Raw genomic sequence first — 55,557 nt, 5'->3', positions numbered from 1 at the left:
CGGCTTTACCGTGCGGGCCGGCGGCGTCGATCCGACCCGCCTGACCTGCCGCCTGCTGGTCACCGCGCCGGGGCTGTCGGCGCAGGCCGTCGCCGAACGCATCGAGGGCTATCCCGCCGATCGCATCCCTCAGGCCCACTACGGCAAGGGCGTCTATTTCCGCCTGACCGGCAAGGCGCCGTTCCAGCGGCTGATCTATCCGCCGCCGATCCACGGGGCGCTGGGCACGCACTATCGCAACGACCTGGGCGGCCAGGCGGTGTTCGGCCCGGACCTGGAATACGTGCCCGCGCCCGACTATTCGGTCGACCCGGCCCGGGCCGAGGCCTTCGCGGCCTATATCCGCAAGTTCTGGCCGGGCCTGCCGGACGGCGCGCTGGCGCCCGACTACGCCGGGGTGCGGCCCAAGCTGCACGGACCGGACGAGCCCCAGCCCGACTTCCAGCTTCGCGGCGTCGAGGATCACGCCCTGCCCGGCCTGATGGCCCTGTTCGGTATCGAAAGCCCCGGCCTGACCAGTTCGCTGGCGATCGGCGAGGCGGTCGCGGCGCGTCTGCTCGATCGCCTCTAGGCGGTGAAAAAAGGGCCAGCATGAACCTTTGTTCACGGTTGGCCTCGCCAAAGCTCGTGCTAGCAATTCCGACTTCGGAGTTTCTGCGTTTGGGGCGTTCCATGGGTTTCAAGGTCAAGGCGCTGGTCGGCGCCGTGTCGGCGGTCGCGCTCGCGGCGGCCCTGTCTTCCACCGTGATGTCTTCGGCCGCGATGGCCGCGACCCAGGCGCTGCCGTCCCTGGCCGAGCCGTCCCTGTCGCCGGACGGTAGCGAGATCGCCTTCGCCTCGGGCGGGGACCTCTGGACCGCGCCCGCCGCCGGCGGCCAGGCGCGGCTGCTGGTCACCGATCCGGCCACGGAGTCGCGGCCGCTGTATTCGCCCGACGGCAAGTCGCTGGCCTTTGTCTCGACCCGCTCGGGCGTGGCCAACATCTATATTCTGACCCTGGCCACCGGCGAGGTGCGCCGCCTGACCTATGGCGACAGCGCCGAGGGGCTGGACGGCTGGTCGCGCGACGGCCAGTGGATCTATTTCACCTCGGGGATCAACGACGTCGGCCGCCAGGGCGACATCTTCCGCGTCGCCGCCTCGGGCGGCACGCCGCTGGAAGTCAGCCGCGAGCAGTTCCTGGCCGAGTTCGAATCCGCGCCCTCGCCGGACGGCAAGTCGATCGCCCTGATGGCCAAGGGCCTGTCGAACAGCCAGTGGTGGCGCAACGGCGGGGCCCATATCGACGAGACCGAGCTGTGGCTCAAGCCCATCGACGGCGGCGCCTACCGCAAGCTGCTGCCCGAGGGCGCTAAGCACGCCTGGCCGATGTGGACCCCGGACGGCAAGGCCATCTGGTACATGAGCAACGAGGGCGGGACCGAGAACCTCTGGAAGCTGCCGCTGGGCGGTCAGCCCAAGAAGGTGACGGGCTTCACCGACGGCCGCGTGCTGTGGCCGACCATCGGCTATGACGGCAAGACGATCGTGTTCGAACGCGACTTCGCCATCTGGTCGCTGGACACCGCCAGCGGCAAGGCGACCAAGGTCCCGATCGTGCTGCACGGCGCCCCGGCGGCGGCGGGCGAGGAGCACAAGAACGAAACCAGCTTCGACGACCTGGCCCTGTCGGCCGACGGCAAGAAGGTGGCGATCATCGCCCACGGCGAGGTGTTCGCCGCCTCGACAAAGGAGGGCGGGGCGGCCCAGCGCGTCACGCGCACGCCGATCGTCGAGCACGACCCGGCCTGGTCGGCCGACAGCAAGCGCGTGGTCTATGTGTCCGAGCGCGATCGCGCGGCCAACCTCTACGCCTACGACTTCGCCAGCGGCCAGGAGACGGCGCTGACCACGGGGACGGCGCGCAGCACGGTCCCGACCTTCTCGCCCGACGGCAAGAGCCTGGCCTATGTGCGCGACGGCAAGGAGCTGCGGGTCATCAGCTTCGATGCGGCCGGCAAGGCAACCGGCGATCGCCTGCTCTACACCGGCCCGCTGGGCGGCTATGACGACACCCCGATCACCTGGTCGCCGGACAACCGCTGGCTGGCCTTCACGGTCACCGACCGCAAGGCCTTCGACAACGTCCATGTCGTGCCTGTCGAGGGCGGGCCGGCGCGGCCGGTGACGTTCCTGGCCAACGGCCAGGTCGGCAAGACCGCCTGGTCGCCGGACGGCAAGTACCTGCTGGTCGACATGGCCCAGCGCAGCGAGGACGCGCGGATCCTGCGCGTCGACCTGCTGCCCAACGTGCCGAAATACAAGGAGGACGCGTTCCGCGACCTCTTCAAGCCGGTCGAGGCGCCGGACAAGTCGCCGACCGATCCCAAGGCCGAGCCCAAGACCGAGCCGGCCAAGTCCGCCGACGCGCCGGCCAAGCCGGTCGCCGCCGCCGACAAGCCGGCGGGCGCCAAGAAGAAGGTCGAGCCCGTCCGGATCGTCTTCGAGGGCCTGCGCGAGCGCGCCGCCTTCCTGCCCCTGGGCCTGGACGCCAGCGATCCGGTGATCAGCCCCGACGGCAAGACCCTGGTGTTCAAGGCCCGCAACGCCGGCCAGACCAACTACTATAGCTACAGCCTCGACGAGCTGGCCAAGGAACCGCCCACCCCGGTGCAGCTGACCGCCAGCCGCAAGTCCAAGACCGCGCTGGCCTTCACCCCCGACAGCAAGGAGGTCTACTTCCTGGAGGGGGGCTCGATCGTCTCCACGCCGATCGAACAACCCAAGCTGAAGCCCCTGGCGGTGAACGCCGAGCTGGACGTCGACTTCGACGTCGAGAAGACGGTCGTCTTCGAACAGGCCTGGGGCGTGCTGAATCGCGGCTTCTACGACGGCAAGTTCCACGGCAGGGACTGGGAAGCCCTGCGTCGCAAATGGGAGCCCTATATCGCCGGGGTCCGCACCGGCGACGAACTGCGGCGCGACATCAACCTCCTGATCGGCGAGCTGGACGCCTCGCACTCGGGGATCAGCAAACAGCCGGAACCGTCGGGGATCGCGCCGCGCGCGGCCAATCTGGGCCTGCGTTTCGAACGCGAGGCCTATGAGGCCGGCAAGGGGCTGGTGATCCGCGAGGTCGTGGCCCTGGGACCGGCGGCGCTGGAAGGCTCGATCAAGCCGGGCGAGACCCTCGTCGCGGTCAATGGCGAGACGCTGAGCCCCGGCGTCAACCTGGACCGCCTGCTGCGCGGCCAGGCCGGCAAGCGCACCGTGCTGACCATCGCCGACGCGGCGGGCAAGCGGCGCGAGGCGGTGGTGCGGCCGGTCTCGACCGCCACGGCCTCGGGCCTCGTCTATCGCCAGTGGGTCAACGCCCGCCGGGCCTATGTCGACAGGATCAGCGGCGGTCGGCTGGGCTATGTGCACATCGCCGACATGTCGGACGGTTCGCTGGACCAGCTCTATATCGACCTCGACGCCCAGAACCAGGGCAAGGAAGGCGTGGTCGTCGACGTCCGCAACAACAATGGCGGCTATGTCAACGGCCGGGTGATCGACGTCTTCGCCCGCCGCAACTACCTGATGATGACGCCGCGCGACCGCTTCCCGACCCCGAGCCGCCAGGCGCTGGGTCAGCGGGCCCTGGGTCTGCCGACGGTGCTGGTGACCAACGAGTCGTCGCTGTCGGACGCCGAGGACTTCACCGAGGGCTACCGCGCCCTGGGCCTGGGCAAGGTGGTCGGCAAGCCGACGGCCGGCTGGATCATCTTCACCGGCGGCCGTCAGCTCTTGGACGGCTCGTCGGTGCGCCTGCCGTTCATCCGCATCGACGACCTGCGCGGCCAGAACATGGAAGGCCATCCGCGTCCGGTGGACGTGACCGTCGAGCGGCCGCTGGGCGAGACCCTGGAGGGCAAGGACGCGCAACTGGACGCGGCGGTGAAAGCGCTGCTTGGGAAGTGACGACTTAGCGCCCCCTCCGTCACGAGGCTTCGCCTCGCGCCACCTCCCCCGTTTCACGGGTGAGGAGAAGGTTTCTCCTCCCCCGCGCGCGGGGGAGGTGGATCGGCGCCGAGAGGCGACGAGACGGAGGGGGCGCTTGTCGGATCACCGAGCCCCTCTCGTGTTGACACCGGGGTCGCCGCCCACGATGGTCGCGGCCCTTAGCGTCCGGAGCCCGCCTTGACCAACCTGCTGCACGCCATGCTGGGCAAGGGGCTGGGCGGTCTGGAGCAGGTGTTCCTGGACTACCAGCCGATCCTGGAGGCCTGGGCCGCCAAGCACGGCGGGCGCTGCGTCGGCGTGGCGCGCAAGGGCGGCAAGGTGGCCGAGCGGGAGGCCTCGCGCACGCCGCCCCTGGCGGTGATGCCGGCTCTGACCGACTGGGATCCCGTGACGGTCGGCGCGGCGCGGGCCTTGGTCAGGGCCGTCGCGCCCGATCTGATCCTCAGCCATGGCCAGCGCCCGGCGCGCCTGTTCGCCAGGGCCGCGCCGGCCAAGGTCGTCCAGGCGGTGTGCCTGCACAAGCCGTCGTTCGACGTCACGCCCGGAACCCACTACCTGGCTGTCGGCCAGCATCTGGCCCGGCTGGCGATTGAGCGGGGCGCGCCGGCGGACCATGTCTGGTTCATCCCCAACGCCGTGACCCCGCCCAGCGTCACAGCCCATCCGCTGGCCCGGGACGACGGTCCGGTGAAGATCGTCGCCGCCGGTCGACTGCACCCCAAGAAGGGCTTCGACGTCCTGATCCGCGCCGTCGGCAAGCTGCGCGCCTGGGACTATGACGTCCGCTGCGAGATCGCCGGCGAGGGCGACGAGCGCGGCGCGCTGGAGGCCCTGATCGGCGAGCTGGACCTGGCGTCGTGCGTGACCCTGGCGGGCTGGACCCGCGACGTCGCCGGCTTCCTGGCCCAGGGCGACCTCTTCGCCTTTCCCTCGCACCAGGAGGGGTTTCCCCTGACCCTGCTGGAAGCCATGGCCGTGGGCTTGCCGGTGGTGGCGACCGAGATCGACGGGCCAAATGAGATCCTGAAGGACGGGGTCACCGGTCGCCTCGTGCCCGACGACGACCCGGACCGTCTGGCCGAGGCGCTGGGCGAGCTGATCGGCGACCGCGAGGCCGCGCGCGGTTACGGCCGGGCCGCGCGGGATCTGGTGCTGAGCCAATACGGTCCGGATCAACTGGCGCGGCGCCTGGAAGCGGCGCTCGACGGAATTCTATCGCGGGCTTGATGCGAAGCGCGCTTGGGCGTATGACCCCCGTCCGTCCTGGCGATGGCTGGGTAGCTCAGATGGTTAGAGCGGTGGATTCATAACCCACAGGTCGGCGGTTCGATCCCGCCCCCCGCCACCAGGACGGACTGTTTTCCTCGATAATTGAGCGGCTTGGGTCAGGTCGAGACCGGGAAGACCCGCGTCTGCTTGACCACGCCATAGGCGAAACTGGTGTCGATCGAGGCGATGCCTGGGATGGCGTGCAGCTTGCGGCGCATGAAGTCCTCATAGGCCTCCAGACTGTCGACGATGACGCGCAACAGATAGTCGTCGCCGCCCGCCAGCAGGAAGCAGTCGAGGATCTGATCGATCCGCGCCACCGCCGCCTCGAAGCCGGTGATCAGGTCCTGGCCGTGGCGGTCGAGGCGCACGCGGACGAACACGGTGATCGGCAGGCCGTAGGCCTTCTGGTCGACGAGGGCCGTGTAGCCCTTGATCACGCCTTCGCTTTCCAGATTGCGAACCCGCCTCAGGCAGGGCGAGGGCGAGAGGTTCACCCGCTCGGCCAGTTCCTGGTTGGTCAGGCGTCCGTCCTTTTGCAGCTCTCGGATGATCTGGCGGTCCTTGGCGTCCATCTCGGCCTTCCGTGGCAGGATCTGCCAAAATATGCCCTCAGGATGGCAGGGTTCGCAATCCGATCGACCTCAAACGGCGTCATGGTCGCTTCAACAGGGAGCTATCGGATGCGCCAAGATCAAGCCGGCTTCGCCACGCGAGCGATCCATGCGGGATACGATCCCGCCGAAGCGCAGGGCGCGCTGACGCCGCCGCTGCACCTGACCTCGACCTTCGCCTTCGAGAGCGCCGAAGCCGGCGGCGAGATGTTCGCCGGGACCCGCGAGGGGCACTTCTATTCGCGGATCTCGAACCCGACGACCGACCTCCTGGAACGGCGGCTGGCCAGCCTGGAAGGCGCGGAGGCCGCGGTCGCCACCGCCTCGGGCATGGGCGCGATCACGGCCACGCTGTGGAGCTTTCTGAAGGCCGGCGATGAGGTGATCACCGACCAGACCCTCTATGGCTGCACCTTCGCCTTCCTGCGCGACGGCCTGACCCGCTTCGGCGTGACGGTCCGCCAGGTCGACATGACCGAGCCTGACGCGCTGGCGGCGGTCATCTCGGAGAAGACGCGGATTGTCTATTTCGAGACCCCGGCCAATCCGAACATGCGCCTCGTCGACATCGCGGCCATCGCCGACATCGCGCGGGCGGCGGGGGCCAAGGTGGTGGTTGACAATACCTACGCCACCCCTGTGATCACCCGCCCGATCGCGCTGGGCGCCGACATCGTCGTCCACTCGGCCACGAAATATCTGGGCGGCCACGGCGACCTCGTCGGCGGCGTGGCCGTCGGCGGGACCGAGGACATGGCGCGGGTGCGCCTGTGCGGGGTGAAGGACATGACCGGGGCCGTGATGTCGCCGTTCACGGCTTTTCTGGTGCTGCGAGGCCTGAAGACGCTGTCGCTGCGCATGGCCCGACACGCGGCCAGCGCCGAAACCGTGGCCCGCTGGCTGGACGCGCATCCGGCCGTCGAGCGCGTCTTCTATCCGGGTCTGGCCGGCTTCGCGCAGCGGGCCCTGGCCGAGCGGCAGATGGCGCTGGGCGGCGGCATGATCGCCTTCGAGCTGAAGGGCGGCCACCAGGCGGGCGTGTCGATGATGAACCGCCTGGCGCTGATCCGTCGGGCGGTCTCGCTCGGCGACGCGGAGACGTTGATCCAGCATCCGGCCAGCATGACCCACTCGCCCTATACGCCCGAGGAGCGGGCGGCGGCGGGCATCGGCGAGGGGCTGGTGCGGCTGTCGGTGGGGCTGGAGGAGGTCGCCGATATCCTGCGCGATCTCGAAGCGGCGCTGGAGGTTCGGAAGGTTCCGGCGATGGCCTGAGCGTCGCCGCGGCGTTAACCTTCCCTACAAAATTCCTACGTCTGCACGGCCGATTAACCGCGCCGTGCGTTTATCCTTCCATGTCGAAGTTTACGGCGGGCGTGGATCAGGATCGGCGGACATCCGTCCGTGTCCCGACGCGGAGACCGGGAAAGGTGCTGTGCGGCGCCTTCGCCTGGGACTGCGTGATCCGTGACGTCTCCAGCCAGGGTGTCAAAATCCAGATGCTGGCGGGCGCGACGCCTCCGGACCAGATGCAGCTGGTGGATATCGCCGAGGGGCAGGCCCACGACGTGGTCGTCGCCTGGCGCCGCGATCGCGAGCTGGGCCTGCGCATTCTCCGCACCTATGACCTGCGCGGCCTGGCGCCGGCCGCCGCCGGCGTGGCCCGGCGGATCTGGCGCGCGTCCCGGTCCGAAACGGACCCCGGCTGATGTGAAGAAGGCCCCGGTTCCGCCAACCGGAGCCTTTGGAATTTCACGGGGTCGAGGGCCTCTGGCGAGCCTTCACCGTCACTACTCTAGGCCTCGCGCGCGGCTTCGTCGGCCATCGCGCGCACCAGGTCGAGAACCTGGCGACGGACGCGGCCGCGACCGATGCGCGGAAACACCTCGGCCAGCTCCAGACCTTCGGGAGTGGTCAGGAACTCCTGGACCACCTTTTCGGCGTGCCGCGTCGCGTCATCGACCTCGGCGCCGCTCATCGGGTCGGCCAGGCCGTCGAAGAAGAACGACACCGGCACCTGAAGTGTACGGGCGATCTCGTAGAGCTTTGACGCGCTGACGCGATTGGCGCCGCGCTCGTATTTCTGAACTTGCTGGAAGGTCAGGCCCAGGGATTCCGCCAACTGTTCCTGGCTGACGCCCATAAGCTTGCGACGCATTCTCACGCGACCGCCGACATGCATGTCGACGGGATTTGGGCGCCGGCCTTCGGTTTCTTCTTTCATCTTTCTTCCGCCTCCAACGGTTGTCCGCAGAACATGACACGACCGTGACGTTGGTGAAAGCGAGGTATGCCGGGCGCGGCGTTAGGTCGCTATGGTCAAGCTTTGCTTTGCGACCGCCTTCTACACGATGTCACGCGTGCAAGGTCCGGGTACCGTGACCACGGTCATCCCAGATGCGCCGCGCCGCCGTTTTCGTGTCATGCAGCCGATAGAGGGTTTCCGCCGCCAGAGTCTCGTCCCGTTCCGCGCCGGCGCCCAACTGCGGGGTCATGGCGCGCTTCACCTGGCGCTGCACGGCGGCGAGGTCGCCGAACGCCATCATGTCCAGCGCGTCGACCTCGTAGCCCACCGGCGATTCGCGGCAGATCGATTCCAGCACGCGCGCCAGCAGCTCTGGGCTGACGGCGATCTCCGAGCCGGCCGCCACGCCGTACTGGTAGGCGCGTGGAATGCCGACCAGGCGCGTGTCGATCGGCGAGTTCAGGATGCCTGGATAGAGCTGCATGTCGATCATGCCCACGAAGCGCGTGACGCCGTGGCGCAGGGCGTGCTCGAACGCCGCCGCCCAGACCTCGAACACGCGCTGGCCCCGGCCCGCCCCCTTGCGATCGCGATAGACCTCGGTGGTGAACAGGCGGGTGGCCTCCCAGACGTCGGGACCCTTCTTGGGGGTCTCGCCCGGAGCGATCAGGTGCGGGAACTTGTCGGCCAACATGCAGCGGTCGTCGGTGGGGCGCAGGCGCAGCCCGACCTCCAGCCGCATCTCGTCGTCGAAGCCCAGCAGATAGATGGCGCGATCATCGTCGTAGTCGTCGACCTCGCCGCCATCCAGAACGACCAGGTCGACCCAGCCGTTTTTCTCGACGCACTGGCGGCGGCGCTCCTCGTGCATGGCCCAGAGCTGCGGGCCGTACAGGTGACGGTTCTCGGAAGTGATGATGTGGATCATGGGCCGGCCCCCAGCAGGCGATGACGGGACGGCTGGATTAGGAGACATGATCCGCCTGGCGGGCGATAGGCCAAACGGCCTATGCGGCCGCGCTTGCCAGCGCGCCTCCACGAGGCCAGCATCCCGCCATGAGCCCGCTGTCCGAAGAACGCTACCGCAGCTTCGCGGCCTTCTATCCCTTCTACCTGACCGAACACGTCCATCCGGTCAGCCGGCGGCTGCACGTTGTGGGCACGACGCTGGTGGTGGCGTGTCTGGTTCTGGGCGCGCTGCGCAGCGCCTGGTTCTTCGCGGCCGCGCCGGTGGTCGGCTACGGCTTCGCCTGGGTGGGGCATTTCGTGTTCGAGAAGAACCGGCCGGCGACGTTCAAATATCCGCTCTACAGCCTGATGGGGGACTTCCGGCTGTGGTTCGAGACCGTGACGGGCAAGCGCGGGTTCTGAGGCTCATCCGATCGCGCCAAGGCCGTTGAAACGGGCGCGTCGGGTCAACCCGCTTGGCTGAGCAGGCCCAGTTCGCCGGCCTTCATGACCGCCTCCTGGCGCTTGACGACGCCCAGGCGCTTCTTCGCCGCCTCGATGTGATGGTGGACGGTGCGGGGCGACAGCTCCAGGATCGCGCCGATCTCCCAGTCGGTCTTGCCCCGGCTGGCCCAGTACAGGCACTGGGCCTGGCGCTCGGAGATCACCCCGTAGTCGGGATTGTCGTCCTGCAGCTCCCAGTGCTTGAGCATGACGGTTCCGAAGACCGTGGCCAGGCTCTCGAGCACGGCGCGGGCGGCGGGGTCGGTGTCGGGCGCGCGGGTCGACATGCGGATCAGCACCTCCTGGCCGGCGGGCCCGAAGACGCGCACCACGAAGCCCTCGTTCATGCCGTGCTCGCCGGCCTCGCCCCACATGGCCTGGGCGCGGCCGTCGCCAAAGGGCTTGGCGTCGCTCCAGGCGAAGGCGCGAGGCGACTTCAGCAGCAGCTTCACGCACGGATCATGGACGACATAGCGCTCGCCCCAATAGCGCTGATCCCAAGCGTCGAAGTCCTGGCGGCTCAGGGTCGGCGGTTCCCTGCCGTAGCGTTCGGCATTGACCAGGGTGGCGCAGAACCGGTCATAGCCGAACGCGCCGATGGCCTGGGCGAAATGGGTCTCGACCTCGCCCGCCGATCCCAGATGCGGCGCTCTGCTGAGAAAGGCCCAGGCCTGTTGTTCGGCGGTGGTCAGCACCCTGCGGGACATCCTGAGGAACACGTCAGGGTAGGCTAGGCCAGGAGTCTCGCGGGCGCCAAGCGACTACTACCCTGGGTGGCGCCCGGCGCGCTCGTCCGATGGTCGCTGGAGCGTGACGCCGAAAGTGGGAACCGGCTTCGGGGGCGAGTTACGCTCACAAGTATACGATTTAGAGCCTCGCGACCCAGGATCAGGCGGCGGCCTCGTGACCGCTTTCGGCGTCCTGGTCGTCCTCGTCGGAGAGCAGGGCCGACAGGACGACGGCCAGGCGCTCGGGCTTGATCGGCTTTTCGACCACATCCTGCATCCCGGCGGCGATGTAGGTCTGGACATCGGCGGGATCGGCGTTCGCGGTCAAGGCGACGATCGGCGTCCGCGCCGGACGGCCGCTCATCTCGCGGATGGCGCGGGTCGCGGCGATGCCGTCCATCCGGGGCATCTTGATGTCCATCAGGATCAGATCGAAGCGGCCGCCGCGGGCCATCTCGATCGCCTCGACGCCGTCGACGGCCTGTTCCGACGTGCATTCGAACATGTCGCACAGCGCTTCGGCGACCATGCGATTGGTGGCGTTGTCATCGACGATCAGGATGTGAGCCGCGCGACCGGCGACGGCGGGTTCGGCCTCCTGGGCCTCGACCGCGGCGGCCGGGGCGACGCTCAGCGAGAAGCCGACCGTCAAGCCCGCGCCGCGATTGGGCTCCGCCGCCAATGGGCCGCCCATCGCGCGCATGATGCGATGAGCCAGGGCCACGCCGACGCAGTGGGCCAATTCGCTGTGATCGCGCAGGCTGACGGCGCTCAGCGGGTCGCGCACGCGCGCCAGGCGCTCTTCCAGATGCCCCTCGGTGTTGTCGCGGACCTGACCGTCGAGTCGGATCTTGGCGCCCTCCGCGCGAGCGGTCAGGCGGGCCTCGATCAGGCCCCGGCCGCACGCCAGGGCGTTCTCGATCAGGATGTCGAAGACCTGAAGCAGACGATCGCCGTCGGCCTCGACGCCGCACTCGGGGTCGCCATCGTAGGACACCAGGAGCATGGAGCCGCCTTCCTGGGCGCGTGGCGCCCAGCGCGCCTCGATCGCGTCGGCCAGATCGCGCAGGCGCATCGGCGCGAGCTTGAAGGTCAGCTGGCCCTGCGCCGAGCGGTGCAGATCGACGGCGCGGCTCAGGGTCTCGCCCATGTCGCGGCTGGTGTCGCCGATGGCGCGGACGAAGGCGGAGGCGTCGGGCGTCAGGCGCTGATGCTCGAGGCGCTCGGTGATGGCCATGACGCCGTTCAGGTGGGCGCCGACATCGACGGCCATGCGCTCCACCAGGGCCATGGCGTCGCGCGCCTCGCGCTGGCGACGGCCGTGAGACTCAAGCAGCGAGGACAGACCGCCGACGCCCAGATAGCGGCCCGCGCCGTCCACGGCGACATAGGCCGAGCGGTGGATCGGCGTGGGGCTCTCGGCCAGCGCCATGACGAAGGCGTTGGCGTCGAGATCGGCCGCGACGATCCGCGGCTCGGGGTCCATGACATTGGCGATCGGCTGGGTCGCCAGGGTCTCGCCCGCGACGCGCATCATGCCTTTCAGGACGTCGCGGTAGACCAGGCCCACCGGCGCGGCGCCCTCGACGACCGCCAGCGCGGGCAGGGCCGGTTCCGCGTCGAACAGCGCCGCCACCTGACCGCAGGGCGTGGCGGGGCTGATCGGGGCGCGGTGGTCGATGAGGCGGGATAGCGTTTCCATACAGCGCTTCGCTCGGCATTCGGGAGGCGAACATGGACCGAGCGGCCTTGCGGAGTCGTTAAGTCGAGCGCGCTTCTCTTTCTGGGCCTCGCGCGAGGATCGCGCCGCGACGCGAGAGAACATGAAAAAAGGGGCGACGGTCAGACCGTCGCCCCCGTTCTCGATGGTTTCGCCAAGCCTACCAGGACTTGGTGATGGCCACGCCGTACAGGCGCGGCTCCTGGGTGATTACGTTCGTGAACAGACCCGAGGTGTCGTCGGTCGTATAGGCGTCGACGATCGGGGTCTTGTTGCCCAGGTTCTTCACATAGGCCTCGAGCGTCACACCCCATTCCGGCTTGTCCAGCTTCAGGGTGATGTTGGCGTTGTCCCAGGCCTTCAGGCGGTCGTAGTCGGTGTTGTAGACCCGGGCGAACTGCTGGGTCTGGCGATAGTAGTCGCCGCGCAAGGTGGCGTTCCAGCCGCCCGGCAGGTCGAAGCGGTACTGGGCGCCGACCGAGGCGGTCCAGTGCGGCGAGTTCGGCAGCTCCTTGCCCGCCAGGCTGGAGGCCGTGCCTTCGATCGAATAGCCGGCGCCGTAGTTGTAGAGACCGGTGCCGTTGGCCAGGAAGGCGGCCGTGGCGGCCGGCAGACCCGCGCCGCCGAGCGCGGCCGGAGTCGCCAGGAACGCCTGGTAGGCCGCCGCGCCCGAGCAGGCGAAGGGCAGGGTGGCGCCCGCGCCCAGGCCCAGCACCGTGGCGACGCCGGAGGTCGTCAGCACGCAGTTGGCGCCGACGGCGGGCGAGTTGGGACCGACCTTCACGACCGTGTACAGCGGGTTGTTCTGCGTGCGGTTCATGGTGTCGATCGAGCTGACGCCGTCGCCGATCTTGGTGTGCAGATAGCCCAGGTTGGCGTTCAGCTTCAGGTCATGCACCGGCGACCAGATGGTCTCGAACTCCAGGCCGTAGACCTTGGCGTTGACGTTCTCGTTGACCGAGGTGCGGTTGACGATCTTCGAGATCTGATAGCCCTGGTAATCGTAGTAGAAGCCGGTGGCGTTGAAGAGCAGGCTGCCGTGCAGCATCGTGTTTTTGGTGCCGACCTCGATCGCGTTGACGAATTCGGGGTCGAAGGTCTGCTTGACGCCGACCGAGTTGGCCGGGACGCCCGGGTTGATGCCGCCGCCCTTGTAGCCCTTGGAGTAGAAGGCATACAGCAGCGTGTCGTCGGTGAACGACAGGTGCGCCTTGTAGTCGAAGCCGAAGCGGCCGGTCAGCTCGCTGAAGCGGGCGCGCTGGTCGGGGTTGGTCGGGTTCAGCGTCAGGCCGTAGCCGGGCGCCAGCAGCACGGTCGAGAAGTTCTTCACCGCCTTCTTGTCGCGGGTCTGGCGCAGGCCCAGGGTGAACTTCAGATCCTCGTTGGCCTGCCAGTACAGTTCGCCGAACAGGGCGTCCGAGGTCAGGGTGTAGGGCGTGCGGTTGTCATAGTAGTTGTGGCCGTCGCCGGTCGGCGTGGCCGAGGTGTCGATGCCGATGCAGTTGGCGGTGGTCGCCGGGTTGCAGTTCGGGTTGCCGGTCTTGGAGTAGTTCAGGGCCAGCGACGACAGGGTCAGCGAGTTGCCGATCACGTAGTAGTCGGTCAGCGTCCGGTAGGTGAAGTGGATGCCGCCGAAGTTGAAGTTCAGCGGACCGTCGAACGACGACTGCAGTCGCAGTTCCTGGCTGAACTGTTCGGAGCGGCCCGACGAGACGTCGATCGTGGTGAACTTGTTGGTGTTGCCGACCTGCGGGTCGTTGAAGAAGCCGCCCGGCGTAAACGGCGTGTTGTTGAACGGCACCAGCGAGACGGTGCGGTTGTAGTCCTGCTTGGTATAGACCGTGCCCTTGCCGTAGGACGTCATGGCCGTGAAGGCCAGCTTGTCGGTCAGGTCGTAGTTCAGGGTGAACTGATAGGTGTTCGAGGCCGAGCGATACAGCGGGTCCAGAGCGGTCTGGATCTGTTGCAGGTCGGTCGAGGTGGTGTTGCCGGCGTTCACGTCGCCCGAGGTGAAGCCGAAGATGTTGCCCAGCAGGCCGGTCAGGGTGCCGGCGGTGTTGACCGTGCCATAGGCGCTGGAGCCATACAGCGACGAGGGCAGACAGCCCTGCGACAGGAAGATGCGCGACGCGCCGGTGGCGACGCCGCCGACCGTGGCCGGGCCCGGGTCCTTGGTGCAGAGCTGCTTGCCGGTGCGGGCGCGGTTGTCGTCCTCGTGGAAGCGCTCCCACAGGAAGTTGGTGCGCAGCTTCTCGGTCGGGTTGAACATCACCTGGACGCGGGTCGAGTACAGATCCCGGTCGTCGACCTTGTGATTGTTGAAGGTGTTGGTGACGAAGCCGTCGCGGTTCAGCGTGGTGCCGGCGACGCGAACGGCCAGCTTGTCCTCGAAGATCGGGATGTTGACCATGCCGCGATAGCGGGTCGAGCCGTAGTTGCCGACTTCGGCGCGGACATTGGCCTCGAACTTGTCGGTCGGCTTGGCGGTGATCACGTTGACCACGCCGCCGGTGGCGTTGCGGCCATACAGCGTGCCCTGCGGGCCGCGCAGCACTTCGACGCGCTCGACGTCATAGAATTCGGATTCGAACAGGTTGCCCGACTGCTGCGGGGCGTTGTTCATGTGGACGCCGACGCCCTGGTCGGCCGACGCGCCGACCGCCTTGGCCCCGATGCCGCGGATCTGGAAGTTGAAGCTGTTGGTGAAGTTGCTGCGGGCGAAGGTGACGTTCGGAATCGCCTGCTGCAGGTTGGGACCGCCGTCGATCTTCTGCGCGGCCAGGCTGTCCTGGCTGAAGGCCGACACCGCGATCGGCACGTCCTGCAGCGCCTCTTCCTTCTTCTGGGCGGTGACGACCAGTTCCTCGATGACCGTGGTCTGGGCCGCCGGTTGAGCGGGCTTGGCCTGCTGCGCGAACGCGGGGACGGCGAAGCCGGAGATCGCGATCACGGAAGCGCCCATGACCAACAGGCTCCGCATACGCAGAGTTTGCGACATTGAATTCCCTCCCTGAACCCAAGCGGCCCCTTATGGGCGGAGCCTGCGAGGGTCGATGTTTCCTCGGCGCCGTACTGTTTTTCACCACGCGGGCGCACGGCGGGCCCTTCGTGGCATTGGGAGATTGCATACTTGCGTTTGAAAGCTGTCAACTGGCCTGCGTGTAAGTGATCAGCGATAGGTTACGCCTTTTCACTTTCGGAGGGCCTTGTTCTCCTAGGGCGCGTAAGTCACCCTTGAATTAGAAGATCAGGTTTGTCGCGTTCCGCGACGGAAAGTCGCGCTCTGAGTCGCCAATATAGCGGCTGATCGGCGGTTTCCATATATTTCGCGGGCGAAAGACGTCGGCGATCTTCATGTCCGGAGTATCGCCAAAGAGCGCGGTTCGGCCAGGTGGCGCCGCGCCCGAGGTTCCGGGGCGGCCTTGCTTGGTGTAGGGGAGGGCCCATGTTCCCCCTCTTTCAAGTCGAGAGGCCCGCATGAGCCCCACCGAGAGCCAAGCGGCCCTGGTCCTGTTTTCCGGCGGCCAGGACAGCAGCGTGTGCCTGGCCTGGGCGCTGGAGCGCTATGGGCGGGTCGAGACCGTCGGCTTCGACTATGGCCAACGCCACGCCATCGAGATGGAGGCCCGCCAGACCGTGCGCCGCGAGATCGCCGCGCGCTTTCCGCGCTGGGCCGAGCGCCTGGGCGAGGACCATGTGCTCGACATCAGGAGCTTCGGCGCGGTGGCCCAGTCGGCCCTGACCGCCGACCGCGCCATCGAGATGACCGAGCGCGGCCTGCCGTCGACCTTCGTCCCTGGGCGCAACCTGGTGTTCCTGATCTACGCCGCGGCCCTGGCCGACCGGCGCGGGATCGACGCCTTGGTCGGCGGCATGTGCGAGACCGACTTCTCGGGCTATCCGGACTGTCGCCGCGACACGCTGGACGCCATGCAAGGCGCCCTGAACCTGGGCATGGATCGGAATTTCCGCGTCGAGACTCCGCTGATGTGGCTGACCAAGGCCCAGACCTGGGCGCTCTCCAAGAGCCTGGGCGGCGAGGATCTGGTCCGGTTGATCGTCGAGGAAAGCCACACCTGCTACCAGGGCGAACGCGACGAGCTCCATCCGTGGGGCCACGGCTGCGGAACCTGCCCGGCGTGCGAGCTGCGCGAAAAAGGCTACGCCGAGTGGGACGCGGCGGGGCGCGAGGCGCTCGTCCGATGAGCGGCGATCAGCGGTTTTCCTTCCCCCATCAAAGGGGGAAGGGAGTATGACCTATTCGGTGAAGGAGATCTTCCTCACCCTTCAGGGCGAGGGCGGCCAGGCCGGCAAGGCGGCGGTGTTCTGCCGGTTCTCCGGCTGTAACCTGTGGAGCGGGCGCGAGCAGGACCGCGCCAAGGCGGTCTGCGCGTTCTGCGACACCGACTTCGTCGGGACCGACGGCGAGAACGGCGGCAAGTTCGCCACGGCCGAGGCGCTGGCCTCGGCGGTCGAGGCCCAGTGGACCGGCGGGCCGGACGATCGCCTGGTCGTCTGCACCGGCGGGGAGCCGCTGCTGCAGCTGGACGCCGAGGCGATCGCGGCCCTGCGCGCGCGAGGGTTCCAGATCGCGGTCGAGAGCAACGGAACCCTTAAGGCGCCGGACGGAATCGACTGGATCTGCGTCAGCCCCAAGGCCGACGCGCCGGTGGTTCAAACGTCCGGCCAGGAACTGAAGCTTGTTTTTCCTCAGGAAAAGGCCCCGCCCGAGCGGTTCGCCGACCTCGATTTCGAGCGCTTCTACCTGCAGCCGATGGACGGACCGGAGCGCGAGCGGAACACCCAATTGGCGGTGGCCTATTGCCTTTCCCACCCGCAATGGCGTTTAAGCGTCCAAACACACAAATATCTCGGCCTGCCCTGACGGATAAGGCGCGCGACTTGGTGACAGGGTCGTCGCGCTAGAGCCTCCCAGGCCTAGTCAAAGAAGCGACATATGAAGCCCGTCTTCGAGATCACGAAGGCCGCGTATTTCGACGCGGCCCATTTCATTGAGCAGGGTCCGCCGGACCATCGCTACCGCCGGCTGCACGGCCACTCGTTCAAGGTCGAGGCCAGCGTGAAGGGCGAGATGGCGGAGGCCGGCTGGGTCGCCGACCTGGAAAGCCTGGACGTGGCGCTGAAGGCCATCGCGGCCGAGCTCGACCATGGCCTGCTGAACGAAAAGCCCGGCCTGGACGTCCCGAGCCTGGAGCGTCTGTGCCTCTATTTCGCCGAGCGGCTGAAGGGGACCTTCCCGAGCCTGTCGCGCGTGGTGCTGTCGCGCCCGACGATCGGCGAGACCTGCTCCCTGGCGCTGTAGGGCGCCGCCTACTTCGGATCCTTGTCGCCGTGTCCCGGCGTGATGGCCCGGCCCGTGGCCATGACGGCATGGCCGCCCAGCTTGGCCGCGCCGCCGACCGCCGCGCCGGTGACCCCGATGGCCGTGCCGGCCGCGGCGCCCACGGCGGAGGCCACGCAGCCCGCCTGCGAGAGGGCCAGCGCCGTCAGGACGGCGGTGATCGGCGCGAGACGGCGAAGGGTCATGGCAAGGCTCACAAAACGCTGTTTGGCTCTTCTAGAGCGTGACGCCGAAAGTGGGAACCGGTTTCGGCGCGAGTCACGCTCTAAGTATTTGATTTAGAGCCTCGTTATCGCGTCAAAACGATTCCGTTTTGACGCGCGAGGCTCTAGCCGGCCAATCGTTTAAATTCCGCGTGTCGGATCGTCGCGGCGGCCGAGCGCCCGCGTCAGGACGGCCGGATGCGATCGGACTCGACGTCCAGATAGGCGGTGTTGGCGTCCTCGGCGCGCCGCCAGGGGCCCGTGTGGCGCGGATCGGCGCGCCTTCGGCGGTCGGGGCCGAAATAGTCCTCGGTCCGCACGAACGGACGGGGGTTCTCGATCAGCAGGGTCAGGCGATGGATGACGCCGCGCGCGGTCACCGGCTTGGCCAGGAATTCGTTGACGCCCGCGTCGCGCGCCTCGTGCACCCGGCGCTGGGTCGAATGGCCGGTGATCATCACGATCGGGACGAGCGGATTGGGGCTGTTGGGCGCGCGACGGACCAGATTGACGAAGTCGAGGCCGTCCACGCCGTTCATGGACAGGTCGGTGAACACGACGTCGATGGCCGTGCTTCGCATGATCGACAGCGCCTCGGCCCCATCCATCGCCTCGAAGACGTGCTGGACGCCGATCGCGCGCAAGATCTCGATCAGCAGGATGCGCATGTGCTGGTTGTCGTCGACCAGCAGTATTTTCAGAAGGTCGAAACGCACGCGCTGGGCCCCCTGTCATCGCGCCGCCCATCACACTCATGGCGTGTGATTGTCTCGCGCCAGGGGATAGGTGTTTCCAGCCTTACGCCCGCGAGCCTTCGCGGGTCAACTGAAAAGGCGAGCTAAATCAGTGCCAAGGCCGATCGGTGCGAGACTCTTGATCTTGCTCAAGCTTGCGCGCTCAGGGTGAACGCGCCGCCGCCCGTCTGGCCGCGATGGCGCAGAAAGGCGTCGGCCAGCACGCAGGCGGTCATGGCCTCGACCACCGGGACGCCCCGGATGCCGACGCAGGGATCGTGGCGGCCCTTGGTGCGCAGATCGACCTCCTGGCCCGCCTCGTTCAGCGTCTGGCGCGGGATCAGGATCGACGAGGTCGGCTTGAAGGCGACGCGCGCGACGACGGGCTGCCCCGTCGAAATGCCGCCCAGGATCCCGCCGGCATGGTTGGACAGGAACGCCGGCTGGCCGTCCGGCCCCAGGCGCATGGCGTCGGCGTTGTCCTCGCCGGTCAGGGCGGCGCTGGCGAAGCCCTCGCCGATCTCGACGCCCTTGGCGGCGTTGATCGACATCAGCGCGGCGGCCAGCTCGGCGTCCAGCTTGCCATAGAGCGGCGCGCCCCAGCCGGCCGGAACGCCGATCGCCTCGACCTCGACGATCGCCCCGGTCGACGAGCCGGCCTTGCGGATTTTTTCCAGGTGCTCTTCCCACACGGGCACGATCGCGGCGTCGGGGGACCAGTAGGGGTTCCGCTCGACCTGACCCCAGTCCCAGTTTTCGCGGTTGATCGCGTGCGGCCCGATCTGGGTCAGGGCCGCGCGCACGGTGACGCCGGGGATGACGAGGCGCGCGATCGCGCCGGCCGCGACCCGCGCGGCGGTCTCGCGCGCCGAGCTGCGCCCGCCGCCGCGATAGTCCCGCACGCCGTACTTGGCGAAATAGGCGTAGTCGGCATGGCCGGGGCGGAAGGCCTGGGCGATCTCGGAATAGTCCTTCGACCGCTGGTCGGTGTTCTCGATCATCAGGCTGATTGGCGTGCCGGTCGTGCGCTGGCCGTTGCTGCGCTCGTCCTCGAACACGCCCGACAGGATGCGCACCGCGTCCGGCTCCTGGCGCTGGGTCACGAACTTGCCGCTGCCAGGCCGGCGCTTGTCGAGGAACCTCTGGATCATCTCGGCCGTCAGCGCGATCCCGGGCGGGCAGCCATCGACGACGCAGCCCAGGGCGGGCCCGTGGCTCTCGCCCCAGGTGGTGACGCGGAACAGGTGGCCGAAGGTGTTGTGCGACATGGCGCGGCTTCTAGCGGAAACCGGGCGAGGGCGCAAAAGCGGGGCGGTTTTCGCGCGGGCGCGAAGAACCTCTCCCGCGAGAGAGGTTCCCTGGTTCGCTTCAATCGTATGTTCGCGGCGCCCCGTTATTCGCAGGGATAGGTGGTCTCGGTATAGTAAGCGCTGCTCGTACCCCAAATCTGCGTGATGCCTTGGCCCAGGCAAGGCCTGTACATGCCGCCGACCTCGGTCGTGTGCTCAGGCTCGGCGTAATAGATGCGCTCATAGGCGACCGGCGGATAGGCGAACGCGACGGCGGGCAGGAAGCTGAGGGCGATCGCGCCGCCCAGAGCGATCTTCGTGGCAAGTTTGCTGATCATTACAGTCTCCACGGTCGAGGCGCGGGAGATTATCTCTCGTGCAACTTCAGACTGTATCAATTTTCGCCCCGCGTCACGCGTTCAAGCGCTTGTGTGGAAGGTTTATATATAGCAAGCTATATAGCGAGCTATTAATCGGAGGCGCGTGATGGATGTCGATCTGTTGGCCGGGTTCGGCGTGGGGTTCCTGGGCAGCCGGCTCAAGCGTCTGGCCGAGCGGATGCAGGCCGACGCCGCCGAGGTGGCGCGCGCGTTCGACCTGCCGGTGCAGCCGGCCCAGATGTCGCTGCTGATGACCATCCGCCTGCACGGCCCGATCGCGGTCGGCGCTCTGGCGGAGCGGCTGCGGCTGGCCCAGCCCACGGTCACCCGGGCTCTGGGCGCTCTGGAGGCCGAGGGGCTGGTCGAGGCGCGCCGCGCGCCGGGCGACGGCCGGACCAAGCGGTTGGCCCTGACGGAGAAGGGCCAGGCGGTCATGGCGCGCGTCCAGACCGGCATGTTGCCCGGCATCGAGGCGGCCGCCGCGCAGCTGGTCGAGGGCCTGGAGGGCGATGTCATGCTGAGCCTAGCCAAGATCGAGGCGCGATTGGCCGAGAGGTCGTTACTCGCGCGCATCGAAAGCGCCCCGACGCCGACGATGTGGGCGCGCGACTTCTCGGACGATCTGGCCGAGGCCTTCCACCGGATCAACGCCGAGTGGATCCAGTCGATGTTCACCCTGGAACAGAACGACATCGACCTTTTGTCACGGCCGCGCGAGCTGATCCTCGACAAGGGCGGGGTGGTGCTGTTCGCCGAGACGGCGGCGATGGGCGTGGTCGGAACCTGCGCCCTGATGGCCTCCAAGGACGGCTGGTTCGAGCTGACCAAGATGGGCGTCCTGGAAAGCGCCCGGGGGCTGAAGGTCGGCGAATTCCTGCTGACCAAGGTTCTGGAGCGCGCGTCCAGCCTGGGTGTCGACAAGCTGTACCTGCTGACCAACACCAAGTGCGCGCCGGCCATCCACCTCTACGAGAAGCTGGGCTTCGTCCACGACGCCGAGATCATGCGCCTGTTCGGGGCGCGCTACGCCCGTTGCGACGTGGCGATGTCCTACCGGCCGCGCCGGGACTGAACGAAGGCGGTTGGCAAGCGTCTCGCTGTCGGGTTACGTTTGTAAAACGCGGTGCGGCTGGGGAGACGGACATGACGCCCGAAGGCTTTCACATCGAACGGGTGAAGATCGCGGCGCCGGGGCGCGTCCAGCGGCGTCGGGCGACCGTGGCGCTGGTCCTGACAGGCCTGGCCAGCCTGCCGATCTTCCACGCGGTCGCTACACACGCGCGCGACGACGTCGCCGAGCGCGCGGCCTATTGGAGCGTTTCGGGCCAGCCCTGCCAGCCCTTGGCCCCCGAACGCTTCGCCAGTGTCTCCACGCCGCCGCAGGTCACGGCCTACGACGGAACGATCTACCAGCGTCATGGCGGGGCCATGACCTGCACCCACCGCGTCGAGACGATCGGCGGCGCGTCCGTGCGCTATCCGGTGTGCAAGTTCACCTCGCCGGACTATCTGGCGGTGGTCGCGGACGGACGCCAGACCTTCTACGACCTGACCATGGGCCGCGCGGCCAGCGTCGCGGTGGTCAATGGACAGGTCCGCTGCGGGGTGAGCGCGAAGTTCGCGATGTAGACCTCACGCCACCCGTCCCAGAACCGACCGCAGCGTCTCGACCATCCGGTCGATGTGGCTCTTCTCCAGGATCAGCGGCGGAGAGAGGGCGATGGTGTCGCCGGTGACGCGGATCAGCAGGCCTTCGTCGAAGCAGGTCTCGAACACCTCGGTCGCGCGGGCGGTCGGGGCGCCGTCGCGCGGCGCGAGCTCAATGCCGGCGACGATGCCGAGGTCGCGGATGTCGATCACGTGGCGGGCGTCGGCCAGCGTGTGGATGGCCTCGCGCCAGTAGCCCTCGATCGCGGCGGCGCGGGCGAAGAGGTCGTCCTCGCGGTAGGTCTCCAGCGTCGCCAGGCCCGCCGCACAGGCCAGAGGGTGGGCCGAATAGGTGTAGCCGTGGAAGAGCTCGATCGGCGCCTCGGCGCCCGCCAGCATGGCGTCATAGATGGCGGTCGAGGCGGCCACCGCGCCGCAGGGCACGGCGGCGTTGGTCAGTCCCTTGGCCAGGCACATCAGGTCGGGCGTGACGCCGAAACGGTCGGCGGCGAACGGGGCGGCCAGGCGTCCGAAGCCGCTGATCACCTCGTCGAAGATCAAGAGGATGTCGTGGCGGTCGCAGATGGCGCGCAGGCGCTCCAGATACCCCTTTGGCGGAACCAGCACCCCGGTGGAGCCGGCGACGGGCTCGACGATCACCGCGGCGATGTTGGAGGCGTCGTGCAGGGCCACGATGCGTTCCAGATCGTCGGCCAGATGCGCGCCGTGCTCGGGCTGGCCCTTGGTGAACAGGTTGCCGGGAACGCCGTGGGTGTGGGGCAGGTGGTCGACGCCGGTCAGCAGGCTCCCGAAGGTCTTGCGGTTGGTCGAGATGCCGCCCACCGAAATGCCGCCGAAGCCGACGCCGTGATAGCCGCGTTCGCGCCCGATCAGCCGGGTCTTGGTCCCCTTGCCCCGGGCGCGGTGATAGGCGAGGGCGATCTTCAGGGCCGTGTCGACCGACTCCGAACCGCTGTTGGTGAAGAAGATGCGGTCCAGGCCCTTCGGCGTGATCTGGGCCAGGCGCGAGGCGAACTGGAAGGCCAGCGGGTGGCCCATGTTGAAGCTGGGCGCGAAGTCCATTTCCGCCGCCTGCTTCTGGATCGCCTCGCGAATGCGGGGGCGGTCGTGGCCGGCGTTGACGCACCAGAGGCCGGCGGTTCCGTCCAGCACCTCGCGGCCCTCGGGGGTGCGATAGAACATGCCCTTGGCCGAGGCCAGCAGGCGCGGATGGGCCTTGAAGCGCCGGTTCGGCGTGAACGGCATCCAGAAGGCGTCGAGGTCGTTGGCGCCGAAGTCGGGCATGGGAGGCTTCCCTTGGAGAGGCCTTGCATTGTGATCGCAATTTGATCTTCTTCGAAAGGGTTTCCTTCCATCCGACGTCCCCGGCGAACGCCGGGCCCGGATGGCGGGCCTTGGGTTGGGCTCCGGAAGGCGCAGAGCTCATCCCGTCAGCCCAAGCGCTTTTGGATCTGGATCCCGGCCTCCGCCGGGAAGGTCGGGAGAGGGAGATGGCCGCCGTTCGCAGACCCCTCGCCGACTCCCAGGCCGTGCACGACCAGGTCTACGCGGCGATCCGGCGGGCGCTGATCACCGGTCGCATCGCGCCGGGCAAGGGCGTCAGCTTGCGGAGCCTGGCCGGCGAGCTGGGCGTCTCGCCGATGCCGGTGCGGGACGCGGTCCGCCGGCTGGTCGCCGAGCGGGCGCTGGCGATCAACCCGGCCAACAAGCGCCTGTCCGTGCCGTCCCTGACCGCCGACCGGCTGGAGCAGCTGGCCCTGGCCCGGCTGTGGGTCGAGCCGGAGCTGGCGGCGCGCGCCGCCGCGAGCGCCGACGTCGGTCTGATCCGCCAGCTTCAGGCCGTGGACGCCGATCTCGACGAGGCGCTTAGACTGGGCGATGTCGACCGCTACATGACGGCCAATCACGCCTTTCACTTCACGCTCTACGAGCGGGCCGGGGCCGAGGTGCTTCTGGCCATGGCCGGGGGGCTCTGGCTGCAGATCGGGCCGTTCATGCGGGTGGTGTTCGGCCGCGTTGGGGCCAACGACCTGGCGGCCGACCACCACGCCCAGGCCATCGCCGCGCTGAAGGCCAAGGACGCCGAAGGCGCCCGCCGCGCCATCGCCGCTGATCTTTCCGAAGGCATGGACAAGATGCGGGCCGCCGTGGAGGGCGTGTCGTGAACCCCCGGCTTGACAGGGTCGCGAGGGCGGAAAACTGTGATCACAGTTATCAGGATCTTGTCCCGTGACCATGCTCGCCGCCATCGCCGCGCCGTCCGGAGGCTTCGCGCCGACGGGCGTCGCGCGCGCCGTTCGCGCGTTGCATAACGGCGCCGAGCCGAAGTCGGCGCGTCGAGGCAATCCGTGATGACCCCTCTCAAACTCATTGAAACCCAAGCCTTCATCGACGGCCAGTGGATCGCGGGCGACCGCGCGTTCGAGGTGCTGGATCCGGCGACCGGCGCCGTGATCGCCAAGGTCGCCGATCTTGGTCCCGACGAGACGCGGACGGCGATCGCGGCCGCGCATCGCGCCTTCTCCGCCTGGGCCGGCCAGACGGCCAAGGCGCGCGGGGCGATCCTGCGCCGGTGGAGCGACCTGATGCTCGCCCACGCCGACGACCTGGCCCGCCTGATGACCGCCGAACAGGGCAAGCCGTTGGCCGAGGCCAAGGGCGAGGTCGCCTATGGCGCGGCGTTCATCGACTGGTTCGCCGACGAGGCTAAGCGCGCCTACGGCCACACGATCCCGACCCCGATGCCGGGCAAGCGCCTGGCCTCGATCAAGCAGCCGGTGGGCGTTTGCGCCGCCATCGCGCCGTGGAATTTCCCGATCGCCATGATCACCCGCAAGGTCGGGCCGGCCCTGGCCTCGGGCTGCACCGTGGTGGTCAAGCCGGCCGCCGAGACGCCGCTGTGCGCGCTCGCCATCGCGCGCCTGGCGGTCGAGGCGGGCGTGCCGGCCGGGGTGCTGAACGTGGTGACGACCACCAACTCCAGCGCTGTCGGCAAGACGTTGTGCGAGGACGGCCGGGTGCGGAAGCTGTCGTTCACCGGCTCCACCCCGATCGGCAAGGTGCTGTACGAGCAGTGCGCCGGCACGATGAAGAAGCTCAGCCTGGAGCTGGGCGGCAACGCGCCCTTCATCGTCTTCGACGACGCCGACCTTGAAGCCGCCGTCGACGGCGCGATCGCCAGCAAGTACCGCAATACCGGCCAGACCTGCGTCTGCGCCAATCGGCTGATCGTGCAGTCGGGCATCCACGACGCCTTCGTCGCGCGCCTCTCTGAAAAGGTCGCGGCGATGAAGGTCGGGCCGGGGACGGAAGACGGCGTGGTGATCGGGCCGCTGATCAACGACAAGGCCATTCAGAAGGTCGAGGCCCTGGTGCGCGAGGCGGTGGCCGGCGGGGCCAAGGCGGTGGTGGGCGGGGACCGCCACGCCCTGGGCGGCCTGTTCTATCAGCCCACGGTCCTGACGGGCGCGACACCGGCCATGCGCCTGTTCAACGAGGAGATCTTCGGCCCGGTCGCCCCGATCGTGAAGTTCGAGACGGAAGCCGAAGCCGTCGAGCTGGCCAACGCCACGCCCTTTGGCCTGGCCGCCTACTTCTACAGCCGCGACGTCGGCCGCTGCTGGCGCGTGGCCGAGGCGATCGAGGCCGGCATGGTCGGGATCAACGAAGGCCTGATCTCCACCGAGGTCGCGCCGTTCGGCGGGGTCAAGGAGTCGGGCCTGGGCCGCGAGGGGTCTTCGGAGGGGCTCGAGGAGTATCTGGAGACCAAGTACCTGTGCTTTGGCGGGGTGGGATGACGCGCCTTCCTAACCCTCAAAATGCTCCGTCATTCCCGCCCTTGTGGCGGGAACCCCTCCCTCCGCCGCAAGGGCGGGAGGGGCGGACCGCAGGCGGTCCGCGGGCGTCGCAAGTGCGGGCTGAACCAGGGTTTCCCGCCACAAGGGCGGGAATGACGGTTGAATGGGGAGGGGCGGTGGAATGATCGCTGACCTCACCCGCTCCCTCTCCGATCTGCTGACCCAGGAACGCGCCCGCTTCCTGGCCGAACACCCCCGCTCGGTCGCCATGGCCAAGGCGGCCGCCGCGCACTGGCGCGGCGGGGCGCCGATGCACTGGATGAACGATTGGGCCAGTCCGTCGCCGATCTTCGCCGCCCAGGGCGTCGGGGCGCAGATCACCGATGTCGACGGCAAGCTCTATGACGACTTCTGCCTGGGCGACACGCCGTCGATGTTCGGCCATGGCGACGCCTCGGTGGCGGCGGCCGTCGCCGACCAGATCAAGCGCGGCGCGGGCTTCATGCTGCCGACGCCGTCCGCCGCCATCGTCGGCAAGCTCCTGGCCGAGCGGTTCGGCCTGCCGCTGTGGCAGGCGGCGACCACGGCCAGCGACGCCAACCGCGCGGCGATCCGCTGGGCGCGGGCGGTCACCGGCCGGCCGGTTATCCTGGTCTTCGACGGCTGCTATCACGGCATGGTCGACGACGCCTTCGTGGTGCTGAAGGCTGGCGGACCCGCGATGAAGCCGGGCCTGCTGGGCCAGGTCCACGACCTGACGGCGACCACCCGCGTCGTTCCGTTCAACGATATCGCCGCGCTGGAAGCGGCCCTGGCGCCCGGCGATGTCGCCGCCGTCCTGGCCGAGCCGGTGATGACCAACTGCGGCATGATCCTGCCCGAGTCCGGCTTCCACGAGGCCCTGCGCCGCCTGACCCGCGACGCCGGAACCCTGCTGATCATCGACGAGACCCACACCATCTCGACCGGCCCCGGCGGCTATACGCGCGCCCACGGCCTGGAGCCGGACGTCTTCGTCCTGGGCAAGGCCATCGCCGGCGGCGTGCCGGCGGCGGTGTGGGGCGTCACCGCCGCGCTCTCGGCGCGGATGGACGACGCGCGGGCCAGGATTGGGCCGGGACAGTCCGGCATCGGCACGACGCTGTCGGGCAATGCGCTGGCCATGGCCGCCATGCGCGCGATGCTGAGCGAGGTGATGACCGACGCCGCCTACGCGCGGATGCTGGCCGGCGCCGAGCGGCTGGTGGCGGGGCTGAGGGGCGTGATCGCGGCGCGCAAGCCGCTCTGGTCGGTCGTCCATGTCGGCGCGCGGGTCGAGCTGGTGTTCGCCGATCCGCCGCCGAGGAACGCCGCCCAAATGCGAAAAGCGCTGGACCATCAGGCGGTGGAAGCGCTGCATCTGTGGCTGATCAACCGAGGGGTGCTGATCGCGCCCTTCCACAACATGATGCTGGTCTCGCCCGTCACCGACGACGCGGCGATCGACCGGCTGGTCGCGGCCGTGGACGGGTTCGCGGCGGCGATGGGGGAGATAAATTGATGAGCGGGACGCTAACGGAAACCCTCTCCCGGCGGGAGAGGGCGGGCCCCAAGGCGCAGCCTTGGGAGGGTGAGGGATTTCACCCTCGACCGGCTTCTCGCCCTGACTTTTCCGGAAAGGCTTTACCCCCTCACCCCCCCACGTCCTACGGACGCGGGTCCCGCCCTCTCCCCACGGGAGAGGGGTCATGGTGATGGTCGCCGACATCCAGGAATGCCGCGACTTCCTGGCCGCGAACCCTCAGGTGCGGTTCGTCGAGGTGTTCTTCACCAGCATGACCGGCGTGCCGCGCGGCAAGCGGCTGCGGGTGCATGAGCTGGAGGCGATCTACGAATACGGCCGCTTCCTGCCGGGCTCGGTGCTGGTGGTCGACACCACGGGGGCCGACTGCGAGGACACGGGCCTGGTCTGGGAGGATGGCGACGCCGACCGCCGCGCGCGGCCCGTCCCGGGAACCCTGACCCTGGCGCCGTGGCTGGGACCCGACGTCGCCCAGGTCATGCTGTCGATGTACGAGCTGGACGGGACGCCGAACGACCTCGATCCGCGCCACGTGCTGCGACGGGTGCTGGACCGCTACGCCGCCGATGGCCTGACCCCCGTCGCCGCTTGCGAGCTGGAATACTACCTCGTCGACCTGGAACGCGGGCCGCGCGGCGAACTCCTGCCCGCCAAGTCGGCCCTGACCGGTCAGGTCCCGACCGGCATCCAGGTCTACGGCCTGCCGGAGCTGGAGGCCCACGCCCCGTTCCTACGCGAGCTGTGGGACGTCGCCGACGCGATCGGCGTGCCGCTGGAGGGCGCGATCTCGGAGTTCGCGCCGGGCCAGGTCGAGCTGACCCTCAAGCACAAGGCCGACGCCCTGCGCGCGGCCGACGACGCGGTGCTCTACAAGCGCGCCGCCAAGGGCGTGGCTTTGCGCCATGGCTGCGAGGCGACCTTCATGGCCAAGCCCTGGAGCGACCGGGCCGGCAACGGCTTCCACGTCCATCTCAGCATCAACGACGCCAGCGGCAATAACCTGTGCGCGGCGGAGGACGTCGAGGGCTCGGCGCTGCTCAAGCACGCCATCGCCGGCATGAAGGCCCTGCTGGGCGAGGGCATGGCGATCCTGGCGCCCAACGCCAATAGCTATCGCCGCTTCAAGGCCAACAGCTACGCGCCGGTGGCGCCGACCTGGGGCGTGAACAACCGCACCGTCAGCCTGCGCGTGCCGGCCGGTCCGCCGCATACCCGCCATGTCGAGCATCGCGTGGCGGGCGCGGACGCCAATCCGTATCTGGTGCTGGCCGTGCTGCTGGCCAGCGCTCACCACGGTATCAAGAACAAGCTCGATCCGGGGCCGGCGGTGGTCGGCGACGGCTACGCGGCCGCCGCCAAGGAGAACATCCGCCTGCCCAACAACTGGTTCGCCGCCGTGGACCTGTTCGCGACCTCGGAGGTCCTGCGCGACTATCTGGGCGAGCGTTTCGTGGACATGTTCGTGTCGGTCAAGCGCACGGAACAGGCGCGCTTCTTCGAGGTCGTCACCGAGCTCGATTTCGATTGGTATCTCCGCAACGCGTGAAGTTGCGTGGTGAGTGAGGGGGCTCCTTTCCCCGTCCAAGGGGAAGGAGCGAGTGAGTGCCGCGAACGTCATGTCCGTGATCGGACAACCTAGAGGGAGATAGGGGACCATGAGCACTATCACGGGGAGGGGCCTGAACCGCCGCTCGCTTCTGGCCGCGACCGGCGCGGCCGCCATCGGCATGACCTTCACCGCCTGCGGTGAGAAGCCCAAGGCCGCCGGCGCCGGCGGCGAGGAGCCCAAGCTCAACTTCTACAACTGGGACACCTATATCGGCGAGACCACCCTGGCCGACTTCAAGAAGGCCACGGGCGTCGACGTGAACATGAGCCTGTTCGCGACCAACGACGAACTGTTCGCCAAGCTGAAGGCGGGCAATCCCGGCTTTGACGTCATCGTGCCGTCCAACGAGTTCGTCACGCGGATGACCCAGGCCGACATGCTGACGCCGCTGGATCACGCCAAGATCCCGAACATCAAGAACATCGACCCGACGTTCCTCAATCCCGACTACGATCCGGGCCGCAAGTTCTCGATGCCCTACACCTGGCTGCTGCTGGGCATCGGCTATCGCAAGAGCAAGGTCCAGGGCGTGCCCGACAGCTGGAAGTGGCTGTTCGACAGCGACAAGTACAAGGGTCGCATCGCCCTGCTGTCCGAAAGCGCCGACCTGGTGCGGCTGTCGGCCAAGTATCTGGGACACTCGCTGAACAATATCCCCGCCGACATGATCCCCCAGATCGAGAAGATGCTGATCAAGCAGAAGCCGTTCGTGAAGGCGTTCCACGACGACAACGGCCAGGACATGCTGCTGGCCGGCGATGTCGACCTGGTGCTGGAGTACAATGGCGACATCGCCCAGGTGATGCGGGAAGACCCCGATCTCGACTTCGTGGTGCCCAAGGAAGGCAGCCTGATCAACTCCGACAGCCTGTGCATCCCGAAAGGCGCGCCGCGTCCCAACAACGCCCACGCCTTCATCAACTATCTGCTGGACGCCCAGGCCGGCGCGGCGATCACCAAGAAGATCCTCTATCCGACGCCGAACGCGGCGGCCAAGGCGCTGATGCCCGACAGCTACAAGAAGAATCCGGTGATCTTCCCGCCCCCCGAGGTGATGGCCAAGTGCGAATACGGCGCCTTCGAGGGCGCGGAAAAAGCCAGCCTCTACGAGGAGGTGATCACCCGGGTGCGGGCGGCCTGAGAACCCTTCCCCCTTGATGGGGGAAGGGCAGGGATGGGGGTGACTCCGGCAGCGGACGTCACCCCGGCCTCGCCAAGTTCTGAACCGCTTTCACCCCCAACCCCGCCCTTCCCCCATCAAGGGGGAAGGGAGAGACGCTGACGATGGAACAATCCTGGAAACAGGCCAAGGCCGTGTTCGCGGCCGCGCTGGGACCGCCGCTGGCTTGGCTGGTGGTGTTCTTCGTCGCGCCCATGGCGATCGTCTGGGCCTATAGCTTCGGTCACAACGCCGGCCTGACCCAGATCGCCATCACCGGCACGTTCCAGAACTACGCCCGGGCGATCGAGCCGCTGTACCTGATGATCTTCCTGAAGTCGGCCTGGGTGGCGGGGCTGACGACGGTGCTGTGCCTGGTGCTGGGCTTCCCGGTAGCCCTGGCCATCACCTTCGCGTCCGACAAGGCCAAGACCTGGCTGCTGCTGCTGGTCATGCTGCCGTTCTGGACCAACCTCTTGATCCGCACCTACGCCCTGATCGCGGTGCTGCGCACCGAGGGCTACGTCAATATGAGCCTGGAATGGCTGTGGAAGGGCGGCGGGACCCTGGCGGCGCTGGCGGGGCTGAAGCCGTTCGAGCCGTTCCAGCCGCTGGAGCTGCTGCATAACAATTTCGCGGTCGTGCTGGGGCTGGTCTATGTCCACCTGCCGTTCATGGTGCTGCCGCTCTATTCGGCCCTCGATCGCCTCGACAAGTCGCTGCTGGAAGCCAGCCTGGATCTTGGCGCCGGGCACCTGCGGACGCTGTTCAAGGTGGTCGTCCCGCTGGCCCTGCCGGGCATCGCCTCGGGCGTGCTGATCACCTTCATCCCGGCGCTGGGGGCCTATCTGACCCCCGACCTGCTCGGCGGTCCCGACAGCCAGATGATCGCCAACGTCATCGAGCGCCAGTTCAAGCGCGCCAACGACTGGCCGTTCGGCGCGGCCATGTCGTTCGTGCTGATGTACCTGACCTTCATCGCCATCGCCGTGCAGGGCCTGCTGGCGAAGCGGACGCCGGAGGGCAGGGCATGAGCGCCCTGATCCGAGCCATAGCGCCCCCTCCGTCACGCCGCGTATCCGCGGCGCGCCACCTCCCCCGCGTCGCGGGTGAGGAGGGATGTCATCCTCCCCCGTGCAACGGGGGAGGTGGATCGACGCGAAGCGGCGAGCCGGAGGGGGCGCTCTGATGGCCAAGAAATCGCCCCCCGGTCCTCTGGAATACCTGCGCCGATGGCCGATGCGGGCCTGGCTGGCGGCGGTGTTCGTCTTCCTCTACGCGCCGCTGATCGCCCTGATGGCGTTCAGCTTCAACGACAGCCGGCGCAACATCGTCTGGAAGGGCTTCACGCTCAAATATTACGACAAGCTGTTCCATGACTCGGCCCTGCTGGAAGCCTTCGCCAATAGCCTGACCATCGCGGCGGTTTCGACGGTGATCAGCCTGGCGCTGGGCGCGATGGCGGCGCTGGCGCTGTGGCGGTTCCGCTTCGTCGGCAAGACGGCGCTGGACGGCGCCATGGCCCTGCCGATCGTCGTGCCCGAGATCTGCATGGGCGTGGCCATGCTGGTGTTCTTCGCTCGGGTCATGCCCTGGCCGCAGGGTCTGCCGTGGCCGCTGGACCTGGGGGCGATCATCATCGCCCACGTGTCGTTCTCGTTCCCGTTCGTGGCGGTCGTCGTGCGGGCTCGCATGGCCAGCTTTAACCGCGAGATGGAGGAGGCCGCCCGCGACCTGGGGGCCGGCGAGTTCCGCACGATCCGCGACGTGATCCTGCCGCATATGGCGCCGTCGCTGGTGGCGGGGGCCCTGCTGGCCTTCACGCTGAGCCTCGACGACTTCGTGATCACCTTCTTCACCGCCGGGCCCGACACCGTGACCTTCCCGGTGAAGGTCTATTCGATGGTCCGCTTCTCGGTGACGCCGGAGGTCAACGCGGCCTCGACGGTGCTGATCGTGCTGACCGTGCTGCTGACCGCCGCGGCGCTGAAGCTGCAGGGAAACGCCGCGGCGACGGCGGGGCATGGGGGGGACGGGAAATGAGCATGTTCGCAGCGCCCTTTCCGTCTCGCCGCTTCGCGTCGATCCACCTCCCCCGTTTCACGGGTGAGGAGCGTGGAATGTCCTCCTCCCACGCAAGGCGGGGGCGGTGGCGCGATGCGGATGCGCATCGTGACGGAGGGGGCGCTTTGCTGGCCGGGAACGTGTATGTCGGGGGACAATCGAAGTGACCAAGCCCATCATCACCTTCGAGAACGTCACCAAGCGCTTCGGCAAGCTGGCGGCGGTCGACGACGTCTCGCTGACGGTCAACGAGGGCGAGTTCTTCGCGCTGCTGGGGCCGTCGGGTTGCGGCAAGACCACGCTGCTGCGGATGCTGGCCGGGTTCGAGACCCCCACCGAGGGGCGGATTTTGATCGACGGCCAGGACATCTCTAACGTGCCGCCCAACAAGCGGCCGGTGAACATGGTGTTCCAGTCCTACGCCGTGTTTCCGCACATGAACGTCGCCGACAACGTCGCCTATGGCCTGGTGGTCGACAAGGTGGGCAAGGCCGAGCGCGATCGCCGCGTCGAGGAGGCGCTGGAGCTGGTGCAGCTGGGCGGCTATGGCGGCCGCAAGCCCGACCAGCTGTCCGGCGGCCAGCGCCAGCGCGTGGCCCTGGCCCGGGCGCTGGTCAAGCGGCCGCGCGTGCTGCTGCTGGACGAGCCGCTGTCGGCCCTGGACGCCAAGCTGCGCGAGCAGATGCGCACCGAGCTCTGCACCCTGCAGGAGAAGGTCGGGATCACCTTCATCATGGTCACCCACGACCAGGACGAGGCCCTGGCGCTGGCGACGCGTTGCGCGGTGATGAACAAGGGCGTGCTGCGGCAGGTCGCCTCGCCGAACGATCTCTATGAGTTCCCCAACAGCCGGTTCGTCGCCGACTTCATCGGCCAGGTGAACCTGTTCGAGGGCGTGCTGGCCGTCGACGAGCCCAGCCACGCGGTGATCCGCTCGCCGGACCTGCCGGTCGACATCTTCCTGGACCACGGCGTCACCGGCGCGCGCGGCGGCGCGGTCTGGGCGGCGATCCGGCCCGAGAAGATCGAGCTGCACAAGATCGAGGGCGAGGCCGCGCCCAATCTCGGCGACGCCCCCACCGGGACCAACGCCATCCAGGGGGTCATCAAGCACGAGGCCTATCTGGGCGGGTCCTCGACCTACGAGGTCGAGGTTCTTACGCCCAATGGGGGCGGGCGGCGGATCAAGGTCCAGCGCTCGAACCTGACCCGCTGGGACCAGGAAGACTTCAAGCTGGGCGAGACGGTGTGGCTGTGCTGGCACGCCTGCTCGCCGGCGGTGCTGTTGTCATGATCGCCTCTCCACCCGACCTTCCCGGCGAATGCCGGGACCCAGATTCAGCCTGAGCTCTTACCGGCCTGGCGCCTCACAGCCCTAGGGCCTGTCCGCTTCAAATGGAATCATTTGAAGCGGTTAAACAGGCTCTAGATTCAAATATTTAGAGCGCAGTCGAGCGGTTTAACCGCTCACACTTAAACCTAACGCGCTCTACGATCTGGGCCCCGGCATTCGCCGGGGAGATCGGATTTTTCGCGTTCAAACGGATCTGCTCCCAGAGGCAGGCCGAAAGTCAGGGAAGCCACCGATGACCGTCCCGATCCGCAACCACGACATCGCCGAGCTCAAGCGCCTGGATCTGGCCCACCACCTGCCGGCCCAGGCCGACCACAAGGTCATCGCCGAGCTGGGCGGCAGCCGGATCATCACCCGCGCCGAGGGCTGCCACATCACCGACGGCGAGGGCCACAGGATCCTCGACGGCATGGCCGGCCTGTGGTGCGTCAATATCGGCTATGGCCGCACCGAGCTGGCGGAAGCCGCCTACGAGCAGATGCTGGAGCTGCCGTACTACAACACCTTCTTCAAGACCGCGACGCCGCCGACCGTGACCCTGGCGGCCAAGATCGCCGAGAAGATGGGCGGCCATCTGACCCACGTGTTCTTCAACTCGTCGGGCTCGGAGGCCAACGACACGGTCTTCCGGCTGGTCCGCCACTACTGGAAGCTCAAGGACCAGCCGCAGCGCAAGGTCTTCATCAGCCGCTGGAACGCCTATCACGGCTCGACCGTGGCCGGGGTCTCGCTAGGGGGCATGAAGCACATGCATGTGCAGGGCGACCTGCCGGTTCCCGGCGTCCACCATGTGATGCAGCCCTATGCGTTCGGCGACGGCTTCGGCGAGGACCCGGCCGCCTTCCGCGACCGCGCGGTCAAGGAAATCGAGGACAAGATCCTCGAGGTCGGCCCCGAGAATGTCGCGGCCTTCATCGGCGAGCCGGTGCAAGGGGCGGGCGGGGTGATCATCCCGCCGGACGGCTACTGGCCGGCGGTCGAGGCCCTGTGCCGCAAGTACGGCATCCTGCTGGTCTGCGACGAGGTGATCTGCGGCTTCGGGCGCCTGGGCCAATGGTTTGGCCACCAGCACTACGGCATCAAGCCGGACCTGATCGCCATGGCCAAGGGCCTGTCGTCCGGCTACCTGCCGATCTCGGCGGTGGGCGTGGCCGACCATATCGTCGCCGAGCTGCGCGAGAAGGGCGGCGACTTCATCCATGGTTTCACCTACTCCGGCCATCCGACCTGCGCGGCCGTGGCGCTGAAGAACATCGAGATCCTGGAGCGCGAGAGCCTGGTCGAGCGCACGCGCAAGGACACCGGTCCCTACCTCGCCAAGGCCCTGGCCCGACTGAACGATCACCCGCTGGTCGGCGAGACCCGGTCGCTGGGCCTGATCGGCGCCGTCGAGATCGTGCGCGAGAAGGGAACCAACCATCGCTTCCTCGACAAGGAGGGCGAGGCCGGTCCGATCGTCCGCGACATCTGCATCAAGAACGGCCTGATGGTCCGCGCCATCCGCGACAGCATCGTCTGCTGCCCGCCGCTGATCATCACCCACGCCGAGATTGACGAGCTGGTCACGATCATCGGCAAGTCCCTGACCGAGGCCGAGCCGATCCTGCGGGCGCTTAAGCCGGAGGCGGTGACATGAGGCTAGGATCGACGGCGCGCCGCGTGGCGAACCTCCATGATGAAGACTCGGTCGCCCTTGATCCGATAACGCATCAGATAGGGCTTGATAAATGCGACCTCTCGACGGCCGTGCGAGATAGGGCGCCCGCGATCGGGATGATCGCGGAGGCTTTCACCGACCGCCAAGAGCTTCTGGCCAAGACGCTGAGCCGCGAGGGGTTTCGATTCACTGGCGATGTAAGCGACGATCGCTTCAATGTCGGCGAAAGCGCGGTCGGTCCAGACTACTTCCGCCACGAATATGGTGTGGGCAGTTGGTTGGGCGTGCCAAGGGATTTTAGCCACTCGACGACACGCTCATGCGGCACGACCCGACCGGCCGCGATGTCTGCGTCGGCCTCAGCCATCGCTTGGCGATCAGCTTCGTCTTCAAACTCGTCGAAGATGTCGGGTTCCGGCTTGGCCATGCGCTACGATAGCAGAAACCTTTCGAGAACGAATCCGGAAAAACCGAGCTCTCGGCCGAGCTCTCGGAGCGTGTCATGAAGCCCAAGCACAGCAAGGCCAAGCGCGAGCACACCCTGGATCGCGGCGTCTCGACCCTCGACGAGGCCGCCGCCTGGTTCGCGCGGCAGAGCATCGAGGAGATCGAGTGCGTGGTGCCCGATCTGGCCGGGGTGGCGCGCGGCAAGATCATGCCGGTGCGCAAGTTCCTCGGCGCGCCGTCGATGAACCTGCCGCTGGCGGTGTTCTACCAGACCATCACCGGCGACTTCCCCGAGTTCGAGGGCGCGGTGAACGCGGTGCAGTCCGACACCGACATCTTCCTGACCCCGGACTTCGCGACCCTGGCCGCCGTGCCGTGGGCCCAGGACCCGACGGCCCAGGTGATCCACGACGCCTTCCATCCCGACGGCCGTCCGGTCGAGGAGGCCCCGCGCCAGGTGCTGCGGCGAGTGCTGGCGCTGTATTCCGAGAAGGGCTGGAACCCGATCGTCGCGCCGGAGATCGAGTTCTATCTGGTCGACCGCAACACCGACCCGGACTACCCGCTCAAACCCCCGGTCGGCCGCTCGGGTCGTCCCGAGACCGGCCGCCAGGGCTATTCGATCAGCGCGGTCAACGAGTTCGACGCCCTGTTCGAGGACATGTACGAATATTCCGAGCGCCAGGGTCTGGAGATCGACACCCTGATCCACGAAAGCGGCGTGGCGCAGATGGAGATCAACCTGCGTCACGGCCATCCGCTGGAGCTGGCCGACCAGGTCTTCATGATGAAGCGCACCATTCGCGAGGCGGCGCTGGAGCACGAGATCTACGCGACCTTCATGGCCAAGCCGATGGCTAGCGAGCCGGGCAGCGCCATGCACATCCACCAGTCGATCGTCGACCGGAAGGGGCGCAACCTGTTCTCCGACGACGAGGGGCAGGAGACGGCGCTCTTCCACGGCTTCATCGCCGGCCAGCAGACCTATCTGCCGGCGATCATGGCCATCCTGGCGCCCTATGTGAACAGCTACCGCCGGATCGCGCGGGACTCGGGCGCGCCGGTCAACACCCAGTGGGGCTATGACAACCGCACCTGCGGTCTGCGGGTGCCGCCGTCCGATCCGGCCAATCGACGGCTGGAAAACAGGATTCCCTCGTCCGACGCCAATCCGTACCTGGCGATCGCCGCGACCCTGGCCGCCGGCTACCTGGGCATGATCGCGGGCCTGAAGCCCAGTGAGCCGGTCAATACCGACGCCAGCGTGGCCGGCGTGCAGCTGCCGCGCAGCCTGTCGGAGTCGCTGCGTCTGTTCGAGGCCTGCAAGCCGCTGGTCGACATCCTGGGCCCGACCTTCTGCGCCGCCTATGACCGGGTCAAGCAGGCCGAGTACGAAACCTTCATGCGCACGATCAGCCCCTGGGAGCGGGAGTTCCTGCTGCTGAATGTGTAGAAAAAGGCCCTTCCCCCTCGATGGGGGAAGGGTTGGGTTGGGGGTGATCTTCGTGTGTTCCGCTTGCGATGTCGGGTCGGTCCTAGGCGCCGAGCTCACCCCCATCCCCGGCCCTTCCCCCATCAAGGGGAAGGGGGATGTTGAATTGGTATGCGGACACCGCTTCCGACCTCCCCCACCTGCCCCCGCTATCCGGCGACGTCTCCGCCGAGGTCTGCGTCGTCGGCGCGGGCTTTACCGGCCTCGGCGCGGCCATGGCGTTGGGCGGCCGCGCCATCGTGCTGGAAGCGTCAGAGGTCGGCGCCGCCGCCACCGGCCGCAACGGCGGGCAGGTCCATACCGGCCAGCGGCGCGACCAGGCCTGGCTGGAGAAGGCGGTTGGCCCCGACGACGCCCTGGCGCTCTGGCGCCTGGCGGAGGACGCCCGCGCCCAATTCCGGACCCTGACCGACGCCATCGCCTGCGACTGGCGGCCCGGCCTGATCCACGCGCGCCACAAGCCCGGCGGCGAGGCCGAGGACGCCGCCCACGCCGAGCGGATGGCCAAGCGCTACGGCTATGACCAACTGGCCCTCATCGACGAGGCGACGCTGGCCCACGATCTGGGGACAGACGTCTACCACGGCGGCCTGATCGATCGCGGCGGGGGTCACGTGCATCCGCTGAAGCTGGCGCGCGGCATGGCCGAGCGCGCCCTGGCGGCGGGCGCCACGATCCACGCGCATACCCGCGCCGAGACCTGGCGCCGCGCGGACGGTAAGATCGTGGTCGAGACCCGGACCGGCCGCGTTACCTGCGACCAGCTGATCCTCACCGGCGACGGCTCACTGAATGTGATGGCTGGTCCGGCCCGGGCGCGGGTCATGCCGATCAACAACTTCATCGCCGTCACCGCGCCGCTGGGCGCGCTGGCCGAAGAGATCATCCGTTCGAACGCGGCGGTGTCGGACAGCCGCTTCGTCGTGAACTATTTCCGCAAGACGCCGGACGGCCGACTGCTGTTCGGCGGCGGCGAGAACTATCGTCCGGGCTTTCCCCGCGATATCGCCGGGATGGTCCGCAAGAACCTGGCCAAGGTCTATCCGCGCCTCGCCGAGGTTCCGATTACCCACGCCTGGGGCGGGACCCTGGGCATCACCATGAGCCGGATGCCGTTCGTCGGCGAGATCGCGCCGGGCGTGCGCGTCGCCTCGGGCTATTCGGGACAGGGCGTGATGCTGGCGCCGCACGTGGGCCAGCTGTTGGCCGAGGCCGCGCTGGGACGGCCGGATGGCGTCGACCTGCTGGCTCGCCTGCCCACCCCACCGTTTCCCGGCGGGCGCTGGCTGCGCTGGCCGCTGACGGTGGCGGGGCTCAGCTGGTACGCGCTGCGCGATCGGCTGTAGTCGGACGACGCGCGCCGCATTGACACTCCCGCCCTCCGCCCGCTCTCCTGATGTCCATGGAATCCACGACCGCCCAGCCCGCCGTCAGCCTCGCCGCCGCGCTCCAACACGCCGAGCGGCTTCTGGAGACGGCGCCGGCGCTGGCGGCCGAGCAGGCGCGGGCCATCCTTGAGGCCGCGCCGCGTCATGCCGACACCACCCGCGTGCTGGCGGCCGCGCTGCGCCTGTCGGGCGAGCCGGAGGCGGCGCTTCGGACGGTCGCGCCCCTGGCCGCGGCCCTACCGAACCTGCCGCTGGCGCAGCTGGAGCTGGGGCTCTGCCTGGAGCAGCTGGGCCGGACCGCCGAGGCCGCCAAGGCCTTCGAGCGCGCCAGCGCGCTGGAGCCGCGTCTGTCGGAGGCCTGGCGCGGCCTGGCCGAGAGCCTCGAGCTCCTGGGCGACACCGCCGGCGCGGAGCGGGCGCTGGCCCGGCAGCTGCGCGCCTCGACCCGCGATCCGGCGCTGATCGAGGCCGCCACGGCCCTGGGCGAGAACCGGCTGGGCGTCGCCGAGCAAATCCTGCGCGAGCGGCTGAAGGCCGATCCCGGCGACATCGCGGCCATCCGCATGTTGGCCGAGACCGGGGCGAGGCTCGGTCGCTATGCCGACGCCGAGGCGCTGCTGACCCGCTGCGTCGAGCTGGCCCCGACCTTCGCCGCGGCGCGGCACAACCTGGCGACCATGCTCTATCGCCAGAACAAGAACGCCGAGGCCCTGGCCCAGATCGACATCCTGACGGCCAAGGACCCGCGCCATCCCGGCTACGCCAACCTGCGCGCGGCGATCCTGGCGCGGCTGGGCGAGTACGATCAGGCGATCGCCGTCTGCGACGCCATGCTGGCCCTGCACCCCGCCCAGCCCAAGGGCTGGATGAGCTATGGCCACGTCCTCAAGACCGTGGGCCGGCAGGCCGACAGCATCGCGGCCTATCGCACGGCGCTTTCCCAGGCGCCGACCCTGGGCGAGGCGTGGTGGAGCCTGGCCAATCTGAAGACCGTGAAGTTCACCGACGCGGACCTGGCCGCGATGACCGAGGCGCTGGCCGCCCGCGACCTGTCGGACGACGACCGCCTGCACCTGCGCTACGCCCTGGGCAAGGCGCACGAGGACGCCGGCCTTTGGGACGCGGCTTTCGAACACTACGCGGCCGGCGCGGCCATCCGCCGGGCGCAGCTGGACTACGACGCCGAGGAGAACGCGGCCGATACGGCCAGGACCAAGGCGGTGTTCACGCCAGCCTTCCTGGCGGCGCGCGCGGGGCAGGGCTGCCCGGCGCCCGATCCGATCTTCATCGTCGGCCTGCCCCGGGCGGGCTCCACCCTGATCGAGCAGATCCTGGCCAGCCACAGCCAGGTCGAGGGGACGATGGAGCTGCCCGATCTGATCGTCATGGCCCGCCGGCTAGGCGGCAAGGTCGCGCGACGGGCCGATTCGACCTATCCCGAGGGCCTGGCCGACCTCTCGCCCGACGACCTGAAGGCGCTGGGCGAGGAGTTCCTGGAGCGCACCCGCATCCAGCGCAAGACGGCCAAGCCGTTCTTCATCGACAAGATGCCCAACAACTTCGCGCATGTCGGGCTGATTCACCTGATCCTGCCGAACGCCAAGATCATCGACGCGCGCCGCCATCCGCTGGGCTGCTGCTTCTCGGGCTTCAAGCAGCACTTCGCGCGGGGGCAGGCCTTCAGCTACGACCTGACCGACATCGGCCGCTACTACGCCGACTATGTCGCGCTGATGGCGCATTTTGATGCGGTTTTGCCCGGACGTGTGCATCGCGTGATCTATGAGCGCCTGATCGCCGATCCCGAGGCGGAAATCCGCGCGCTGCTGGATCATTGTGGCCTAGCCTTCGAGGAGGCCTGCCTTTCGCCGCACCAGAACGATCGCGCCGTCCGCACCGCCAGCTCCGAGCAGGTGCGCCGCCCGATCTTCAAGGACGCGGTCGAGCATTGGCAGAAATTCGAATCGCACCTCGGGCCGCTCAAGCAGGCATTGGGGGCGGTGCTTGACGCCTATCCCAACCCGCCTGTTATTTGACCAGATGCTCTGAACCTTGCCATTTCTGCAACACTCGCAGGAATTGGCGGCAAACCCATATTTCCAATCTTGCCGGACGCCTACGGGGGGTCGAACGTCGACCGATTAGAACCGTAAGGGGACCGACTGTATGTCGTTGGGATCGGTTGGATTAAAGAAGGCGGGGGCCTATTCGGCCGCCCTGTTGGCCACGTCCATGCTCGCCGGCGTCGCGCACGCCCAGGCCCAGACGGCCAAGGCGCCGTCCGGCGCCCAGCCCGCGACCGCGCTGGAAGAGGTGGTGGTCACGGCCCAGAAGCGTTCGGAAAACCTGCAGGACGTTCCGGTCAGCATCCAGGCGCTGGGCCAGCAGAAGCTGGAGCAACTGCAAGTCGGTTCGTTCGTCGACTATGTGAAGTACCTGCCCAGCGTGTCCTTCACGACCAGCGGTCCGGGCTTTGGCCAAGTCTATATGCGCGGCGTCGCCAGCGGCGGCGACGGCAACCACTCCGGCTCGCTGCCCAGCGTCGGCGTCTATCTGGACGAACAGCCGGTCACCACGATCCAGGGCGCGCTGGACATCCACGTCTACGACATCGCCCGGGTCGAGGCCCTGGCCGGTCCTCAAGGCACGCTGTACGGCGCCAGCTCGCAAGCGGGCACCCTGCGGATCATCACCAACAAGCCCTCGACCGCCGGCTTCGCGGCCGGGGTCGATGTCGAGCTCAACAAGATCGACCATGGCGGCACGGGCGACGTGGTCGAAGGCTTCGTCAACATCCCGCTGTCCGACAAGGTCGCCGTGCGCCTGGTCGGCTGGGACGAGAAGGAAGGCGGCTACATCGACAACGTCTACGGCACTCGGACCTACACGCGCGGCGATAACGATCCGACCAACGACGTGACGATCAACAACAAGAACCGCGTCCAGAACAACTACAACACCGTCTACACCCAAGGCGGCCGGGCCGCTCTGCGCGTCGATCTGGACAACAACTGGGTGATCACGCCCCAGGTCATGGGCCAGACCACCAAGACCGGCGGCCTGTTCGCCTTCGACCCCAAGGTCGGCGACCTGAAGCTGTCCCACTTCTTCCCGGAAAGCAGCAAGGACAGCTGGGTGCAGGCGGCCCTGACCATCGAGGGTCAGATCGCCAATCTGGACGTCACCTATTCGGGTTCGTACCTGAAGCGGCACGACGAGACCAACCAGGACTACACCGACTACTCGTACTTCTACGACCAGATGGGGTCGGGCTTCTCCTGGACCGACAACGCCGGCAACCTCGTCACGCCGTCGCAGTACATCCAGGGCAAGGACCGCTACCGCAAGGAAAGCCACGAAATCCGCATCGCGACGCCGCATGACAAGCGGTTCCGCCTGGTGGCCGGCGCCTTCTACCAGAAGCAGCAGCACCACATCCTGCAGAACTACAAGATCGACGGACTGGGCAGCACGATCTCGGTGCCGGGACATCCGGGGACGATCTGGCTGACCGCGCAGGATCGCGTCGACCGCGACGAAGCGGTGTTCGGCCAGGCCGAGTACGACATCACCGACAAGCTGATGCTGACCGGCGGCATCCGGTTCTTCAAGGCGCACAACACCCTGGCCGGCTTCTTCGGCTACGGCGCGGGCTACGGCTCGACCGGCGAGAAGGCGTGCTTCGCCTCGACGATCCAGGTCGCCGACGCGCCCTGCATCAACCTGGACAAGGGGGTGAAGGAAAGCGGCAACTCGCCGAAGGTGACGCTGACCTACAAGTTCGACGGCGACAAGCTGATCTACGCCACCTATTCCAAGGGCTTCCGGCCCGGCGGCATCAACCGCCGCTCGACCCTGCCGCCCTACCACGCCGACTATCTGAAGAACTACGAGGCGGGGTGGAAGACCAGCTGGTTCGGCAACACCTTCCGCTGGAACGGCGCGATCTTCCTGGAGGACTGGCAAAACTTCCAGTTCTCGTTCCTGGGCGCCAACGGCCTCACCGAGATCAAGAACGCCAACCAGGCCCGGATCAAGGGCGTGGAAAGCGACGTCACCTGGGTTCCGGTCCACGGCCTGACGATTAACGCCTCGGCCGCCTATACCGACGCCAAGCTGTCGACCAACTACTGCGGCGTGACCGACAGCGCCGGCAATCCGATCACCAACTGCGCCAAGCCCCAGGCGCCGTCGGGCACCGCCTTGCCGGTGACGCCGAAGTTCAAGGCCAACCTGACGGCGCGCTACGAGTTCGACCTCGCCGACTGGAACGCCTTCGTGCAGGGGGCCGCGGTCACCCAGACCAGCGACTGGACCGATCTGCGCCTCTACGAGCGCGGCGTCATCGGCAAGCAGAAGGGCTACACGACGGCCGACTTCTCGGCCGGGATCGACAAGGATGGCGTGTCGATGTCGATCTATCTGAAGAACGCCTTCGACAAGCGCGCCAGCCTGAACCGCTATGCCGAGTGCGCGATCGCCACCTGCGGCACGCAGTACTACATCGTCCCGAACCAGCCCCGGACCATCGGGGTCAAGGTCGGGAAGAAGTTCTAGTTCGCGTCCATTGAGCGAGGGGCGGCCTCTTCGGGGCCGCCCCTTTTGCGTTGCGTAAGGGGGGGAAGGCCATGAAGGTGTCCGCGAGCAGGCCCCTGGGCCTGTGGATGTGCACGGCCCTGGTGGTCGGCAACACGATCGGCTCGGGCGTCTTCATGCTGCCGAGCGCCCTGGCGCCCTATGGCTGGAACGCCATGATCGGCTGGGGGCTGACCATCGCCGGAACCCTCTGCCTGGCCTATGTCTTCTCGCGCCTGTCGCGGGCCTTTCCGCGCGCCGGCGGGCCCTTCGCCTATACAGAGGAGGCGTTTGGCAAGGCGCCGGGCTTCCTGATCGCCTGGTCGTACTGGATCTCGGTCTGGGTCGCCAACGCCGCCGTGGCCATCGCGGCCGTCAGCTACGCCAGCGTCTTCATTCCGGGCTTGGCCAGCACGCCGGGGCTGGCGGCCTTGACCACCATCGCGGTCGTCTGGCTGGCCACGGCCATCAACGCCCTGGGCGCGCGCTCGGCCGGCTGGACCCAGGTGGTGACCACGGTGCTGAAACTGGTCCCCCTGGTCGCCGTGGCGGGTTTGGCGCTGCACGTGCTGCTGACCAAGGGCGCCGGCGTCGTCGCGCCGTTCCAGGCCTCGACCCTGTCGGGCGGCGGGATCACGGCCGCCGCGTCTCTGACCCTGTGGGCGCTGCTGGGCATCGAGACGGCCAGCATTCCGGCCGACAAGATCACCGATCCGGCCCGCACCATTCCGCGCGCCACCCTGGTCGGAACCGCCTTCACCGGGGCGATCTATGTCCTGGTGTCCGCCGGCGTCCTGCTGCTGACCCCCGTCGCGGTGCTGAAGGCCTCCAACGCGCCGCTGGCCGACTTCATGGCCTATCACGGCCTGGGCGACCTGCGCGCGCCGCTGGCCGCCTTCGCGTCGATCAGCGCCCTCGGGGCCTTGAACGGCTGGGTTCTGATCCAGGGCGAGATGCCCGCCGCCATGGCCCACGATGGGGTCTTTCCGGCCTGGTTCGGCAAGCTTTCCAAGCGCGGCGTGCCGGTCCGCGCCCATCTGGTGTCCAGCGGACTGTGCACGGTGCTGGTGGCGATGAACTACGCCAAGTCGCTGGCCGACGCCTTCACCTTCATGGCCTTGCTCGCGACCGCCGCCACCCTGTTCGCCTATCTGGCCTGCTCGCTGGCCGTGCTGCGTCTGCAGGCCAGCAAGAAGATGGCGGCCGACCGCGCCCTGACCGTGATCGCGTCCCTCGCCGCGCTCTATTCGGCCTGGACCTTCTACGGCGCCGGCTGGTCGCCCACCCTGTGGGGGCTGGTGCTGCTGGTCGCCGGCCTGCCCGTCTATCTGTTCATGACCCGCGCCGCCAAGGTCGCGCCGGAGACCCTCGCATGACCACACGCTTCCTCGCCGCCGCCGCGATCGCGGCCCTGATCCCGGCCGCCGCCAGCGCCCAGGTGTCCTATGTCCACGCCGGCAAGCTGATCGACCCTCAGGCCGGCAAGGTGCTGACCGATCAGTTGATCCGCATCGAGGGCGAGAAGATCGTCTCGGTCGCTCCGTGGAAGGGCGCGCCCAAGGACGGGAAGGTGACCGACTGGAGCAAGCTGACGGTTCTGCCCGGTCTGATCGACATGCACACCCATCTGGTCGACCAGGAGCAGACCGAGAACATCGCCGAGCCGCTGCTGACCACGGCCGCCTATCAGTCGTTCATCGCCGCCGACCACGCCCGCAAGACCCTGATGGCCGGCTTCACCAGCGTGCGCGACGTCGGCACCTGGCGGGCGTTCGGCGACGTGGCCCTGCGCGACGCGATCAACAACGGCCTGGTGCCCGGCCCGCGCATGTCGGTGGCCGGCGCCTATATCACCATCCCGGGCGGCGGCGGCGAGGTCACCGGCATCGCCGACGACGTCAAGCTGCCCGACGAGATGCGGGCCGGCGTGGTCGAGGACGCCGCCGACGCCCATCGCAAGGCGGCCAACATCCTGGCCCATCACGCCGACTTCCTGAAGCTGATCGCCACCGGCGCCGTTCTGACCGTCGGCACCGAGCCCGGCCAGCTGGAGCTGACCGAGGACGAGATGCGCGCCGCCGTCCAGGAGGCGGCCAAGCGGGGGACCTACGCCACCGCCCACGCCCACGGCGCCGAGGGCATGAAGGCGGCGATGCGGGCCGGGGTTCGCTCGATCGAGCACGGCTCCCTGATGGACGACGAAGCCATCGCCATGATGAAGGCCAAGGGCGTGTTCCTGGTCGCCGACATCTATGACGGCGACTGGATCGACGAATACGGCAAGGCCCACGGCTGGCCCGCCGAGACCCTGCGCAAGAACTACGAGACCACCGAGACCCAGCGCGAGGGCTTCCGCAAGGCCGTCAAGGTCGGGGTCAAGATCGCCTTCGGCACCGACGCCGGCGTCTTTCCGCACGGCCTCAACGCCCGCCAGCTGCCCTATATGGTCAAGTACGGCATGACGCCCATGCAGGCGATCCAGTCGGCGACCACCGTGGCGGCCGAGCTGATGAGCAAGACCGGCCAGGTCGGCTGCGACGCCGCCGGCTGCTACGCCGACCTGATCGCCGTGCCCGTCGATCCGACCACGGACATCGCGTCGCTGCTCAAGGTGCCGAAGGTCATGAAGGGCGGGGCGGTGGTGAAGGACGAGCCTTAACACCGCTCGTCCGCGAGCGCGGACCCCGGGCTGATCGCGCCGGTCGCCGACCCGACGGCGAATCTTTGCCTTGGAGCCGCCACCGAATTGCCGTTTCCCCGGTGAAGCCTCACTGGAGGTTGTTCGGGGGGAGTCATGCGCGTTTTTTGTATCGCCCTGCTGGTGACGGCTTGCCTGTCGCCGTCCGTATCGTTGGCCCAGGCGCCGCCGAAGATGTCGGCCGGCAGCCCGGAGTTGCTGGACAAACATCTGATCGACATCGGCGGCGGTCGGAAGCTGAATATGGTCTGCATGGGCAAGGGAGCGCCGACCTTGGTCTTCGAACAGGCCTTGGGCGGGACGATCCTTGACTGGCAGCATATTCAGGTCGAGCTCAGCAAGACCAACCGCACATGTTTCTATGACCGCGCGGGCTATGGCCAGAGCCCCGCCTCCGATCAGCCTCGAACGCCGCGCAACGTCACCGATGATCTGCACGCTCTGTTGCGCAAGGCCGGAGAGCGCAGGCCGGTGGTGCTGATCGGCCATTCGATCGGCGGCCGCTACGCGCCATACTACTACGAGCGGTTCCCAGCCGATGTCGCTGGCATGGTGCTGGTCGATCCAGGGTTCTATGGCCAAGACGACCTGGGCCTGTCCGCCGCCGACCAAACGTTCTTCGATGGGCTGCGGACCAAGGTCTACGCGAAGTGGTCGAACTGCGCGGCCAAGGCGCGTAGCCACGAGATCACACTGGAGGCCACGCAGGGCTGCTTCGCCGCGAAGCTTCCCTACTACACGCGCGACGAGGCCGCGCGGATGCTGCCGGTCTTCCAGAGACCCGAACGATGGGAGACGATCGCCTCCGAATACGGCCATATCGACGAGGACAAGGGACCTCGGAAGACCTGGGGCGATCTGCCCTTGGCGGTGCTGACGCGGACCGAGTTTCCACCCACGCCACGCGCCTCCGAAGCCTTTAACCAATCGGTCGAGGCGGTTCTCAAGCGAGGACACGCGGCCTTGGCGGCGCGGTCTAGCCGAGGCGAGAACATCACCGTTCCGAACTCCAACCACTACATGCAAGCCAACCAGCCAGGGCCCGTCTTGGCTGCGATCCGCAAGGTCGTCGCCGAAGCGTCAGCGGGAGCTTCTCGATAAGGCTTCAGGTCGCGGCGCGGGTCTTCCAGCGTAAAGGCAAGCGCGTTGTCGGCTGGCCCAGTTCATGCATTGTGCGGCGCAGCGCATTTTCGTTGTGCGGGGGCGAAACAACTGTCACACCCGCGCGCTTAGGTGCATGTTGAACGTCGTCCAAGGAGGTCGCCATGACCGAGAACCACTATTACGTCCGCCCGGTCGCCGGGGTGTGGCATGTGACCTGGAACGACTCGGCCGAGCTGATCGGCTCCTATTCCTCGCAGCATGAAGCCGAGGCCCTGGCTCAGCTGCTGGCCCGCCACATGCGCGTTCAGGGCCGCAAGGCCGAGGTTCATGTGGACGAGCCCGAAGCGCGCACGCCGTCGTGGGCTCGCAATCGGACGGCCAGCCTGGCCGTTGCTTAACTAGGCCTTTAAGCCAGCCAGGACCGAATGGTCCGCTCCAGGATCGCCCGCGCCGCCTCGGGACCGAAGGTGCGCGGGTCCAGGCAGAGTTCCAGCCATAGACCATCGACCGTCGCCGTCAGGGCGATGGCCGCCGCGCGCGTGTCGGTCGCGCCTGCCTCCGCCAGCAGGGTCTCCAGCCGCGCGCGGAAATCCGCGTAGGAGGCGGCGTGGATCTCGGCCATGCGCGGCTTGGTCTTCACCAGGCTCCAGAAGCCGATCCAGGCCGCCAGCAGGCGCTCGTCCAGCACTGGCGGCGCGAAGCTGGCGGCCAGATAGGCCAGCAGGCGGTCGCGCGGCAGCGGCCCGGCGGTCTCCAGCGCCGCGTCCAGGGCGGCGTCGATTCGTTGACCGACCGCCTCGTAGGCCGCGGCGATCAGGTCGTCGACGCCCGCGAAATAATGGCGCAGCAGGCCGGGAGAGACGCCGGCCTCGGCGCAGATGGCGCGCACGCTGGTTCCCCCGACTCCCTCCCGCGCCAGCACGGTCTCGGCGGCGGCGACGAGGGCCTGGCGACGCACGTCGGGCGCCTCGCGGGTGAAGGCGGCGCGACGGGACGCCCCCTCCGTCACGCCGCGTATCCGCGCCGCGCCACCTCCCCCGCTTGGCGGGGGAGGAGAACCGCCATCCTCACCCGTGAAACGGGGGAGGTGGATCGCTGCGGATACGCAGCGAGACGGAGGGGGCGCTTGGCGACCCTCACCATCCCTCCGGCGGCCGCGCCAGGCGGCTCTCCGGGATCAGGGCCCGCATCTTGCGGCCGAAGCTCCTCAAAGACACCTCGCTGGTCGCCAGCGGCCCGGCGGTGAAGGTCCGCGAGGCCATGCCCTGCTGGACGCGGGCCACCAGCTCGGTGTCCTCGGCGTTGACCTGGCGGTTGATGCGCCAGTTCAGATACCGCGCCGCCTTCATCTCGCGGCGGTCGTCGGGCAGGGCGTAGGCGATCTCGCGGATCATCGTCTGGGTGGCCGAGACCGGGATGAACTGCATGAAGTCCACCTGGTCCGGATAGATGTCGAAGGCGAAGTTCGGCCAGAGCTTGAAATAGGTCCACAGCCGCTTGCGGTCGGCGGGCAGGTGTTCGACGTCGGGCAGCAGGTCCTGATAGAGCCGCTCGGACGGGCTGTCGGATGGCTCGTCGATCAGCTGGCCCCACATCTTGTCGACGAAGGTCTGGGCCTCGACGCCATAGCCCTTGCCAAACAGCCGGGTCAGGCCGGGATGGGCCACCGGAATGTGCAGGCCGTCCGAATAGTTGTCGCTGATGTTCTTCCAGTTGACGTCGCGCGGCCGCAGGGTGACGCGGCCGAACGGCCGCAGCTCCTCGAAGCGGTAGTGGGCGACCTCGTCCTCGTAGGGGGCCATCATGGCGGCGACCGACGGGCCGTCCCCCTCGATCCGCGCGAAGACGAAGCCGCGCCAGATCTCGGTCTCGATCCGGGCCAGGCCCTCCTTGGCCATGTCCAGCGCCGGATAGTCATCGCGCATCGGCACGCCGATCAGTCGGCCGTCCAGATCATAGGTCCAGGCGTGGTAGGGGCAGACGATCCGGCCGCCGCAACGGCCCGCCGGCCCGTCCAGCAGCCGCGCGCCCCGGTGGCGGCAGACATTGGCGAAGGCCCGCGCCCCGCCGTCCTTGCCCCGTACCACGACCAGGCTTTCGCCGACGAACTCGAACGTCTGGAAGTCGCCGGCCTTGGGGATGTCGTTCAGATGGCAGACGATCTGCCACGACGGGCGGAAGATCTTGTCCTGCTCTTCCTTGAAGAAGCGCTCGGAGCCGTAGATCCAGCCGGGGAGACCCCAGTCAGCGAGGGGGTCGTGGTTGGGGATGGCGGTCATCGCGGAGAGCCTCCGATGAAAGCGCTCTCCCTCCCCCTTGGATGGGGGAGGGGCAGGGGTGGGGGTGACACGGGTTCCGGATGGAGCGCGGCCGGCTCGGCGGCCACCCCCATCCCCAACCCTTCCCCCATCAAGGGGGAAGGGGGCATGAGCCTGATCACCGTCCCGCCGCCGACAGCTTCACCGCCGTCGCGAAATCCCTGTCGCGCAGGATCTCGCGCGCGGCGTTGCGGCCGGGATTGCCCGACACACCGCCGCCGGGGTGCGTGCCGGCCCCGCACATGTAGAGGCCCTTGAGCGGCGCGCGGTGGCTGGCGTGGCCCAGGAACGGGCGCGTGGCCCACAGCTGATCCAGCGACATGTGGCCATGCATGATGTCGCCGCCGATCAGACCGAACTTTCGCTCCAGGTCCAGCGGCGAGAGGATTACGCGGCCCAGCACCGAGGCCTTGAAGCCCGGGGCCCAACGCTCGACGGTGTCGATGATCAGGTCGGCCGCGGCCTCGCGCTCGTCGTCCCACGACCGGGCGTCCGGCAGGGTCGGCGCGAACTGCTGGCAGAACAGGCTGGCGACGTGCTGTCCGGGCGGGGCCAGGGTGGTGTCGATGGTCGAGGGGATCAGCATCTCGACGATCGGCGCCTTGCTCATGCCGCCCGCCTTGGCGTCGCGATAGGCCGCGTCCATGTAGTCGAGGCTGGGAGCGATGACGATCCCCGACTGGTGGTGCTCGGCCGCGTCCTTGCCGAGCAGGCAGGTGAACGACGGCAGTTCCGACAGCGCCACGTTCATCCGGAAGGTGCCCGAACCGTTCTTGTAGCCATCGACGGCCTTGCGGAAGTCGGCGGTCAGGGCCGAGGGCGGGACCAGCTTCTTGTAAAGCAGGGCCGGATTGACGTTGGCGCTGACGATCGGGGCCATGACCTGGCGACCGTCGACCAGCTGTACGCCGACCGCCTTCTTGCCGTCCACATGCACCGCCTCGACCGGGGCGTTCAGCAGGATTTCGACCCCGGCCGCCTCGCAGGCCTTGGCCATGGCCTGGGTGATCGCCCCCATGCCGCCGACCGCGTGGCCCCAGGCGCCCTTCTTGCCGTTCACCTCGCCAAAGGTGTGGTGCAGCAGCACATAGGCCGAGCCGGGCGTGTCAGGGCTGGCGAAATTGCCGACCACGGCGTCGAAGCCGAACGCCGCCTTGACCGCGTCGCTTTCGAACCAGCCGTCCAGCACGTCGCGGGCGCTCTTGGTGAACAGGTCCAGGAGGTCGCGCTTCCTCTCGCGGGAGAGCCCGGCCAGACGTCCGCCCTGGCGCAGGGCGCGCAGCAGGCCGGGCAGGCCGTCGCCCAGGTTCGGCGGCGTCTCCTGGGCGAAGTCGCGCAGGATGTCGCCGATCTCGTCCAGCATCGCGTAATAGGCCGGCAGCACCTCGGCGTCGCGGCGGCTATACTTGCGGAACTGCTCCTGGGTGCGCTCCAGCCCGCCGCCCAGCTTCAGATACTTGTCGTCGCTGATCGGCAGGAAGTTCGAGATCGGCCGCTCCAGAAACGTCAGGCCGTAGTCGCGCAGCCCCATGTCGGCGATGACGCGCGGGTTCAGCAGGCTAACCGTGTAGCTGGCCACCGAGTTGCGGAAACCAGGGTGGAATTCCTCGGTCACCGCCGCCCCGCCGACCACGCCGCGCGCCTCGCAGACCGTGACCCGCATCCCCGACTTGGCCAGATAGAAGGCGCAGACGAGGCCGTTATGTCCCCCGCCGATGATCACGGCGTCGCGGCTGGTGGTGTCGGCCATGCTGTCTCTCCCCGAATGCGGCGAGAAGTGTTGCTATACGATCGTATAATAAGCAAGAGGCCGCGATCCGCGTTGAACTCGCGCGTCGGCGGTTCTAGATCAGCGCCTCCTCTTTCCGGGAAGGACCCCGCCATGGCCAAGCTCCTGCCGCTCCAGTCGTTCAGCCTGCGGGAGACCGAGGACGGCTATCGCCTGCTCGTCTCGGCGATCGGCGGCGAGTCGATCCATGTCTCGATCACGCCCGAGCAGATGGACGACATCATCGACAGCCTCGAGAACGCCATGGGCGGCGAGGAAGGCGGCGAGGAGGAGGGCGAGGACTAAGAGCTCGCCAGTCCGGCCAGGGCGCGCAGGCCCCGCGCCAGCGTCTCTCGCTTGCTCGCCGCGCCCAGCGAGATGCGCAGACCTTCGCCCGCCGCCCCAGGCGCCCGGAAGGCGTCGGCGCCGACCAGGGCCAGGCCGCGTTCCTTGGCGCCGGCGTCGGCCTTCGCGCCCGGCAGCCAGACGTGCAGGCTCTCGGATCCGCCCGCCGCCGTCGGCAACAGTTCGGCCGCCAGCGCCCGGCGCGCCATCGCCTCGTCGCGCACGCCCGCGAGCACGCGGCCGGCCACGCCCTCGCGGATCCAACTGGTCGCCACCGCCGCCATCAGCGGCGCGGGCATCTGGGCGACCGCGTGCAGGGTCTCCGCCGCGCCCTCGGCCCGTCCGGGCGGGGCGACGATATAGGCCAGGCGCAGGCCGGGCGAGAGCGCCTTGGCGGTGGTCGCGGCATGGAACACGCCCTCGGGCCACAGGCTGGCCAGGGCGGGAAGCGGCTCCAAGGGCAGCAGGCCGTAGGCGTCGTCCTCGACGATCATCACCCCGGCCCGGCGGGCGACCTCGACGATCGCCTGACGTCGCGAGCGGCTCATGGTCGCCGCCGTCGGGTTCTGAAAGGTCGGGGTGCAGCACACGAGGCGCGGATGATGCTCCGCGATCAGCCGCGCCAGCGCGTCCGGCGACAGGCCCTCGTCGTCCAGCGGGCAGGCCACGACCTTCAGTCCCCGCCGTGCGGCGGTGGCCAGCAGGCCCGGATAGGCGAAGGCCTCGGCGATGATCGTCTCGCCTGGCGCGGCCAGGTGGTCGAGCAGGGCCGACAGGGCCGTCTGGGCGCCGCTGGTGACGATGACCCGGCCGGGATCGACCTCGCCGAGCACGGGCGCTAGCCAGGCCGCGCCGGCCTGACGCTGGGCCAGCGAGCCCGCGCCGGGGTGATAGGCCATCAGCGTCGCCGGGTCGGTGCGGGCCAGGATCGCGCCGGTCGTCTCGCGCAGCAGGGCGGCCAGGTTCAGCCCGGCCGGCGGCGGAGGCAGGTTCATTGACAGATCCACCAGGCCCGCCTCGTCCTCGCCGGTGCGGGCGCGGATGAAGGTGCCCCGTCCGGCCGCGCCCTCGATCAGGCCGCGCTCGCGGGCCAGGGCGTAGGCGCGGGTGACGGTGGTGAAGTCGATTCCGACAAGACGGGCGACCTCGCGCTGGGCTGGGATCTGATCGCCGGCCTGCAGCTCGCCCTCGGCCACGGCGGCCTCCAGGGCGGCGGCGATCCGGCGATAGGCGGGACCATCGGCGCTGGCGACGCGGCGCAGCCACGCGGCGGCCGGATTCGGTGATCCCTGAGTTGCGGGCATCCAAGGAGATCCATACATTATTCGCGTAATGTATGGATCAATAACGCGATTGTAGGAAGGGGCCTCCGATGGCCGACCAAGACATCTATGACTCGCCGACGCCCATTCAGGCGGGCCTGAAATGCTGCTGCCCGCGCTGCGGCGAGGGCAAGCTGTACGCGGGCTTCCTGAAGCTGGCGCCGAAATGCGACCGTTGCGGCCTGGACTATGGCTTCGCCGACCCGGCCGACGGCCCGGCCTTCTTCGTGATGAGCGGCGTCGGCATCGTTGTCACGGCCGTCTTCGCCTGGGTGGAGATCATGTACCAGCCGCCGGTCTGGGTGCACTTCGTCACCACCTTCCCGGCCCTGATCATCGGCTGCTTGGCGACGCTGCGTCCGGTGAAGGCCTGGCTGGTCGCCTCGCAATATATCAACAAGGCCGAGGAAGGCCGCTTCGAGAGCCTGGGTCGCCACGACTACGACCCCCGGCGGCTCTGACGGTTGGATTTAAAGCCTGCTTATCGGGTTTGGACGGTTCGATCCAAACCAGACGGGCTTCAGGTCAGCAGCGCCTGTCCGCGACGGTTCAGTTCGTCCTTGATCTTGCCGGCCGCCATCCCCAGCAGGCCCGGCAGGGACAGGTCCAGACGCGCGTGATCGTCCAGCACCTGGACGACGCCGGTAATGGTCTGGCCCATGGCCACGGCAGAGAAGTTCAGCACGTCGCCGGCCCAGCTCTGGGTGAAGCGGCTGGCGTCGCCGCCGGGGATCTGTCCGGCCAGCTGCGCCAGACCCTCTTCCAGCCGGCGGCGGGCTTCGGCCGCGCCCAGGCGGTGGGAGATGTTGATGCTGACGGTCTTGGCCATGGAATCCTCCTGAAGCGCTGTCCCGACGAAACGCGGCCGCGACGGCCGTGGTTCTATACGTCCGAATTTGGCGTATGCGAAGGCCAAGGTCGCCTCATCAGATGAGGACGCCGACATGACCGACTTCGCCATGACCCAGCCCTTCGCCGCGCGACGCCGTTTCACCCGTCCGGGCCGTCCGGGCGGCGTCCTGGGCGCGATCCACTATGCCGGCGTGCTGCTGGTCTGGCTGGCCCTGTTCGTCGTCGACCGACCCCTGGCGCTGAAGGTGATGGCCGAGCGCCGCGCCGACTCGCCGATCCCCCGCCGTTGGGGCTGGTGAGCGCGGAGGGCTGGTCGGACGCCGCGAACGGCGCCATGCCTGTCCCATGCCGATCGTCGTTTCCGCCCGCCCGGTCTCCCACCCGCTGAAGGCCCCGTTCCGCATCTCGCGCGGGGTCAAGACGACCGCCGACGTGGTCGAGGTGACGGCCTCGGCCGACGGTGTCGTCGGACGGGGCGAGAGCGTGCCCTATGGCCGCTATGGCGAGACCGTCAAGAGCGTGCTGACCCAACTGGCGCCGGCCTTAGCCAGCGCGGACGTCGAGGCCGCCCGCGACGCCCTGCCCGCCGGCGCGGCCCGCAACGCTCTGGATCTGGCGCTGTGGGATCTGAACGCCCGTCGCACCGGCGTCAGCGTCGCGAGCGCCACGGGCTTGCCGATTCCGCCCGCCCTGGTCACCGCCGTGACCGTCAGCCTGGATACGCCCGAGGCGATGGGGCAGGCCGCTCGCGCCGTCGCCGACGCGCCGCTGATCAAGATCAAGCTGTCGGCCGAGGACCCCGCCGCGCGCCTGCGCGCCGTCGCCGCGGCGGCGACGGACTCGCGCTTCATCGTCGATCCGAACGAGGGCTGGACCTTCGCGATCCTCAAGGACCTGAAGCCTCTGCTGGCCGACCTGCCGATCGCCCTGGTCGAACAGCCGCTGCCGGCCGACGCCGACCAGGCGCTGGAGGGCTGGGACCCGCCGTTCACGATCTGCGCCGACGAGTCGGTGCATGTCGGCGGCGACCTGGCGGCGCTGCGCGGCCGCTACCAGGCGGTGAACCTCAAGCTCGACAAGACCGGCGGCCTGACCGAGGCGGTGTCGATGCTGCGCGCGGCCAAGGCCCTGGGCTTCCAGCTGATGACCGGCTGCATGGTCGCCTCGTCGCTCGGCGTCGCCCCGGCCCTGCATCTGGCGGGCGCGAGCGACTTCGCGGACCTGGACGGCCCCTGGTGGCTGGCGATCGACCACCCGGGCGGCCTGCGCGTGGCGCGCGGCCGGATCACGCCGCCGCGACCGGGCTTTTGGGGCGACGCGGCGCCAGCCGAGGGGCTGTGGCTGTAGGGCCCCACGTTACGCTTCTTTTTTCCTCCCCCTTTTTGGGGAGGGGGACCGGCGAACGCCGGTGGAGGGGGCGCTATTCAGAACCGCTGAGCGGACCCCCTTCGTCTCGATGCGTATTCGCATCGATCCACCTCCCCCAAAGGGGGAGGAGGAATAGGACCGCGCCTACCTTCCCAGCTTCTCGATCAGCGCCATCGCCGCCGCCGGGTTTCGCACCTTCGCGCCGGCGATGAAGTAGGCGAACACATCGCCGCGTTCGGCCCAGGTCCGGGCCTGCGTCACCACCCCGTCCAGCTCCTCCGAGCTCATGCCCGTGGGTTCGTCGGCCTTGCTCGACATCAGCCTTGCATAGGTGAAGTCGGCGGTCGGCTGGTCGATGCAGGGCCAGGTCGGCTCCTCGTCGTCGACCGCGTAGACGATGGCCGCGCCGTACTTGGCGGCCAGGTCATAGAATTCCTGGCAGGCGAAGGTCGGGCTGCGAACCTCCAGCGCGTGGCGCAACCGCAGGCCCTTTAGGTCCTTCGGCAGTAATTTCAGGAATCCCTCGAAGTCCGCCGGATCGAACTTCTTCGTCGCCATGAACTGCCAGTTGATCGGGCCAAGCTTGGGGCCCAGCTCTTCAAGGCCCTGGGACAGGAATTTCTCGAGCGAGTCGTTGTTCTCCGACAGCACCCGGCGGTTGGTGCAGAACCGGCTGGCCTTGACCGAAAACACGAAGTCGTCGGGCGTCTCGTCGCGCCACTTCTGCCAGCTGTTGGGCTTGAAGGTCGAATAGTAGGTGCCGTTGATCTCGATGCTGGTCAGCTTTGACGCGGCGTATTTCAGCTCGTCCTTCTGCTTGAGATCCTCGGGATAGAACGTCCCGCGCCAAGGCTCGAACGTCCAGCCGCCGATGCCGGTTCGGATCTTGCCCATGCGTGGATGTTCCCTTGATGTTCTCGCGAAAGTTAGGCGAGGTTTCGCGGGGCGTCGAGAGGCAATAGCGCCCCCTCCGTCACGATGCTGACGCATCGTGACACCTCCCCCGCGATGTGGGTGGGGAGTCTACTCGT

51 protein-coding genes, 1 tRNA gene and 4 pseudogenes (1 of these 56 only partly in view) are annotated in these 55,557 nt (G+C 68.2%); 36 read left to right on the top strand and 20 right to left on the bottom strand.

All coding sequences use genetic code 11. The features are described from left to right. Together OR37_RS13705 and OR37_RS13700 are read left to right on the top strand one after the other, a co-directional pair. Positions 1–571, top strand: the 3' portion of a protein-coding gene (locus tag OR37_RS13705; protein WP_004620857.1) for an NAD(P)/FAD-dependent oxidoreductase. 551 nt of this gene lie to the left of the window's left edge; the window shows 571 of its 1,122 coding nt (coding positions 552–1,122); its start codon lies off the left edge, out of view; the stop codon is at positions 569–571. A 101-nt stretch (positions 572–672) separates the two neighbouring features. Next, positions 673–3,942, top strand: coding sequence for a S41 family peptidase (locus OR37_RS13700; protein WP_054508560.1), 3,270 nt, complete (start codon positions 673–675; stop codon positions 3,940–3,942). 6 nt (positions 3,943–3,948) lie between these two features. On the opposite strand, the pseudogene OR37_RS22175 reads toward OR37_RS13700, so the two are convergent. Beyond that, positions 3,949–4,079: pseudogene (locus OR37_RS22175) on the bottom strand (hypothetical protein); the annotation flags it as partial. Between the two features lie 82 nt (positions 4,080–4,161). On the opposite strand from OR37_RS22175, the gene OR37_RS13695 reads away from it, so the two are divergent. After that, positions 4,162–5,211 (top strand): glycosyltransferase, encoded by a 1,050-nt coding sequence (locus OR37_RS13695; RefSeq protein ID WP_004620854.1) that lies wholly within the window; start codon positions 4,162–4,164, stop codon positions 5,209–5,211. A 44-nt stretch (positions 5,212–5,255) separates the two neighbouring features. Next, a tRNA-Met gene (locus OR37_RS13690) sits at positions 5,256–5,332 on the top strand. A 37-nt stretch (positions 5,333–5,369) separates the two neighbouring features. On the opposite strand, the gene OR37_RS13685 is transcribed toward OR37_RS13690, so the two are convergent. Beyond that, complete coding sequence (locus OR37_RS13685; protein WP_004620852.1) at positions 5,370–5,828, bottom strand: Lrp/AsnC family transcriptional regulator; 459 nt, start codon at positions 5,826–5,828, stop codon at positions 5,370–5,372. Between the two features lie 108 nt (positions 5,829–5,936). Here OR37_RS13685 and OR37_RS13680 point away from each other — a divergent pair, with 108 nt between their 5' ends. After that, the gene (locus tag OR37_RS13680) at positions 5,937–7,142 is read left to right on the top strand and encodes a methionine gamma-lyase (RefSeq protein ID WP_004620850.1); all 1,206 of its coding nucleotides are present in this window, start codon (positions 5,937–5,939) and stop codon (positions 7,140–7,142) included. Positions 7,143–7,222: 80 nt separating this feature from the next. Further along, positions 7,223–7,576, top strand: a complete 354-nt coding sequence (locus OR37_RS13675; protein WP_035017421.1) for a PilZ domain-containing protein — start codon at positions 7,223–7,225, stop codon at positions 7,574–7,576. A gap of 86 nt (positions 7,577–7,662) precedes the next feature. Here OR37_RS13675 and OR37_RS13670 read toward each other — a convergent pair whose 3' ends face one another. Further along, a complete protein-coding gene (locus OR37_RS13670; protein WP_004620846.1) occupies positions 7,663–8,091 on the bottom strand; it encodes a helix-turn-helix domain-containing protein in 429 nt (142 codons plus the stop codon). Positions 8,092–8,221: 130 nt separating this feature from the next. Next, the gene (locus OR37_RS13665) at positions 8,222–9,040 is read right to left on the bottom strand and encodes an acyl-homoserine-lactone synthase (protein ID WP_004620843.1); all 819 of its coding nucleotides are present in this window, start codon (positions 9,038–9,040) and stop codon (positions 8,222–8,224) included. Between the two features lie 128 nt (positions 9,041–9,168). Here OR37_RS13665 and OR37_RS13660 point away from each other — a divergent pair, with 128 nt between their 5' ends. Further along, on the top strand, positions 9,169–9,483 hold the full coding sequence (locus OR37_RS13660) for an Mpo1-like protein (protein WP_004620842.1): 315 nt from the start codon (positions 9,169–9,171) through the stop codon (positions 9,481–9,483). Between the two features lie 44 nt (positions 9,484–9,527). Here OR37_RS13660 and OR37_RS13655 read toward each other — a convergent pair whose 3' ends face one another. The 3 genes from OR37_RS13655 to OR37_RS13645 form a co-directional block, all read right to left on the bottom strand. After that, a complete protein-coding gene (locus tag OR37_RS13655; protein ID WP_106404385.1) occupies positions 9,528–10,259 on the bottom strand; it encodes a helix-turn-helix transcriptional regulator in 732 nt (243 codons plus the stop codon). Between the two features lie 193 nt (positions 10,260–10,452). Next, positions 10,453–11,994: a response regulator gene (locus tag OR37_RS13650; protein WP_004620839.1), complete on the bottom strand. Its 1,542-nt coding sequence runs from the start codon at positions 11,992–11,994 to the stop codon at positions 10,453–10,455. 178 nt (positions 11,995–12,172) lie between these two features. Continuing rightward, positions 12,173–15,010 (bottom strand): TonB-dependent receptor, encoded by a 2,838-nt coding sequence (locus tag OR37_RS13645; RefSeq protein WP_004620837.1) that lies wholly within the window; start codon positions 15,008–15,010, stop codon positions 12,173–12,175. A gap of 479 nt (positions 15,011–15,489) precedes the next feature. Here OR37_RS13645 and queC point away from each other — a divergent pair, with 479 nt between their 5' ends. The 3 genes from queC to OR37_RS13630 all read left to right on the top strand — a co-directional run bounded on the left by queC (position 15,490) and on the right by OR37_RS13630 (position 17,335). Continuing rightward, positions 15,490–16,218, top strand: coding sequence for a 7-cyano-7-deazaguanine synthase QueC (queC, locus tag OR37_RS13640; protein ID WP_004620836.1), 729 nt, complete (start codon positions 15,490–15,492; stop codon positions 16,216–16,218). A gap of 46 nt (positions 16,219–16,264) precedes the next feature. After that, on the top strand, positions 16,265–16,897 hold the full coding sequence (gene queE / locus OR37_RS13635) for a 7-carboxy-7-deazaguanine synthase (protein ID WP_004620834.1): 633 nt from the start codon (positions 16,265–16,267) through the stop codon (positions 16,895–16,897). Positions 16,898–16,969: 72 nt separating this feature from the next. Continuing rightward, the gene (locus tag OR37_RS13630) at positions 16,970–17,335 is read left to right on the top strand and encodes a 6-carboxytetrahydropterin synthase (RefSeq protein ID WP_004620833.1); all 366 of its coding nucleotides are present in this window, start codon (positions 16,970–16,972) and stop codon (positions 17,333–17,335) included. Positions 17,336–17,343: 8 nt separating this feature from the next. On the opposite strand, the gene OR37_RS13625 is transcribed toward OR37_RS13630, so the two are convergent. The 4 genes from OR37_RS13625 to OR37_RS13610 all read right to left on the bottom strand — a co-directional run bounded on the left by OR37_RS13625 (position 17,344) and on the right by OR37_RS13610 (position 19,938). After that, positions 17,344–17,559, bottom strand: coding sequence for a hypothetical protein (locus OR37_RS13625; RefSeq protein WP_004620831.1), 216 nt, complete (start codon positions 17,557–17,559; stop codon positions 17,344–17,346). A gap of 203 nt (positions 17,560–17,762) precedes the next feature. Beyond that, the gene (locus OR37_RS13620; protein WP_004620830.1) at positions 17,763–18,293 is read right to left on the bottom strand and encodes a response regulator; all 531 of its coding nucleotides are present in this window, start codon (positions 18,291–18,293) and stop codon (positions 17,763–17,765) included. Positions 18,294–18,460: 167 nt separating this feature from the next. Continuing rightward, on the bottom strand, positions 18,461–19,579 hold the full coding sequence (aroC, locus tag OR37_RS13615; RefSeq protein ID WP_004620828.1) for a chorismate synthase: 1,119 nt from the start codon (positions 19,577–19,579) through the stop codon (positions 18,461–18,463). Between the two features lie 125 nt (positions 19,580–19,704). Beyond that, positions 19,705–19,938 (bottom strand): hypothetical protein, encoded by a 234-nt coding sequence (locus OR37_RS13610; protein WP_004620826.1) that lies wholly within the window; start codon positions 19,936–19,938, stop codon positions 19,705–19,707. A gap of 148 nt (positions 19,939–20,086) precedes the next feature. Between OR37_RS13610 and OR37_RS13605 the strand changes: the two genes are divergently transcribed. Both OR37_RS13605 and OR37_RS13600 read left to right on the top strand, forming a co-directional pair. Then, positions 20,087–21,052, top strand: coding sequence for a bifunctional helix-turn-helix transcriptional regulator/GNAT family N-acetyltransferase (locus OR37_RS13605; protein ID WP_004620824.1), 966 nt, complete (start codon positions 20,087–20,089; stop codon positions 21,050–21,052). 71 nt (positions 21,053–21,123) lie between these two features. After that, positions 21,124–21,609: a hypothetical protein gene (locus OR37_RS13600; protein ID WP_004620823.1), complete on the top strand. Its 486-nt coding sequence runs from the start codon at positions 21,124–21,126 to the stop codon at positions 21,607–21,609. A 3-nt stretch (positions 21,610–21,612) separates the two neighbouring features. On the opposite strand, the gene OR37_RS13595 is transcribed toward OR37_RS13600, so the two are convergent. Continuing rightward, entirely contained in the window at positions 21,613–22,932 is a 1,320-nt protein-coding gene (locus OR37_RS13595) for an aspartate aminotransferase family protein (protein WP_004620821.1), read from the bottom strand. A 206-nt stretch (positions 22,933–23,138) separates the two neighbouring features. On the opposite strand from OR37_RS13595, the gene OR37_RS13590 reads away from it, so the two are divergent. The 11 genes and pseudogenes from OR37_RS13590 to OR37_RS13550 all read left to right on the top strand — a co-directional run bounded on the left by OR37_RS13590 (position 23,139) and on the right by OR37_RS13550 (position 34,828). Further along, on the top strand, positions 23,139–23,813 hold the full coding sequence (locus OR37_RS13590) for a GntR family transcriptional regulator (protein WP_004620819.1): 675 nt from the start codon (positions 23,139–23,141) through the stop codon (positions 23,811–23,813). A 64-nt stretch (positions 23,814–23,877) separates the two neighbouring features. Next, the gene (locus OR37_RS22345) at positions 23,878–24,000 is read left to right on the top strand and encodes a hypothetical protein (protein ID WP_268743955.1); all 123 of its coding nucleotides are present in this window, start codon (positions 23,878–23,880) and stop codon (positions 23,998–24,000) included. Next, positions 24,000–25,445, top strand: coding sequence for an NAD-dependent succinate-semialdehyde dehydrogenase (locus OR37_RS13585; protein WP_004620817.1), 1,446 nt, complete (start codon positions 24,000–24,002; stop codon positions 25,443–25,445). Before OR37_RS22345 ends, OR37_RS13585 begins: the two co-directional genes overlap by 1 nt. Next, a pseudogene (locus OR37_RS22170) lies at positions 25,442–25,612 on the top strand (hypothetical protein); the annotation flags it as partial. The gene OR37_RS13585 and the pseudogene OR37_RS22170, both read left to right, overlap by 4 nt. Next, positions 25,609–26,985 (top strand): aspartate aminotransferase family protein, encoded by a 1,377-nt coding sequence (locus OR37_RS13580; RefSeq protein WP_054508559.1) that lies wholly within the window; start codon positions 25,609–25,611, stop codon positions 26,983–26,985. The pseudogene OR37_RS22170 and the gene OR37_RS13580, both read left to right, overlap by 4 nt. A 187-nt stretch (positions 26,986–27,172) precedes the next feature. Further along, positions 27,173–28,552 (top strand): glutamine synthetase family protein, encoded by a 1,380-nt coding sequence (locus OR37_RS13575; protein ID WP_004620813.1) that lies wholly within the window; start codon positions 27,173–27,175, stop codon positions 28,550–28,552. A gap of 109 nt (positions 28,553–28,661) precedes the next feature. After that, the gene (locus tag OR37_RS13570; protein WP_004620811.1) at positions 28,662–29,756 is read left to right on the top strand and encodes an ABC transporter substrate-binding protein; all 1,095 of its coding nucleotides are present in this window, start codon (positions 28,662–28,664) and stop codon (positions 29,754–29,756) included. 143 nt (positions 29,757–29,899) lie between these two features. Then, complete coding sequence (locus OR37_RS13565; protein ID WP_004620808.1) at positions 29,900–30,808, top strand: ABC transporter permease; 909 nt, start codon at positions 29,900–29,902, stop codon at positions 30,806–30,808. Between the two features lie 85 nt (positions 30,809–30,893). After that, positions 30,894–31,817 (top strand): ABC transporter permease, encoded by a 924-nt coding sequence (locus OR37_RS13560; protein WP_081612944.1) that lies wholly within the window; start codon positions 30,894–30,896, stop codon positions 31,815–31,817. 178 nt (positions 31,818–31,995) lie between these two features. Then, positions 31,996–33,132 (top strand): ABC transporter ATP-binding protein, encoded by a 1,137-nt coding sequence (locus tag OR37_RS13555; RefSeq protein ID WP_200864140.1) that lies wholly within the window; start codon positions 31,996–31,998, stop codon positions 33,130–33,132. A 292-nt stretch (positions 33,133–33,424) separates the two neighbouring features. Beyond that, entirely contained in the window at positions 33,425–34,828 is a 1,404-nt protein-coding gene (locus OR37_RS13550) for an aspartate aminotransferase family protein (protein WP_004620803.1), read from the top strand. Between the two features lie 2 nt (positions 34,829–34,830). Here the strand turns inward: OR37_RS13550 and OR37_RS13545 are convergent, their stop codons facing one another. Both OR37_RS13545 and OR37_RS13540 read right to left on the bottom strand, forming a co-directional pair. Then, positions 34,831–35,106: a type II toxin-antitoxin system RelE/ParE family toxin gene (locus OR37_RS13545; protein ID WP_035017419.1), complete on the bottom strand. Its 276-nt coding sequence runs from the start codon at positions 35,104–35,106 to the stop codon at positions 34,831–34,833. Then, on the bottom strand, positions 35,094–35,276 hold the full coding sequence (locus OR37_RS13540) for an antitoxin (RefSeq protein WP_035017417.1): 183 nt from the start codon (positions 35,274–35,276) through the stop codon (positions 35,094–35,096). The genes OR37_RS13545 and OR37_RS13540 overlap by 13 nt, the downstream gene beginning before the upstream one ends. A gap of 75 nt (positions 35,277–35,351) precedes the next feature. On the opposite strand from OR37_RS13540, the gene OR37_RS13535 reads away from it, so the two are divergent. From OR37_RS13535 to OR37_RS13500, 8 genes and pseudogenes are all read left to right on the top strand, one after another. Further along, positions 35,352–36,749 (top strand): glutamine synthetase family protein, encoded by a 1,398-nt coding sequence (locus OR37_RS13535; RefSeq protein WP_004620801.1) that lies wholly within the window; start codon positions 35,352–35,354, stop codon positions 36,747–36,749. 63 nt (positions 36,750–36,812) lie between these two features. Continuing rightward, positions 36,813–38,134: pseudogene (locus tag OR37_RS13530) on the top strand (NAD(P)/FAD-dependent oxidoreductase). Positions 38,135–38,190: 56 nt separating this feature from the next. Continuing rightward, positions 38,191–40,212: a tetratricopeptide repeat-containing sulfotransferase family protein gene (locus tag OR37_RS13525; protein ID WP_004620798.1), complete on the top strand. Its 2,022-nt coding sequence runs from the start codon at positions 38,191–38,193 to the stop codon at positions 40,210–40,212. Positions 40,213–40,342: 130 nt separating this feature from the next. After that, positions 40,343–42,733: a TonB-dependent receptor gene (locus tag OR37_RS13520; RefSeq protein ID WP_004620796.1), complete on the top strand. Its 2,391-nt coding sequence runs from the start codon at positions 40,343–40,345 to the stop codon at positions 42,731–42,733. 71 nt (positions 42,734–42,804) lie between these two features. Next, positions 42,805–44,127: an amino acid permease gene (locus OR37_RS13515; RefSeq protein WP_004620794.1), complete on the top strand. Its 1,323-nt coding sequence runs from the start codon at positions 42,805–42,807 to the stop codon at positions 44,125–44,127. Then, positions 44,124–45,410, top strand: coding sequence for a metal-dependent hydrolase family protein (locus OR37_RS13510; protein WP_004620792.1), 1,287 nt, complete (start codon positions 44,124–44,126; stop codon positions 45,408–45,410). The genes OR37_RS13515 and OR37_RS13510 overlap by 4 nt, the downstream gene beginning before the upstream one ends. 135 nt (positions 45,411–45,545) lie before the next feature. After that, positions 45,546–46,550, top strand: coding sequence for an alpha/beta fold hydrolase (locus tag OR37_RS20785; protein ID WP_004620789.1), 1,005 nt, complete (start codon positions 45,546–45,548; stop codon positions 46,548–46,550). 164 nt (positions 46,551–46,714) lie between these two features. After that, the gene (locus tag OR37_RS13500) at positions 46,715–46,951 is read left to right on the top strand and encodes a hypothetical protein (protein ID WP_004620787.1); all 237 of its coding nucleotides are present in this window, start codon (positions 46,715–46,717) and stop codon (positions 46,949–46,951) included. Between the two features lie 8 nt (positions 46,952–46,959). On the opposite strand, the gene OR37_RS13495 is transcribed toward OR37_RS13500, so the two are convergent. Further along, positions 46,960–47,571, bottom strand: a complete 612-nt coding sequence (locus tag OR37_RS13495) for a TetR/AcrR family transcriptional regulator (RefSeq protein WP_035017416.1) — start codon at positions 47,569–47,571, stop codon at positions 46,960–46,962. Here OR37_RS13495 and OR37_RS22165 point away from each other — a divergent pair. Continuing rightward, positions 47,544–47,630, top strand: a pseudogene (locus tag OR37_RS22165) (hypothetical protein); the annotation flags it as partial. The gene OR37_RS13495 and the pseudogene OR37_RS22165 sit on opposite strands and share 28 nt — an antisense overlap. Positions 47,631–47,689: 59 nt before the next feature. Here OR37_RS22165 and OR37_RS13490 read toward each other — a convergent pair. Both OR37_RS13490 and OR37_RS13485 read right to left on the bottom strand, forming a co-directional pair. Continuing rightward, positions 47,690–48,832, bottom strand: coding sequence for an aromatic ring-hydroxylating oxygenase subunit alpha (locus OR37_RS13490; RefSeq protein WP_004620784.1), 1,143 nt, complete (start codon positions 48,830–48,832; stop codon positions 47,690–47,692). Between the two features lie 157 nt (positions 48,833–48,989). Further along, on the bottom strand, positions 48,990–50,621 hold the full coding sequence (locus OR37_RS13485; RefSeq protein WP_004620782.1) for a phytoene desaturase family protein: 1,632 nt from the start codon (positions 50,619–50,621) through the stop codon (positions 48,990–48,992). 132 nt (positions 50,622–50,753) lie between these two features. Here OR37_RS13485 and OR37_RS13480 point away from each other — a divergent pair, with 132 nt between their 5' ends. Beyond that, positions 50,754–50,945, top strand: coding sequence for a hypothetical protein (locus OR37_RS13480; RefSeq protein WP_004620779.1), 192 nt, complete (start codon positions 50,754–50,756; stop codon positions 50,943–50,945). Here OR37_RS13480 and OR37_RS13475 read toward each other — a convergent pair. Continuing rightward, positions 50,942–52,306 (bottom strand): aminotransferase-like domain-containing protein, encoded by a 1,365-nt coding sequence (locus tag OR37_RS13475; RefSeq protein WP_165570617.1) that lies wholly within the window; start codon positions 52,304–52,306, stop codon positions 50,942–50,944. The genes OR37_RS13480 and OR37_RS13475 overlap by 4 nt on opposite strands. Positions 52,307–52,356: 50 nt before the next feature. On the opposite strand from OR37_RS13475, the gene OR37_RS13470 reads away from it, so the two are divergent. Next, a complete protein-coding gene (locus OR37_RS13470) occupies positions 52,357–52,767 on the top strand; it encodes a DUF983 domain-containing protein (RefSeq protein ID WP_004620776.1) in 411 nt (136 codons plus the stop codon). A 59-nt stretch (positions 52,768–52,826) separates the two neighbouring features. Here the strand turns inward: OR37_RS13470 and OR37_RS13465 are convergent, their stop codons facing one another. Next, complete coding sequence (locus OR37_RS13465) at positions 52,827–53,135, bottom strand: polyhydroxyalkanoic acid system family protein (RefSeq protein WP_004620774.1); 309 nt, start codon at positions 53,133–53,135, stop codon at positions 52,827–52,829. Positions 53,136–53,250: 115 nt separating this feature from the next. Here OR37_RS13465 and didA point away from each other — a divergent pair, with 115 nt between their 5' ends. Together didA and OR37_RS13455 are read left to right on the top strand one after the other, a co-directional pair. Then, entirely contained in the window at positions 53,251–53,457 is a 207-nt protein-coding gene (gene didA / locus OR37_RS13460; RefSeq protein WP_004620771.1) for a DNA damage-induced SOS-independent cell division inhibitor A, read from the top strand. Positions 53,458–53,503: 46 nt separating this feature from the next. Further along, the gene (locus OR37_RS13455; protein ID WP_004620768.1) at positions 53,504–54,505 is read left to right on the top strand and encodes a dipeptide epimerase; all 1,002 of its coding nucleotides are present in this window, start codon (positions 53,504–53,506) and stop codon (positions 54,503–54,505) included. A 165-nt stretch (positions 54,506–54,670) separates the two neighbouring features. Here OR37_RS13455 and OR37_RS13450 read toward each other — a convergent pair whose 3' ends face one another. Next, on the bottom strand, positions 54,671–55,420 hold the full coding sequence (locus OR37_RS13450; protein ID WP_004620767.1) for a DUF72 domain-containing protein: 750 nt from the start codon (positions 55,418–55,420) through the stop codon (positions 54,671–54,673). Positions 55,421–55,557 lie beyond the last annotated feature (137 nt).

This window comes from Caulobacter vibrioides OR37 (genome assembly GCF_000372645.1).
GTDB classification, from domain to species: Bacteria; Pseudomonadota; Alphaproteobacteria; order Caulobacterales; family Caulobacteraceae; genus Caulobacter; species Caulobacter vibrioides_E.
Note: the sequence above shows the minus strand (reverse complement) of the source record. Positions and strands in the feature narration are given on the sequence as shown.

What these genes read in the sequence shown, in the direction of transcription:
- OR37_RS13490 (WP_004620784.1), bottom strand. Translation starts at nt 48,832, where the DNA reads ATGACCGCCATCCCCAACCACGACCCCCTCGCTGACTGGGGTCTCCCC.
- OR37_RS13590 (WP_004620819.1), top strand. Translation starts at nt 23,139, where the DNA reads ATGGCCGCCGTTCGCAGACCCCTCGCCGACTCCCAGGCCGTGCACGAC.
- OR37_RS13685 (WP_004620852.1), bottom strand. Translation starts at nt 5,828, where the DNA reads ATGGACGCCAAGGACCGCCAGATCATCCGAGAGCTGCAAAAGGACGGA.
- OR37_RS13515 (WP_004620794.1), top strand. Translation starts at nt 42,805, where the DNA reads ATGAAGGTGTCCGCGAGCAGGCCCCTGGGCCTGTGGATGTGCACGGCC.
- OR37_RS13670 (WP_004620846.1), bottom strand. Translation starts at nt 8,091, where the DNA reads ATGAAAGAAGAAACCGAAGGCCGGCGCCCAAATCCCGTCGACATGCAT.
- OR37_RS13675 (WP_035017421.1), top strand. Translation starts at nt 7,223, where the DNA reads ATGTCGAAGTTTACGGCGGGCGTGGATCAGGATCGGCGGACATCCGTC.
- OR37_RS13465 (WP_004620774.1), bottom strand. Translation starts at nt 53,135, where the DNA reads ATGGCCAAGACCGTCAGCATCAACATCTCCCACCGCCTGGGCGCGGCC.
- queC (WP_004620836.1), top strand. Translation starts at nt 15,490, where the DNA reads ATGAGCCCCACCGAGAGCCAAGCGGCCCTGGTCCTGTTTTCCGGCGGC.
- OR37_RS13610 (WP_004620826.1), bottom strand. Translation starts at nt 19,938, where the DNA reads ATGATCAGCAAACTTGCCACGAAGATCGCTCTGGGCGGCGCGATCGCC.
- OR37_RS13660 (WP_004620842.1), top strand. Translation starts at nt 9,169, where the DNA reads ATGAGCCCGCTGTCCGAAGAACGCTACCGCAGCTTCGCGGCCTTCTAT.
- OR37_RS13560 (WP_081612944.1), top strand. Translation starts at nt 30,894, where the DNA reads ATGTCATCCTCCCCCGTGCAACGGGGGAGGTGGATCGACGCGAAGCGG.
- OR37_RS13595 (WP_004620821.1), bottom strand. Translation starts at nt 22,932, where the DNA reads ATGCCCGACTTCGGCGCCAACGACCTCGACGCCTTCTGGATGCCGTTC.
- OR37_RS13510 (WP_004620792.1), top strand. Translation starts at nt 44,124, where the DNA reads ATGACCACACGCTTCCTCGCCGCCGCCGCGATCGCGGCCCTGATCCCG.
- OR37_RS13475 (WP_165570617.1), bottom strand. Translation starts at nt 52,306, where the DNA reads ATGTATGGATCTCCTTGGATGCCCGCAACTCAGGGATCACCGAATCCG.
- OR37_RS13630 (WP_004620833.1), top strand. Translation starts at nt 16,970, where the DNA reads ATGAAGCCCGTCTTCGAGATCACGAAGGCCGCGTATTTCGACGCGGCC.
- queE (WP_004620834.1), top strand. Translation starts at nt 16,265, where the DNA reads ATGACCTATTCGGTGAAGGAGATCTTCCTCACCCTTCAGGGCGAGGGC.
- OR37_RS13470 (WP_004620776.1), top strand. Translation starts at nt 52,357, where the DNA reads ATGGCCGACCAAGACATCTATGACTCGCCGACGCCCATTCAGGCGGGC.
- OR37_RS13535 (WP_004620801.1), top strand. Translation starts at nt 35,352, where the DNA reads ATGAAGCCCAAGCACAGCAAGGCCAAGCGCGAGCACACCCTGGATCGC.
- OR37_RS13485 (WP_004620782.1), bottom strand. Translation starts at nt 50,621, where the DNA reads ATGGCCGACACCACCAGCCGCGACGCCGTGATCATCGGCGGGGGACAT.
- didA (WP_004620771.1), top strand. Translation starts at nt 53,251, where the DNA reads ATGACCGACTTCGCCATGACCCAGCCCTTCGCCGCGCGACGCCGTTTC.
- OR37_RS13600 (WP_004620823.1), top strand. Translation starts at nt 21,124, where the DNA reads ATGACGCCCGAAGGCTTTCACATCGAACGGGTGAAGATCGCGGCGCCG.
- OR37_RS13570 (WP_004620811.1), top strand. Translation starts at nt 28,662, where the DNA reads ATGAGCACTATCACGGGGAGGGGCCTGAACCGCCGCTCGCTTCTGGCC.
- OR37_RS13650 (WP_004620839.1), bottom strand. Translation starts at nt 11,994, where the DNA reads ATGGAAACGCTATCCCGCCTCATCGACCACCGCGCCCCGATCAGCCCC.
- OR37_RS13680 (WP_004620850.1), top strand. Translation starts at nt 5,937, where the DNA reads ATGCGCCAAGATCAAGCCGGCTTCGCCACGCGAGCGATCCATGCGGGA.
- OR37_RS13605 (WP_004620824.1), top strand. Translation starts at nt 20,087, where the DNA reads ATGGATGTCGATCTGTTGGCCGGGTTCGGCGTGGGGTTCCTGGGCAGC.
- OR37_RS13450 (WP_004620767.1), bottom strand. Translation starts at nt 55,420, where the DNA reads ATGGGCAAGATCCGAACCGGCATCGGCGGCTGGACGTTCGAGCCTTGG.
- OR37_RS20785 (WP_004620789.1), top strand. Translation starts at nt 45,546, where the DNA reads ATGCGCGTTTTTTGTATCGCCCTGCTGGTGACGGCTTGCCTGTCGCCG.
- OR37_RS13480 (WP_004620779.1), top strand. Translation starts at nt 50,754, where the DNA reads ATGGCCAAGCTCCTGCCGCTCCAGTCGTTCAGCCTGCGGGAGACCGAG.
- OR37_RS13665 (WP_004620843.1), bottom strand. Translation starts at nt 9,040, where the DNA reads ATGATCCACATCATCACTTCCGAGAACCGTCACCTGTACGGCCCGCAG.
- OR37_RS13525 (WP_004620798.1), top strand. Translation starts at nt 38,191, where the DNA reads ATGGAATCCACGACCGCCCAGCCCGCCGTCAGCCTCGCCGCCGCGCTC.
- OR37_RS13580 (WP_054508559.1), top strand. Translation starts at nt 25,609, where the DNA reads ATGGGGAGGGGCGGTGGAATGATCGCTGACCTCACCCGCTCCCTCTCC.
- OR37_RS13565 (WP_004620808.1), top strand. Translation starts at nt 29,900, where the DNA reads ATGGAACAATCCTGGAAACAGGCCAAGGCCGTGTTCGCGGCCGCGCTG.
- OR37_RS13585 (WP_004620817.1), top strand. Translation starts at nt 24,000, where the DNA reads ATGACCCCTCTCAAACTCATTGAAACCCAAGCCTTCATCGACGGCCAG.
- OR37_RS13455 (WP_004620768.1), top strand. Translation starts at nt 53,504, where the DNA reads ATGCCGATCGTCGTTTCCGCCCGCCCGGTCTCCCACCCGCTGAAGGCC.
- OR37_RS13550 (WP_004620803.1), top strand. Translation starts at nt 33,425, where the DNA reads ATGACCGTCCCGATCCGCAACCACGACATCGCCGAGCTCAAGCGCCTG.
- OR37_RS13540 (WP_035017417.1), bottom strand. Translation starts at nt 35,276, where the DNA reads ATGGCCAAGCCGGAACCCGACATCTTCGACGAGTTTGAAGACGAAGCT.
- OR37_RS13700 (WP_054508560.1), top strand. Translation starts at nt 673, where the DNA reads ATGGGTTTCAAGGTCAAGGCGCTGGTCGGCGCCGTGTCGGCGGTCGCG.
- OR37_RS13645 (WP_004620837.1), bottom strand. Translation starts at nt 15,010, where the DNA reads ATGTCGCAAACTCTGCGTATGCGGAGCCTGTTGGTCATGGGCGCTTCC.
- OR37_RS13500 (WP_004620787.1), top strand. Translation starts at nt 46,715, where the DNA reads ATGACCGAGAACCACTATTACGTCCGCCCGGTCGCCGGGGTGTGGCAT.
- aroC (WP_004620828.1), bottom strand. Translation starts at nt 19,579, where the DNA reads ATGTCGCACAACACCTTCGGCCACCTGTTCCGCGTCACCACCTGGGGC.
- OR37_RS13575 (WP_004620813.1), top strand. Translation starts at nt 27,173, where the DNA reads ATGGTGATGGTCGCCGACATCCAGGAATGCCGCGACTTCCTGGCCGCG.
- OR37_RS13520 (WP_004620796.1), top strand. Translation starts at nt 40,343, where the DNA reads ATGTCGTTGGGATCGGTTGGATTAAAGAAGGCGGGGGCCTATTCGGCC.
- OR37_RS13625 (WP_004620831.1), bottom strand. Translation starts at nt 17,559, where the DNA reads ATGACCCTTCGCCGTCTCGCGCCGATCACCGCCGTCCTGACGGCGCTG.